The 56,461-nt window shown below is 63.0% G+C and carries 51 protein-coding genes, 1 tRNA gene and 1 pseudogene (2 of these 53 only partly in view); 20 read left to right on the top strand and 33 right to left on the bottom strand.

Annotated elements, in window-relative coordinates:
• The 3 genes from VNH11_17255 to VNH11_17245 all read right to left on the bottom strand — a co-directional run.
• Nucleotides 1-82 carry the start of a biopolymer transporter ExbD gene (locus VNH11_17255; protein ID HVA48120.1) on the bottom strand. The gene continues 344 nt to the left of window position 1, outside the view, so 82 of the gene's 426 nt are visible here — the first part of the coding sequence; the start codon lies at nt 80-82; the stop codon falls past the left edge of the window.
• 96 nt (nt 83-178) lie between these two features.
• Nucleotides 179-1,027, bottom strand: coding sequence for a MotA/TolQ/ExbB proton channel family protein (locus tag VNH11_17250; GenBank protein ID HVA48119.1), 849 nt, complete (start codon nt 1,025-1,027; stop codon nt 179-181).
• A 5-nt stretch (nt 1,028-1,032) separates the two neighbouring features.
• Nucleotides 1,033-4,044, bottom strand: coding sequence for a tetratricopeptide repeat protein (locus VNH11_17245; GenBank protein ID HVA48118.1), 3,012 nt, complete (start codon nt 4,042-4,044; stop codon nt 1,033-1,035).
• Between the two features lie 512 nt (nt 4,045-4,556).
• On the opposite strand from VNH11_17245, the gene VNH11_17240 reads away from it, so the two are divergent.
• Nucleotides 4,557-4,751 (top strand): hypothetical protein, encoded by a 195-nt coding sequence (locus VNH11_17240; protein HVA48117.1) that lies wholly within the window; start codon nt 4,557-4,559, stop codon nt 4,749-4,751.
• 52 nt (nt 4,752-4,803) lie between these two features.
• Here VNH11_17240 and VNH11_17235 read toward each other — a convergent pair whose 3' ends face one another.
• The 8 genes from VNH11_17235 to VNH11_17200 form a co-directional block, all read right to left on the bottom strand.
• Complete coding sequence (locus VNH11_17235; protein ID HVA48116.1) at nt 4,804-5,454, bottom strand: Uma2 family endonuclease; 651 nt, start codon at nt 5,452-5,454, stop codon at nt 4,804-4,806.
• Between the two features lie 97 nt (nt 5,455-5,551).
• The gene (locus VNH11_17230) at nt 5,552-6,487 is read right to left on the bottom strand and encodes a DUF4351 domain-containing protein (GenBank protein ID HVA48115.1); all 936 of its coding nucleotides are present in this window, start codon (nt 6,485-6,487) and stop codon (nt 5,552-5,554) included.
• Nucleotides 6,488-6,735: 248 nt separating this feature from the next.
• Nucleotides 6,736-7,776, bottom strand: coding sequence for a DUF1080 domain-containing protein (locus tag VNH11_17225; GenBank protein ID HVA48114.1), 1,041 nt, complete (start codon nt 7,774-7,776; stop codon nt 6,736-6,738).
• A gap of 79 nt (nt 7,777-7,855) precedes the next feature.
• Nucleotides 7,856-8,851 carry a DUF4351 domain-containing protein gene (locus tag VNH11_17220; GenBank protein HVA48113.1) on the bottom strand — a complete coding sequence of 332 codons (996 nt, stop codon included), beginning with the start codon at nt 8,849-8,851 and terminating at the stop codon, nt 7,856-7,858.
• Complete coding sequence (locus VNH11_17215) at nt 8,802-9,086, bottom strand: family 16 glycoside hydrolase (protein ID HVA48112.1); 285 nt, start codon at nt 9,084-9,086, stop codon at nt 8,802-8,804. Before VNH11_17215 ends, VNH11_17220 begins: the two co-directional genes overlap by 50 nt.
• Nucleotides 9,064-9,696 carry a hypothetical protein gene (locus VNH11_17210; protein HVA48111.1) on the bottom strand — a complete coding sequence of 211 codons (633 nt, stop codon included), beginning with the start codon at nt 9,694-9,696 and terminating at the stop codon, nt 9,064-9,066. Before VNH11_17210 ends, VNH11_17215 begins: the two co-directional genes overlap by 23 nt.
• Entirely contained in the window at nt 9,693-10,187 is a 495-nt protein-coding gene (locus VNH11_17205) for a hypothetical protein (GenBank protein HVA48110.1), read from the bottom strand. Before VNH11_17205 ends, VNH11_17210 begins: the two co-directional genes overlap by 4 nt.
• A gap of 194 nt (nt 10,188-10,381) precedes the next feature.
• Entirely contained in the window at nt 10,382-10,576 is a 195-nt protein-coding gene (locus VNH11_17200; GenBank protein HVA48109.1) for a hypothetical protein, read from the bottom strand.
• Nucleotides 10,577-10,855: 279 nt separating this feature from the next.
• Here VNH11_17200 and VNH11_17195 point away from each other — a divergent pair, with 279 nt between their 5' ends.
• Nucleotides 10,856-11,296: a response regulator gene (locus VNH11_17195; protein HVA48108.1), complete on the top strand. Its 441-nt coding sequence runs from the start codon at nt 10,856-10,858 to the stop codon at nt 11,294-11,296.
• 58 nt (nt 11,297-11,354) lie between these two features.
• On the opposite strand, the gene VNH11_17190 is transcribed toward VNH11_17195, so the two are convergent.
• A complete protein-coding gene (locus VNH11_17190; protein HVA48107.1) occupies nt 11,355-11,528 on the bottom strand; it encodes a hypothetical protein in 174 nt (57 codons plus the stop codon).
• Between the two features lie 142 nt (nt 11,529-11,670).
• Between VNH11_17190 and VNH11_17185 the strand changes: the two genes are divergently transcribed.
• Both VNH11_17185 and VNH11_17180 read left to right on the top strand, forming a co-directional pair.
• A tRNA-Sec gene (locus VNH11_17185) sits at nt 11,671-11,770 on the top strand.
• A gap of 179 nt (nt 11,771-11,949) precedes the next feature.
• Complete coding sequence (locus VNH11_17180; GenBank protein ID HVA48106.1) at nt 11,950-13,317, top strand: DUF1501 domain-containing protein; 1,368 nt, start codon at nt 11,950-11,952, stop codon at nt 13,315-13,317.
• A 224-nt stretch (nt 13,318-13,541) separates the two neighbouring features.
• Here VNH11_17180 and VNH11_17175 read toward each other — a convergent pair whose 3' ends face one another.
• Nucleotides 13,542-15,587: a thioredoxin domain-containing protein gene (locus VNH11_17175; GenBank protein HVA48105.1), complete on the bottom strand. Its 2,046-nt coding sequence runs from the start codon at nt 15,585-15,587 to the stop codon at nt 13,542-13,544.
• Between the two features lie 194 nt (nt 15,588-15,781).
• Here VNH11_17175 and VNH11_17170 point away from each other — a divergent pair, with 194 nt between their 5' ends.
• On the top strand, nt 15,782-16,681 hold the full coding sequence (locus tag VNH11_17170; protein ID HVA48104.1) for an alpha/beta hydrolase: 900 nt from the start codon (nt 15,782-15,784) through the stop codon (nt 16,679-16,681).
• 106 nt (nt 16,682-16,787) lie between these two features.
• Here the strand turns inward: VNH11_17170 and VNH11_17165 are convergent, their stop codons facing one another.
• The 4 genes from VNH11_17165 to VNH11_17150 all read right to left on the bottom strand — a co-directional run bounded on the left by VNH11_17165 (nt 16,788) and on the right by VNH11_17150 (nt 21,841).
• Nucleotides 16,788-17,018 carry a hypothetical protein gene (locus VNH11_17165; protein ID HVA48103.1) on the bottom strand — a complete coding sequence of 77 codons (231 nt, stop codon included), beginning with the start codon at nt 17,016-17,018 and terminating at the stop codon, nt 16,788-16,790.
• 46 nt (nt 17,019-17,064) lie between these two features.
• Nucleotides 17,065-19,551 carry an alpha-L-arabinofuranosidase C-terminal domain-containing protein gene (locus VNH11_17160; GenBank protein HVA48102.1) on the bottom strand — a complete coding sequence of 829 codons (2,487 nt, stop codon included), beginning with the start codon at nt 19,549-19,551 and terminating at the stop codon, nt 17,065-17,067.
• Between the two features lie 7 nt (nt 19,552-19,558).
• Nucleotides 19,559-20,929 carry an aminotransferase class III-fold pyridoxal phosphate-dependent enzyme gene (locus tag VNH11_17155; GenBank protein ID HVA48101.1) on the bottom strand — a complete coding sequence of 457 codons (1,371 nt, stop codon included), beginning with the start codon at nt 20,927-20,929 and terminating at the stop codon, nt 19,559-19,561.
• An 87-nt stretch (nt 20,930-21,016) separates the two neighbouring features.
• Nucleotides 21,017-21,841 carry a sugar phosphate isomerase/epimerase family protein gene (locus tag VNH11_17150; GenBank protein ID HVA48100.1) on the bottom strand — a complete coding sequence of 275 codons (825 nt, stop codon included), beginning with the start codon at nt 21,839-21,841 and terminating at the stop codon, nt 21,017-21,019.
• A 229-nt stretch (nt 21,842-22,070) separates the two neighbouring features.
• On the opposite strand from VNH11_17150, the gene VNH11_17145 reads away from it, so the two are divergent.
• Together VNH11_17145 and VNH11_17140 are read left to right on the top strand one after the other, a co-directional pair.
• Entirely contained in the window at nt 22,071-23,039 is a 969-nt protein-coding gene (locus VNH11_17145; GenBank protein ID HVA48099.1) for an acetamidase/formamidase family protein, read from the top strand.
• 116 nt (nt 23,040-23,155) lie between these two features.
• Entirely contained in the window at nt 23,156-23,563 is a 408-nt protein-coding gene (locus tag VNH11_17140) for a hypothetical protein (GenBank protein ID HVA48098.1), read from the top strand.
• A gap of 19 nt (nt 23,564-23,582) precedes the next feature.
• Here the strand turns inward: VNH11_17140 and VNH11_17135 are convergent, their stop codons facing one another.
• Nucleotides 23,583-25,175, bottom strand: coding sequence for a N,N-dimethylformamidase beta subunit family domain-containing protein (locus VNH11_17135; GenBank protein HVA48097.1), 1,593 nt, complete (start codon nt 25,173-25,175; stop codon nt 23,583-23,585).
• Entirely contained in the window at nt 25,169-26,371 is a 1,203-nt protein-coding gene (locus VNH11_17130; protein HVA48096.1) for an aminotransferase class V-fold PLP-dependent enzyme, read from the bottom strand. The genes VNH11_17135 and VNH11_17130 overlap by 7 nt, the downstream gene beginning before the upstream one ends.
• Nucleotides 26,372-26,466: 95 nt before the next feature.
• Between VNH11_17130 and VNH11_17125 the strand changes: the two genes are divergently transcribed.
• Together VNH11_17125 and VNH11_17120 are read left to right on the top strand one after the other, a co-directional pair.
• Complete coding sequence (locus VNH11_17125; GenBank protein ID HVA48095.1) at nt 26,467-26,838, top strand: hypothetical protein; 372 nt, start codon at nt 26,467-26,469, stop codon at nt 26,836-26,838.
• 109 nt (nt 26,839-26,947) lie between these two features.
• Nucleotides 26,948-27,490, top strand: coding sequence for a hypothetical protein (locus VNH11_17120; protein HVA48094.1), 543 nt, complete (start codon nt 26,948-26,950; stop codon nt 27,488-27,490).
• 18 nt (nt 27,491-27,508) lie between these two features.
• Here the strand turns inward: VNH11_17120 and VNH11_17115 are convergent, their stop codons facing one another.
• From VNH11_17115 to VNH11_17105, 3 genes are read right to left on the bottom strand one after another with little or no spacing between them, the layout of a single operon-like run.
• Nucleotides 27,509-28,330: a hypothetical protein gene (locus VNH11_17115; GenBank protein HVA48093.1), complete on the bottom strand. Its 822-nt coding sequence runs from the start codon at nt 28,328-28,330 to the stop codon at nt 27,509-27,511.
• Nucleotides 28,331-28,358: 28 nt separating this feature from the next.
• Nucleotides 28,359-29,324 (bottom strand): peptidylprolyl isomerase, encoded by a 966-nt coding sequence (locus tag VNH11_17110; protein HVA48092.1) that lies wholly within the window; start codon nt 29,322-29,324, stop codon nt 28,359-28,361.
• A 49-nt stretch (nt 29,325-29,373) separates the two neighbouring features.
• Nucleotides 29,374-30,720 (bottom strand): hypothetical protein, encoded by a 1,347-nt coding sequence (locus VNH11_17105; GenBank protein HVA48091.1) that lies wholly within the window; start codon nt 30,718-30,720, stop codon nt 29,374-29,376.
• 361 nt (nt 30,721-31,081) lie between these two features.
• Here VNH11_17105 and VNH11_17100 point away from each other — a divergent pair, with 361 nt between their 5' ends.
• Nucleotides 31,082-32,149, top strand: coding sequence for a DUF1570 domain-containing protein (locus VNH11_17100; protein ID HVA48090.1), 1,068 nt, complete (start codon nt 31,082-31,084; stop codon nt 32,147-32,149).
• 3 nt (nt 32,150-32,152) lie between these two features.
• On the opposite strand, the gene VNH11_17095 is transcribed toward VNH11_17100, so the two are convergent.
• From VNH11_17095 to VNH11_17085, 3 genes are read right to left on the bottom strand one after another with little or no spacing between them, the layout of a single operon-like run.
• Nucleotides 32,153-35,170, bottom strand: a complete 3,018-nt coding sequence (locus tag VNH11_17095) for an FG-GAP-like repeat-containing protein (GenBank protein HVA48089.1) — start codon at nt 35,168-35,170, stop codon at nt 32,153-32,155.
• Nucleotides 35,171-35,177: 7 nt separating this feature from the next.
• Entirely contained in the window at nt 35,178-35,918 is a 741-nt protein-coding gene (locus VNH11_17090) for a DUF1080 domain-containing protein (GenBank protein HVA48088.1), read from the bottom strand.
• Nucleotides 35,860-37,065: a hypothetical protein gene (locus VNH11_17085; GenBank protein HVA48087.1), complete on the bottom strand. Its 1,206-nt coding sequence runs from the start codon at nt 37,063-37,065 to the stop codon at nt 35,860-35,862. Before VNH11_17085 ends, VNH11_17090 begins: the two co-directional genes overlap by 59 nt.
• Before the next feature lie 422 nt (nt 37,066-37,487).
• On the opposite strand from VNH11_17085, the gene glp reads away from it, so the two are divergent.
• The 3 genes from glp to VNH11_17070 all read left to right on the top strand — a co-directional run bounded on the left by glp (nt 37,488) and on the right by VNH11_17070 (nt 40,117).
• Nucleotides 37,488-38,702 (top strand): gephyrin-like molybdotransferase Glp, encoded by a 1,215-nt coding sequence (gene glp, locus VNH11_17080; GenBank protein ID HVA48086.1) that lies wholly within the window; start codon nt 37,488-37,490, stop codon nt 38,700-38,702.
• Nucleotides 38,703-39,007: 305 nt separating this feature from the next.
• Complete coding sequence (locus VNH11_17075) at nt 39,008-39,706, top strand: protocatechuate 3,4-dioxygenase (protein HVA48085.1); 699 nt, start codon at nt 39,008-39,010, stop codon at nt 39,704-39,706.
• Nucleotides 39,707-39,775: 69 nt separating this feature from the next.
• Nucleotides 39,776-40,117, top strand: a complete 342-nt coding sequence (locus VNH11_17070; protein ID HVA48084.1) for a hypothetical protein — start codon at nt 39,776-39,778, stop codon at nt 40,115-40,117.
• Here the strand turns inward: VNH11_17070 and VNH11_17065 are convergent.
• The 6 genes and pseudogenes from VNH11_17065 to VNH11_17040 form a co-directional block, all read right to left on the bottom strand.
• Entirely contained in the window at nt 40,050-41,111 is a 1,062-nt protein-coding gene (locus VNH11_17065; GenBank protein HVA48083.1) for a hypothetical protein, read from the bottom strand. The two genes, VNH11_17070 and VNH11_17065, sit on opposite strands and share 68 nt — an antisense overlap.
• Nucleotides 41,112-41,251: 140 nt before the next feature.
• A pseudogene (locus VNH11_17060) lies at nt 41,252-41,590 on the bottom strand (GxxExxY protein).
• Between the two features lie 377 nt (nt 41,591-41,967).
• Entirely contained in the window at nt 41,968-44,712 is a 2,745-nt protein-coding gene (gene brxC, locus VNH11_17055; GenBank protein ID HVA48082.1) for a BREX system P-loop protein BrxC, read from the bottom strand.
• A 15-nt stretch (nt 44,713-44,727) separates the two neighbouring features.
• Nucleotides 44,728-45,417: a hypothetical protein gene (locus tag VNH11_17050; protein ID HVA48081.1), complete on the bottom strand. Its 690-nt coding sequence runs from the start codon at nt 45,415-45,417 to the stop codon at nt 44,728-44,730.
• Nucleotides 45,414-45,986, bottom strand: a complete 573-nt coding sequence (locus VNH11_17045; protein HVA48080.1) for a BREX protein BrxB domain-containing protein — start codon at nt 45,984-45,986, stop codon at nt 45,414-45,416. The genes VNH11_17050 and VNH11_17045 overlap by 4 nt, the downstream gene beginning before the upstream one ends.
• Complete coding sequence (locus VNH11_17040; GenBank protein HVA48079.1) at nt 45,973-46,866, bottom strand: hypothetical protein; 894 nt, start codon at nt 46,864-46,866, stop codon at nt 45,973-45,975. Before VNH11_17040 ends, VNH11_17045 begins: the two co-directional genes overlap by 14 nt.
• Nucleotides 46,867-46,982: 116 nt before the next feature.
• On the opposite strand from VNH11_17040, the gene VNH11_17035 reads away from it, so the two are divergent.
• Complete coding sequence (locus tag VNH11_17035; protein ID HVA48078.1) at nt 46,983-47,480, top strand: hypothetical protein; 498 nt, start codon at nt 46,983-46,985, stop codon at nt 47,478-47,480.
• A gap of 151 nt (nt 47,481-47,631) precedes the next feature.
• On the opposite strand, the gene VNH11_17030 is transcribed toward VNH11_17035, so the two are convergent.
• Both VNH11_17030 and VNH11_17025 read right to left on the bottom strand, forming a co-directional pair.
• Complete coding sequence (locus tag VNH11_17030) at nt 47,632-48,069, bottom strand: hypothetical protein (GenBank protein ID HVA48077.1); 438 nt, start codon at nt 48,067-48,069, stop codon at nt 47,632-47,634.
• A gap of 184 nt (nt 48,070-48,253) precedes the next feature.
• Nucleotides 48,254-49,309 (bottom strand): MoxR family ATPase, encoded by a 1,056-nt coding sequence (locus VNH11_17025; protein HVA48076.1) that lies wholly within the window; start codon nt 49,307-49,309, stop codon nt 48,254-48,256.
• A gap of 102 nt (nt 49,310-49,411) precedes the next feature.
• On the opposite strand from VNH11_17025, the gene dgoD reads away from it, so the two are divergent.
• The 6 genes from dgoD to VNH11_16995 form a co-directional block, all read left to right on the top strand.
• Complete coding sequence (dgoD, locus tag VNH11_17020; protein HVA48075.1) at nt 49,412-50,647, top strand: galactonate dehydratase; 1,236 nt, start codon at nt 49,412-49,414, stop codon at nt 50,645-50,647.
• A 114-nt stretch (nt 50,648-50,761) separates the two neighbouring features.
• Nucleotides 50,762-51,082: a hypothetical protein gene (locus tag VNH11_17015; GenBank protein HVA48074.1), complete on the top strand. Its 321-nt coding sequence runs from the start codon at nt 50,762-50,764 to the stop codon at nt 51,080-51,082.
• A gap of 185 nt (nt 51,083-51,267) precedes the next feature.
• The gene (locus tag VNH11_17010) at nt 51,268-52,002 is read left to right on the top strand and encodes a class I SAM-dependent methyltransferase (protein HVA48073.1); all 735 of its coding nucleotides are present in this window, start codon (nt 51,268-51,270) and stop codon (nt 52,000-52,002) included.
• Between the two features lie 169 nt (nt 52,003-52,171).
• The gene (locus tag VNH11_17005) at nt 52,172-53,530 is read left to right on the top strand and encodes an O-antigen ligase family protein (GenBank protein HVA48072.1); all 1,359 of its coding nucleotides are present in this window, start codon (nt 52,172-52,174) and stop codon (nt 53,528-53,530) included.
• Nucleotides 53,531-53,664: 134 nt separating this feature from the next.
• Nucleotides 53,665-54,252 (top strand): sigma-70 family RNA polymerase sigma factor, encoded by a 588-nt coding sequence (locus tag VNH11_17000; protein ID HVA48071.1) that lies wholly within the window; start codon nt 53,665-53,667, stop codon nt 54,250-54,252.
• 161 nt (nt 54,253-54,413) lie between these two features.
• Nucleotides 54,414-56,461: the beginning of a protein kinase gene (locus VNH11_16995; GenBank protein ID HVA48070.1), read on the top strand. Its footprint extends 2,542 nt past the window's final position; 2,048 of the gene's 4,590 nt are visible here — the first part of the coding sequence; its start codon is at nt 54,414-54,416; the stop codon falls past the right edge of the window.

Here is a 56,461-nt window from a genome sequence, read left to right as displayed (position 1 = left end):
ACAGAATCAGGCAGAACAACACGTCGACCATCGACGTCAGGTTCAAGCTCGGCGCTTCGTCGCGATAGGTCTTGAGGGGCATGGTAGGGCGATTTTGGATTTTCGATTTTGGATTTTCGATTCCAAGGGAAACACCGACCTCAGCCTGTAATCCAACATCCAAAAACCAAAATCAGCATCAGGTTACTGGTTCTCGGCTGCGGGACCGGGTCGATTTCACCGTGGTCTGCAATGCTTCGGCCGAAATCGCTGAAACGACGTCCTGGCCGAGGGCGTCGATCTCGATGATCAGCCGGTCGACGCGGCTGAGGAAAAACAGGTAGCAGACCAGGGCCGGAATGGCGACCGAAAGACCGGCCGCCGTCGTAATCAGCGCTTCGCTGATGCCCCTCGATAGCAGTTCGGGCTTGCCCATCGCGTCGTGGCCCGAGATGTCGTTGAACGCTTTGATCATGCCGAACACCGTGCCCAGCAGTCCCAGCAAGGGCGAAATGGTGGAGACGGCGTTGAAGATGCGGATGTATTTCCGCAGGCCGTTGGAGGCCCGTTCGCCCGCGTCGAGCACCGCCTGCTCCACCTCCACGGCCTGACGGCCCCATTTTTTTACCGCGGCCGCAAACACCTGCGCCACCGGACTGCCGTTCTCCTCGCAAAGCGCCAAAGCTTTTTCTTTGTCGAGCTGCCCTTCGCCCAACTGGTGCAGAAACCGTTTCACGAACGGCCGCGGAATCACCCGGCCCCAACGCAGCGCGATCGCCCGTTCGAACACAAACACCAGCGTGATGAACGAGCAGAAGATGATCGGCACCATCAAGATGCCGCCCGCTTTGACGATTTGCAGCAGATTGCGCTGCGGAATCAGATCGCTCGTCGAGGCGGGCGCGGCGGCAACGGGCGATTGTTCCGCAGGATCGTCCTCTTGGGCCCAGGCGGAACCGGCGAATTGGCCGATCGCGAGCGCCAAGACGGCGACGACGCCTCTCAGCCAATTTGCAATTTGCAATTCCCCTTCGTTGTGTTGCTGCATCTCGATCATTTCTGCGCACGGGCCTCAAAGGCTTTCAACCGTCCGGCCGCGTCTTTGGCCAGCGGCGAATCGGGATACGCCTTGACCAGCTTCGCGTAAAGCTCCTGCGCCTCTTTCGGCTCGCCAAGATGTTCGTGGCACTTGGCCGCTTCGAACAAGGCCGCGGCCTGCCACATCGGGTAATCATACAGGATTTCGACCTTGAGATACTCGCGCAGCGCCGATTCGTAGTTCTTCTGGTGAAAGAACGTCTCGCCCAGCATCCATTGGGCCTTGGCCGCCGTTTCGGTCTTGGCGCCCGACTCGCTCTTGACCACGCGGCGATAGGCGGCGCGGGCCTCGTCAAACTCTCCCAAGCTGGCTTGGCAACGGCCGATCACGTAATCGATCTCGTAAAGCTGCTCGAAATCAGGAAAATCGGTCTCGATCTGCGAGGCCAACTCCAAGGCGTCGTGCCACTGCTTCTGATGGGTAAGAATCTGCGCCCGGCGAAGCGGGACCATCGCCAGCCACTTGTCGTTTCGGCCACTCGTGGACTCGGCCAACTCTCGGAACAACTCCGCCGCGCGATCGAACTCGCTTTGTCGATAGGCCGCTTCCGCCGTCAGGTAACGGGCCAACGGCAATAGCGGGCTGTCGGGGAAGTCGGCCGCCAGCCGCTGCAAAGGGGCCGGCACGCGCGGCCACTCGTTTTTCGCCGCCGCGATTTGTCCCTCAAGATAGAGTGCGTGCGGCAACACCTGCGGACCCGGCTCGCCAGCGATCAGTTCGGCGACAAGCTGTCCGGCACGTGCATAGTCCTTCGCTTCGTAGGCCCGCTCGGCCAGGCGATAGACCGCGTCGGCCCAAAAACGGCTGCGCGGCATGGCCGCCCGCGAACGCTCGAAGATCGCGTCGGCCTTGTCCAGCTCGCCCGCCGCGCGCAGCGCCCAGGCCCATTCATAAAGCACGGCGTCGTGCTCCGGCGAGTCGGGAAACTTGCGGTCGAGCTCTTCATAAAGCTTTGCGGCTTCTTTGGGCCGCTTGAGTCGCTCCTCAAGTCGGGCGGCGGCCAGCATCGCCAGGGCAAGTTGCGGGCTGGACCCATAAGCCTCCATCACCTGGCGATACGACCGCAGGGCCGCTTCGTGCTTCTCGAGATGGTCCAAAAGCTGCCCGCGAGCCAGGGCCGCTTCCGAGGCCAGCGGATCGCCGGCGTAATCAGCGAGCAACTGGTCCAAGGCCGCCACGGCCTGCGACGATTCGTCCAGCTTCACGCGGCTGCGTGCCAGGCCCCACAGGGCGCGAGCGCGGTAAGCCGATTTCTCGCTCGCCAACTGCTGATACAATTCGCTGGCCCAGGCCGGATCGTTCTGCTCGAGTGCCGCATCGCCCAGTGCCAGCACGGCCGCGGGCAACACCTCGCTGCCGGCGGCCTGCTGCGATGCCTCCCGAAAGACGGTCTTGGCCCGTTCAAGCTGGTTCGTCTTGGCCAGGCACACGGCCAACTCGGCGCGGGCCCAAGTGGCCGCCTGCGGTTCGGGCATGGCAGCCAGCAACCGTTCGAGCACTCCGGCGGCGTCCGCAAAGCGATCGAGCCCCACCAGCGACGCCGCCCGTTGCCGCTGGGCATCGATCCACAACTCGCGATCGTCGGCCGACGGCTGCTCGGCCAGCGAGAGGGCATCGATCGTCTGCAATGCCTCGTCGAACCGTGACTGGCCGACGTAGGCCGCGGCCAGCAGGCAGCGATCGGCGTTTTGCCGCTCTTGTCCGGCGGTTGTGAGCAACCTCTCGAACAGCACCGTGGCAGCCACGTAATCCTTTCGCGCCAACAGCGAACGTCCCACGATGCGATCGACCTGGGGCCTGAGTGCCGTCTGCCGATAATGCTCGCCGAACTGCGCGGCAAGCTGATCGACCGAGGGATGGTCGCCCGTCGCCAACGCCACCTGCATCAGTCCCAGCAGGCTTTTTTCCGCCAGTTCGGTCTGCGGCCAGTTCTTGAGCACGAGCGCGAATTCGGCTTTGGCCTCGGCCGTTTTGTCCGCGTGAAACAGGGCGTCGCCGGCGTGAAAATGGGCGGCGGCGGCCAACTTTTGGTCGCCGCCGGCCCGCTCAGCGGCCGCCTGCAAGCTTTCGGCGGCTGTGGTCCAATCACCCTGGGCGGCCTGTACGAGTCCCAGCCAATAGCGGGCTTCGACGGCCACCGAGGGTTCCTCCAGCAGCGATTCGAACCGCTGCCGGGCCAAATCAAGACGATGCAATTGAAACAGCGATTCTCCCTCGGCGAGTGCGGCCTTGGTCCGCAAGCCGCTACGGGCAAACCGCGGATGCTCGATGAGCTCCTGGAACGAAGCCAACGCCTGCTCATAGTCGCCCGTGGCATAGAAGCTGGCCGCCAGGCGGAATTGGGCGTTGTCGGCCAGGTTGCTCGTTGGCTTGGCGGCGACGGCCAAGAACAGCCGCCGGGCGTCGTCGTGCTGGCCCTGCGCCTCCAGCGATCGGGCCAGGCCAAACCGGCAATCATCCGCCAGCGGACCCTGGGCAAACCGCCGCAAGGCCTCGGTGAAAAGCTGTTGGGCCCGCGGAAAGTCATTGTTGCGCAAGGCCAGGTCGCCCAGGTAGGGCAAGGCGTAGGCATTGAGCGGGTCGTCGGGCAAGTCACGGGTAAAACGGTCGAGCTCGGCGCGGGCCCGATCGTAGTGCCCGGCCAGGTAAGTCGCCTCACCGGCCCGAAACCGCGCCTTGTTCGCCAGCCGGTCTTGGGGCGACTGTTCGGCAAAGGCGCGAAACGCCTGGGCCGCCTCGTCGAACCGCCGCAATTGCACGAGCGATTCGGCCAGATAAAACCGGGCTTTGCCGGCGTTGGCGTGCTGCGGGTAGTCGGCCAGAAACGTGCGGAACTCGTCGGCGGCGAATTTCCAGCGCTTTTGCTGATAGTGGCCCGCCGCCACGGCATACTGGTCTTCGGCCGGTCCCGCGGCAGCCGTAGCGCAGGGCAAAGCGAGCACGACCGCGACGAACGCCGGGGACATCCACTTTACTTTCGCACGCATCGCAGCCGTGAGGTTCCGTACAGGCAAACAGTTGACGGTTTCATCCTAATCCTGTTGCGCGGGCAGTGGCAAGTCCACCGCCCGCCCAGTGCTATGTCACTCGTCGATGGATGGATAGGTGGCGGATGCGCTTGGATCGGCGCGCCGAACGTGCTGTAACGCGCGCCGTCGCCCCGCGGGCAACGGCTGCCCGCTGCCTGGTCATCGCCGCAAAGCCGGGCCGGACGCGGCTTTTGTGCGGATCCGGTTCGCAACGGCACGCGAGTCGGCCATGCGGTACACGCTTTGCCGCTCTTGATGGTTGGACTGAAAGAGCAACCAGACCGTTGTTTTCAGGAGCGGGTCATGTTTACGATCGAACGGCGAAGTGTGCCGCAATCGCACGAGGTGATCTGGTGGGCGCTGGTCTTGGCGTTCGCAACGATCTTTGTCTTGTTGATGCACTGAGCGCCGAAAGCCAGGGCTCGGCTGCGCGAAAAAGGGAGGGAACGATGTTTCTCGAATTAGAAAGCGCCGAACAGCAGTTATTGATCGAGTTGGTCGCCGCTCGGCTCCACGAGTTGGAGCGGGCGGGCGGGGGAAGCACCTCGCAAACGGCGGAGGGACTGGACGGGCCTCGTCAGATCGAGGTTCTCGAGCACATCCTGCACCATCTGCACGAGGCGGAGTTCGACGTGACCTGTTAGAGTGTTCTGTGAGTCGTCGCCGGAATGACGCCATGCTGAGCGAACGTTGGACCTACACTTGCCGCGCCTCGGAACCACCCGTGTCGGTCAGGCGTTGCCGCAGTTCGGCCAACTCTTGTTCGAGTCGCGCCTTGTCGGCCATCGTCTGATCGAGTTTGGCCGCCATCTGCGCAGCGAACTCGCGCTCCTCCGGCGGAGTGCGAAGCCATTGGGCCGCAGCCGGATCATAGAGCCGAAGATCCTCGCTGTCCGCTTCGAAGTGCAAACCGAGCACCTCGCTGACCAACAGGCCCGATACCATCGGCATTGGCACGTCATGGCCCGCTTGAAGAAGAACGCCCTGCGGCGCCGGATCGAGATATTCGGCGTACGGGTCGAACAGAACGTATTCGCGGACGCCGAGGATGTCGCGATAGAGCCACTTTTTGTCGAGGTCTTCATCGCACGTGCCGGCGCTGGTGAGTTCGACCACCAGGTCGGGCCCCTTGCCTTCCTCCCAGAGCAGATACTTCTTGCGCGGCTTGTCTTTGGGCACGCCGCGCACCACGAACAGGTCGGGCGAGACGTGCTTCAGGCGGTCACCCGGCACGTAATAGATGAACAGGTTGGCGGCCACGAAGACCTGCGGGTCGCTGGCGTACCAGACATCGAGAGTCTCTCTGAGATACGACAGGTTGCGAAAATGGACGGGCGTTTCTCCCACGGGGCGGCCATCGGAATGGGGTTAACAATCGTCGGCGTCGGCCTCGGGCGGCCGCGGCGAAAGTGTAAGCCGCATATTCTTGCTCCGACTAAAAGGCTCAGGAATCCGGCGCCGGCGATACGCCGAGCCCCAACTCTTCAAGCGAGGCCGCCGACAATAGCGCGCGCCCCAACTCCATGAGCCGATCTTGCGGAAGCGCCTCTAGGTCGGCAAGCGCCTGAGGCGGCAATGGGCCGAACCGCTCTTCGAGCTGTCCTCGAAACAGTTTCAGCATTCCGCGTTGTTCTCCGCGCTGCTCAACGTGATCCAACAAACCCAATTCCATCGTTCGCACTCCCGGATCTGGATGGTTACGAAGCATGTTTTCAAATTGTTCCCGCTGCTGCTCGTCGGTCGGCAGATACGCGCTCACGCATTCGCAAAGCAACGTCTTTCGGTAAGCATTCACGGGAGAATGCACGAGCCGCTCCAGCGCCTCGCCAGCTAACGCTATTCTCCGCTCTTTCGGCACGCGCATCAAGGCCGCCAGGGCCACGCCCAGCCAATTGTCCTGCCTCAAATACTGCTCCGCGTCGAGGGCCGGCAGGCCGACGTACGGGTAATTGAAACGCACGAGCTGGTGCTCCCAGAAGTGCTCTTCGTAGGCGTCCCAGCCGATCCCGTCCAGGCCAACCCGCAGATAAACTCCGATCGGCAGCACCGGCAGGTCGTGGCGGCGGCGCAGCGGCTCGTAGTAATGAAACATCCGACGGCGGAGCGGCGCCGCGGTGTCGGCGGCTTCGATTTCGACGTGAACCAAGGCGAGCCAACTTTCGGCCGACCGCCCATCCGGGCCGGGAATCGGCTCGCGCGTCGCCAGCTTCGCGATGACATCGACAAAGCGGCTCTCGCCTTGCAGGGCATCGCTCACGAGCTCTTTGTCGAGCCATTCAACGCTATCGAAGTCGAACCGCTCAGCCCAGGGAGGGAAAAAGAGCCAAAAGAACTCGGCGAAGAATTGCTTGAGCAGTCTCTTGAAACGCGGGTCGTGCATCGGTTTCCTCTCAGACGGCCGCACCGGCAGGGGATGCTCGCAGACTGGATCTTTCGGTTGTACCCAACGAAACGTGCAATGCTGGCCACGAACCATCTTACCCGTCGAGCCTCACGAGACGCAGATTTTGAAATTCAATGCCCGTGTTTTGGTTCCGCAAGCAGATTTTGCCCTCAACCTCCTCCGCTCCCCAAGCTTCGTTCACCACCGCATCGTTTATCGTGACTTTAATCCGGTCATCCTTGCATTCAATCGCCCGCATCGGCGGCGCTCGCATCGCTTTCACTCCCGCCGCGCGGAAGCTGGCGGAGGTAGATGTTCTTGAAGTAGAGCCGCGTGCCGTGCTTTTGCAGCTCGATCGGCCCCTTTGAATAAGCCGGCTTGTTCGGCTCCCAAAAGTTTTCCAAGGCCACGTTGTCGACGACAACGACCTCGTTGAGCTTGACGCTCACACGATCTCCGGACATCGTGATTTTGAACGTATTCCATTCGCCGATGGGCTTGTCGGCGACGATCAGCGGCCGGCTGGCGTGGTTCTGGTTGTTGAAGAGCCCACCCGAGCCGACGCCTTTGGCCGCGTCGCTCGCGTGATCCCAGATTTGCACTTGCGGCATGCCGCGCAGATAAATGCCGCTGTCGCCGCCCGGCTCGATTTTCCAGTCGACCCAAAGCTCGAAGTCGCCGTAATCTTTCGCGGTCGCCAGACCGCTCCCCTGGCCGTCGAAAACGAGCATGGCATCACGCACGCTCCAATGCTTGCGCATTTCCGTGTCGGCCTGGTTTTGCGCCGCGGCCAATTGGGCTCGCGACGCTTGAGCGCGTTTGGCGGGACTGTCGAGCGGCGGCTTCGGCACGCCACGCCAACCCGACAGATCTTTGCCATTGAAGAGCGCGACGAACCCCTCGGGCGGCACGTTGTCTGCGGCCGGTTCCCGCGGCCACGCTTCAAGCTTCGTCACCTGCTTGGCCTTGGTTTCGAAGGTGATCTCGACCTTCTGCCCGGTCTCGAAGCGGTGCAGCCCCGATACTTCGCCCTTGAAGACGATCTTCGTAGCGCCGGCGATCTTGAACTGCGCGGTCTTCTCTCCGTTGGCGGTTTTGCGGCGAACGGTGATTGTGCCGGCCGCGACATCCACGGCCTCGATCGTGCCGGTAGCGGTCACGGTTTCCGCCGAGAGCGAAGTGCTAAATGAAAGAAGCGATGCTGTGACGACGATTCGGGCGATGTTCGGCATGATGCTGGATGTCAATTCATCAACCACAGGTGAATCCTCACTATCGGTGTCCATCGGTGCCATCCGTCGTTTCTTCCCTTGGATCTCGCGGCGTCGAAGCAACGGGGGCCGGCCGAAGAGGACCGACGGAGGCTCAGGAATCCGACGCTGGCGAGTTGCCGAGCCCCAGTTCCTCAAGCGAGGCCGCCGACAACAGCGCGCTACCTAGCTCTAGAAGCCGATCTTGCGGCAACACCTCAAGGCGGGCGAGAGCGTCGGGAGGCAAGGGGCCGAACCGCTCTTCAAGTAGCCGTCGAAATAGTTTCAGCATGCCGCGATGTTCGACATGGTCTAACAAGCCGATTTCCATTGCCTGAACTCCTGGGTCCGGATGATTTCGCACCATTTCTTCGAATTGCCGCTCCTGCTCCTCGTCCGTCGGCAGGTAGGCACTGAAGCACTCGCAGAGCAGCGTCCTGCGATAGACATCGTCAGGGCAATGCACGAGCCGCTCGAGCGCCTCACCCGCCAACTGTATTTTGCGTTCTTTAGGAACTTGCATCAAGGCTGCCAGCGCCACACCAAGCCAATTATTTTGCCGAAGGTATTGCTCCGCATCGAGAGCGGGAAGTCCGACGTACGGGTAGCTGAAACGCACGAGCTGGTGCCCCCAAAAATGCTCCTCGTACGAGTCCCAACCAATCCCGTCCAGGCCGACGCGCAGAAAAAGTCCAATCGGAAGCACCGGCAAGTCATGGCGGCGGCGCAGGGGCTCATAATAGTGAAACATCCGCCGCCGCAACGGCGCGACTCGGTCTGCCGCCTCGATTTCGACATGGACCAGCGCCAGCCAACTGTCGGCCGCGCGACCGTCGGGCCCCGGCACCGGCTCAAGGGTCCCTAGCTTGGCGATGAGGTCGACGTAGCGGCTCTCCCCTGCGAGTGCGTCGCTCATCAGTTCCTTGTCGAGCCATTCCAGACTGTTGAAGTCGAATCGCGCGGCCCAGTCGGGAAAAAAAGCAACCAAATGAACTCCGCGAAGAACTCCCGCAACAGCTTTTTGAAACGCTCGTCGTGCATTGGATCCTTGGCATCCGCACTCAATCGAATTTGATCTGAATCGTTTTTTCCGCGCCGGCGCGTCGAACATCGAGAGTCGCCGCCTCCCCGAGCGCGACTTTGCCCAAGACCGACATCGCCTCCTTATCACACTGGTAGCCCCTAACGACGTGATCACCCAGATCGCTGCTGCGATATTGGACGCCCGAATTCCCCGCCACGATGCGATAGGAGAGCCGTAGCTCGAAATCATGGACATTGCCCTGCCGCCAGATGATGCAGGTGTTGCGGCTGGCCAGGTTTTCAGGCGTCGTTTGGCCCGTGATCGCGCCGTCCTTGACAGCCCAGATTTTCGAGTCGCCGTCCCAGCCGTCGAGATCCCTTGCCGTTGAAGATCGGCTCGAAGCCGGCCTCGTCGTCTGCCGCGGACGAATCGCCGGACGGCGTGCCAGGGGCGACTGTGATCGCGGTGATTTGCTTTGTGGTTGTGTCGAGGCTGATGGTGACGCTTTGACCGGACTTCAGCGACGCGAGGTCGCGCGGTTGGCCGTCAACGAGCAGTTCCGCCTGCGGCGGCACCGTGAGCTTCGCCGTTTTCTCGCCTTTGGCAGTCTTGCGGCGAACGGTGATGGCGCGCGCGTCGGTGTCGATGGATTCGATGGTGCCGGTGGCCGTGACTGTCTCCGCGAAGAGCGGAGCGCCCAGGAAAAGGACGATGCAAACGATGGCGATTAGTCGAATACGCGTAATCATTGTTCGTTCATTCATTGCGGAGCGTAGTTCGCCGCGCAGTAACGCCCTTTCAGGGCTACGGCGGTTTGGTTGTCCGATAACCCAGGGTTCCGCTGCGCTGCACCCTGGGCTATCGAATGACGCACCTTCGGTGCTCCACTGTCCGTGGCCATCCGCGTTATCCGTGGTTGGATCATTCGTCATTCACTAAAAAAATCGTCGGTCGCTGATTCACCGTCGCTGTCAGTTGATTTACCGTCGCTGTCAGGAGCGAAGAAGTCGTCGATGGCGGCGTCATCGGCGGTCGAACCCATCGCGGCCGGAGGTGGTTGGTCGCCATCGGCAAAAAAATCCGCGGGGTCGTCGCTGGAAGTTTTCGGCGGCGGCGCCGACTTCGCGTCGTCGGCAAAGATGTCGTCCGTTGCTGTGCTAGAGGCCTCGCTGACGCTTATCGCGCGGGCGGAACCATCGTCGTCCGCCGCTTCGCGCGCTTCGAAAATCGCGCGGGCCTTTTCGGCGTCGTCCTTGACCGGTTTATTTGCCGATGCCGCTTTGTCTGGCATTAATTCTAATTGGGTCGACGAGTGATCGCGGGTCTTGTAGAACACAAACCCAGCCACCGAGATTCCCACAATCCCGGCGGCGAAGAGCAATGTCTTGTGCGCGTCTGACGGCGTGGGCACGACGTCGGGCAACACGATCTTGGGCCGGCGACGCTTGGCCGGCGGCGCGACTTCGATCGGCGCCGGATCGACTGCCTTTGGGATTACGACCGGCCACTTGGCTTGCGGCGCCACCAGCGGCGAACGCTGCTTGGCCATCAACTCGCTGTCATAAGCGTATTTGCGTGCGGCGTTGAGCAGGCACAGCTTAGCCGCGGCCAATTCGTTCAGCAGCCGCTGCGTTCGGGGGAATGAACCCCCGACTGAAACGTGCGGACGTGCGCCATCCGCTGATCGGCCGCCGACTCAATCGCATCGGGATCCGATTCAAAGTTCGTCAGACCGAGAAAGCGATAGTGGTTCGGAGGCTGTTCCCAGGCCGGAATGCCGAGCCACTTGTGATAAGGATCGAAGGGAGGCATCGCCTTTCCTCTTTCCGCCGCGCGGCGGGCCGATCGGTTGTCCGCACCGGCAGACCCGTCGCCGCACAGCAGCGCTGCTTGCTTCCTCGCCAACTTGCCCGACCGACGCGAGACAAACCGCCAGTCCGTTCGGACAGGGGCGAATTGACCAACATCGTATCCGCCCCTGTGGGCTGCCGCAAGTGGCCCGGATTGAAATCGTGTTACACGCTGACCGCTTGCATTGCCGCCAGCCATCCGCTACTTCTGATACTTACAGCGGTCCACCCTGTGCCAACGATGCGAGACGAACTCATGGCCGAGAAGACAACCAAGCGAGAAAAGCCCGAAGCGACCGAAAGCCAGGACGACGAACGGGCCGCTGGCAAGCGCATTTTGCTGGTCGATGACGATTACGAGATCATCGAGTCGATGCGGCTGACGCTGGAATCGCGGGGCTACACGATTCTGATTGCCCGCGACGGCAACCAGGGGCTGGCCATGGCGGAGCGCGAGAACCCCGATTTGCTGATTCTCGACATGATGATGCCCAAACGGAGCGGCTTTTTGGTGCTGGAGAAGTTGTTGCGCACCAAGCCCAGCCTGCCGGCCATCATGATCACCGCCAACGAAGGGAGCCGCCACAAGGCTTACGCCGAGATGCTGGGCGTGAAGGATTATCTCCGCAAGCCGTTTCCCATGGACCGGCTGCTGGAAAGCGTCGAGAAGCTGCTCGGTTAGGTGGCGTATTGTCGTAACGCTCCCGCGATTTCGTCGGTCGTTAGAAATTTGGGCGAGGTCACTCAGCCAGTCTCTTGAGCGCCTTGGTGTGCTGGCGATCGATCATTTCAACCACCGCTTTCAGCCTTTCGTGGTGTTCGTCGCTGGTTGTCGCCGGAACAACCACCAGCACCTGGCCATCCGTGCTGACTTCCAAGGGCGTCTGTGGATCGATGTTGAGCTGGTCGAGCACGGGCTGGTCGAGGATGAGCGCCCAACTGTCGCCATGTTTTGCGAGTTTTGTATCATCACATCCGCATTTGCTCGGACCACGAACCCCGGTTCCATGTTCATGGTATGATTACGCAATCAGGGAGCCTTTGCGACCCTGATAAGGAAGTGCCTGCACACCTGGTGGTGGCCACGGTCTTCAAAATCGCTGTGTCGCGCGCCAACCGCGCGACAGGTGGGTTCGATTCCCATGCACTTCCGCCATTTTTTACCGTGTTTTCCGGGGTCGTTTTCAGGTTGCCCATTTCGGCCGCGTCGAGGGGGGATCATCGAGAGCGCCGTATCCCGACCGCGCTTGCCGCAATCGCCAACTCCGGCGATACTACTATCTCCCGCCGAACGTGTTCCGCCCGCCTACCCACCTAACCAAAAACCCTGCCCGCATGACCCCTGCCGCTCGATTGCATCACCATCGCCTGGGACTCAGCCGCCGCGAGATTTTGCAGGTTGGATTCTCCGGCCTGCTGGGGCTGAACTTCAGCCAGGTGCTTGGCCGAACCGCCGTGGCCGACGAGCGCGGGCCGAACTTCGGCAGAGCGAAATCGGTCATCCTCGTCTTTTGCACGGGCGCCCCGGCCCATCAGGACATCTGGGACCTCAAGCCCGATGCGCCGGTCGAGGTGCGCGGCGAGTTCAAGCCGGCCGACACCAACATGCCGGGCGTGCAGATCACACCCCATCTGCCGCGGCTGGCGAAGATGGCTGACAAGTATGCCATCGTCCGCAGCATGACGCACGACTTGCCCGGCCACGAGCAGGCCACGCATTTTGTGCTCACCGGCGTCAACGCCCTGCCGGCCGGCGCCACGCACATGGCCAGCCGCAACGATTGGCCCTGCTATGCCTCGTGCGTGCAATACCTGCGGCCGCGCGGCGACGGGCTGCCCTCCGGCGTCATGCTGCCCACGTATTTGCACAACGGTTACGGCTTCTCCGGGCAAAACGGCGGCTTCATGGGCAGCGGCTTCGATCCCTGGCAGCTCACCCGCGACCCGAACGCCGCCGACTTCCGCCTGACGGAGCTCGACCTACTGCCCGGCCTCAGCGTCGAGCGGCTCAACCATCGCCGCGGACTGTTGGCCGATCTCGACCGCGAGCGCCGCGGCCTTTCCGAAGCGGCGGCCGCCGGCGATCTTTCGGCCCGCATGCAAAACGCCTATACGCTGTTGACCGAGAACGCCCGGTTCCGCGCGGCCTTCGACCTGGCAAGCGAACCGGCCGAAGCGCGCGACCGTTACGGCCGGCACCAGTTCGGCCAATCGCTGTTGCTGGCCCGCCGACTGGTCGAGGCCGGCATGCCGGTCGTGCAGGCCAACATGGGATCGATGAACAACTGGGACACGCACGGGCAAAACTTCCAGCAGCTCAAAGACCGCTTGTTGCCGCCGCTCGACCAGGGCCTCTCCGCGCTGTTCGACGACCTGGCGGCCCGCGGCTTGTTCGACGAAACGCTGGTCGTGGTGGTGGGCGAGTTTGGCCGCACGCCGCAGATCAACGCCACGGCGGGCCGCGATCATTGGTCGGGCGTGTTCAGCGCGGTCTTCGCCGGCGCCGGCGTGCGCGGCGGGCAGGCGATCGGCGCCAGCGACGCACAAGCGGCCTGGCCCGCCACGCGCGGCTGGTATCCGGCCGACCTGGGCGCGACGGTCTATAGCGCCTTGGGCATCGACCCCGGCAGCCAGATCATCGACCGTCTCGGCCGCCCGCATCGCATGAACGCGGGCGAAGTCATCGGGCCGCTATATGGGTAAGCCGGGGTAGTGGGCTCTTGCTCTGACAAACCTCTGGATGACGATATGCGATCTCGTTTGACTTGCGTTAACGGCCGGCGGTTACGTTCCGCGATTTCGCGGATGCGAGCGCAGACCGGACCGCAGTAATCCGCGGGGCGCGGAGACCGAGTTTGCGAGCGATGGTCCGCATTGCACGACGTCCCTTACGGTGGGCCGGCGCTCGCAAGCTCGCTTGTCCCACCCTACAAAGCCGCCAACGCGGCGGCGATTGCCGGCTTGCCGACGACCGGCGCTTGGCAGGTGAAGTTCTCACAGACGTAAAGCGCCGGTTGACCGTCGACGGCGGTCTTTCCTTCAAACAGACTATCGAGCCTCCGGCTATGACCCGTGCCCGGCCGTCCGGCGATCACCTTGTTGGGAACATAACGCCGTCGCAGGTCGGCGGCAACTTCCGCGGTTTCCGGCGATGCCCCGACCAGCGCCAACTCCGGCGCCGGCCCCAGATAAAAGTCGAGGGCAATCAAGAGTTGCCCGGCGGCACTGGCGTGCTTTTCCAACAGACCGGCGAACGCCTTGAGCGTGCGTTCGGCGGCGGCGAGATAATCGGTGCGGCCGCAGAGTTTTCCCAGCCGCAAGAGCAGCGTGGCGGCCATCGAGTTGCCGCTGGGCACCGAGCTGTCTTGCACATCCTTTTGCCGTGAGATGAGTTTCTCGTGGTCGGCGGCCGTGAAATAGAATCCGCCCGACTCCTGGTCATCGAATTTCGCCAGCACGATATCGGCCAATTCGACGGCATCGTCGATCCAGCGCTCTTCCCAGCTCGATTCGTAAAGCGTCACGAGCGCGCTGGCCAGACAAGTGTAATCGTCGAGGTAGGCGTCGAACTTGGCCTGGCCCGCCCGCCAGGCATGCAACAACCGGCCATCGGGCTTCCGCATTTTGCCAAGGAGGAAGTCGGCCGCGGCACGTGCGGCGTTCAGGTAACGCGGCTCGTCGAGCGCGCCGGCCGCGTAAGCCAGCGAGTCGATCATCAGACCGTTCCAGCTCACCAGCACCTTGTCGTCCAGGCCCGGCCAGACGCGCCGGTTGCGGACCTCCAACAGCCGGGCACGACTCTCGGCCAGTTCCGCGGTCAGTTCGCCCAAATCACGGCCCAAAATCTTCGCACATTGATCGAGCGTTTTCGGCAGATTCAGGATGTTGCGGCCTTCGAAGTTCCCTTCGTCGCTGACGTCGTAGACGCGGCAGAACGTCTTGGCCCGCTCGGCGCCGAGCACTTCTTCGATTTCGCCGGGCGTCCAGACATAGAACTTGCCTTCCTCGCCTTCGCTGTCGGCGTCGAGCGTGCTGTAAAAGCCGCCTTCGGGCGAGGTCATCTCGCGGAGCACGTAATCGAACGTTTCGCGGGCCACGCGCTCGTAGTCTCGGCGGCCGGTGGCTTGAAATGCTTCGACATACGCGGCCGACAACAGGGCGTTGTCGTAGAGCATCTTCTCAAAGTGCGGCACCAGCCAACGATCATCGACGCTGTAGCGATGAAAGCCGCCGCCAAGTTGATCGTAGATGCCGCCGGCCGCCATGCGGTCGAGCGTCAGCGTGACGATGTGCAGTACCTGCTCGCGCGGCCCGCGCTTCCAGCGCCGCAACAGCAGCCGCAGGTCCATGGGATGCGGGAATTTGGGAGCGCCGCCAAAGCCGCCGTGCTGATAATCGAACGTCCGCTCCAGGGCCGCTTCGGCAGCCGCCAGCGGCTTGGGCGAAAGCTCGCCGGGCGGCAGACTCATTCGCCCCACGCGGTCGATGTCGGCCGCCAGCTCGCCGGCCTGCTGGTCGACCTGTTGCCGCCGGTTTTTCCAGGCGTCGAGTACGCCCTCGATCACCTGGTCGAAGCCGGGCATACCCATTCGCCCCGTCGGCGGCCAATAGGTGCCGCCGTAAAACGGTTTCAGCTCCGGCGTCAGAAAGACCGACATCGGCCAGCCGCCCCGCCCGGTCATGGCCTGCACGGCCGTCATGTAAATTTGGTCGAGATCGGGCCGCTCTTCGCGATCGACCTTGATGCACACGAAACCCTCGTTCAGCCGCCGGGCGATCGGCTCGCTCTCGAAGCTCTCGTGTTCCATGACGTGGCACCAGTGGCAGGCCGAATAGCCGATGGAGAGAAAGATCGGCTTGTCTTCGCGGCGCGCCCGGTCGAGCGCCTCCGGCCCCCAGGCATGCCAATCGACGGGATTGTTGGCGTGTTGCAGCAGATAGGGGCTGGTTTCGTGAGCGAGGCGGTTGGGCATGAGTGGGCACTGCCTTTGAAAAGCCGGAGGTGTCAGGTAGCTGCTTGCCGCGGCCGCGCACGACGACTACGCTGGCAGGCAACAAATCTGGAGGATGGCCTTCCTAGGCCGTCTCGTGGTTGTTTATGCACTGGACCGCCTAGGAAGGCCATCCTCCGATCAACGTACCTTGTTTGATCCGAGGAGACAATTCAATGCCCCGACGTTTTCCGCTTGCTCTCGTAATCGTCTTGTGCTCGATGCCATGCTGCAACCTGTCTGCGGCCGAGCGGCCCGACAAACTGACGCTGTGGCCCGACGGCAAAACACCCGGAGCACTGGGCAACGACGCAAAGGATGCGCCCACGCTCACGGCTTATTGGCCTGCCAGCGACAAAGCGACCGGCGCGGCGATTGTGGTCTGTCCGGGCGGCGGCTATCGCATGCTGGCGCCGCACGAGGGCGAAGCCTACGCGCGGTGGCTCAACGATCTGGGCATCGCCGCTTTCGTGCTCAAATACCGGCTCGTCTCCGGCGGCTATCACGTGCCCGACAGCTTGCAAGACGCCGCGCGCGCCATTCGCACGGTGCGGGCCAACGCCGCTCCGTGGCAGCTCGATCCGAAGCGCATCGGCATCATGGGTTCCTCGGCGGGCGGCCATCTGTCGGCCACGCTTTCCACGCGTTTCGACGCGGGCCGCTCCGATTCCGACGACCCGATCGAACAGGCCGGTTCGCGGCCCGACGCGTGCATTCTTTGTTACGCCTTCATTCTGATGGACCGCAGTGATGCCAAGCGGCAGGAGCAGTTTTTGGGCAAGGATCCATCGCCGGAGCAAATTCGCGCTTTCGCACCGGCGTTGAACGTGCGGGCCGACACACCGCCCTGTTTCGTCTGGCAGACGGTGGCCGATGCGGGCGTGAAGGTCGAGAACGCGCTGGTCTTCGCCGAAGCGCTGCGGCAGGCCAAAGTGCCGTTTGCCCTGCACCTCTACCAGAACGGCCCGCACGGCATCGGCCTGGGCGTGAAAGAATACGATCCCGCCAAGCTGCACCCCTGGACCCGCGACTGCGCGTTCTGGCTGGGGGAACAAGGGTTCTTGGCAAAGAAATGAACTTCAGCCGGCCGGTTGTCGGACCGCTTCATTCAACTGAACGGCGAGTTTCGTGCGGCAGAGCTGATTCAAGCTGACTCCCTGTCTCCCTTGAATTCGATCAGTCTCAATCGACGCGGCGGACTTGGCACCATCGCCACGTGGAATAGCCGGGACTGTAAATCGTTTCCTCGTCAAATGCGATTCCAGCCAGCCAGTCGATCGGATGAGCGTTGGGCAACCAGACGGTTGCCAATGCGACGGCTGCAACAAACGCTAACAGCGACCAAGCCAGGATCAACCATGCTTGTGGCGACCATCGCCACGTCGCTCGCTGCTTCACCGAACTGATACTCATATTCAAAGCCCGCAACGAGCTATGCCGCATGCAGAGGGACGCCAAGTTATTTGAACTGCAACACTGTAAACGACATGGCAGGGAACGTATATCGCGATTTCCCCGCAGCAAGCTCGTGTTGCCAGTCTTTGCTGCTCGGACGAATGCTGTTGGGAGCGGCGGCGGTGTTGACCGCATCCAAGGCCGCCGCCAGCTCCTCGACGCGCGCCGTCGGCTGCCGGGCAACGAAGCCGGCAATGTCGAGCTGCGCGGCGATCGGCTTGTCGTGCGTGTTGACCACCTGCAAGACGAGCGTCTTTCCGTCGTCGCTCCGTTTGGCACTCACGTCGAGCATCGCGGCGCCATCGACCTTCGCCGTCGCGGCCAGCGGCTGATAGTTTCTGGCCACCATTTGCGTCACGAAGTAAGGCGGCTGGGGCCAGACGCGGCAGGGATTCATGAACAACAGGCCCTGGTTCCAGCCGTTGTCGTTCTGGCCGTCGACCTGCAGGCAATTGGCCGACGCGGCAATCGTTACCCTACCCGCCAGACGCTCGATGAGGTTGATCGCGCCGGCGTTGCCCAACGCCCGGCGGAAAGCATGATTGCCCGCGTTGAACTCAAACACCACCACCTTGTGCGTTGCGCCCCGCGCTAGCTTTTCCAACGCCGCGACGTAGCTCGGCAGCGCTCGCAATGAGCCCGAGGGTTGCGGTCCGTCGGTGCCGATGTGGACGTCGAAGTCGATCTCGCGGCCCGCCTGCTTGGCAAGATCGAGCAGCTTGCGATGGCCGCTCAGGTTGGTGATGCCCGACGCGGCGCCGGTGATGTGCTCCGCGTCGTTGATGACGTGGTCGTAGACGAAGTCACCGACCACGATGATGATGTGCGGATCTTTGGCCCAGATCGCTTGGGCCATCGGACGGAAACGGTCGAAGTAGGCGTCGTCGATCCGTTCCTCGTTGCCCAGCTCAACATACCGTAGGCCGTATGGTTGTGGATGGCCGTCTTCGGTCCGCCGCTTTCCCCAGGGGCTGTCGGCCGGGCCGTTCACGTATTCTACGAAATCGGCCATGTCTTGCGGCGACTCGCCCATGTTGAGCGCGGGAACGGCCAGAAAGCCGGCCGCCTCGCAAAGGTCGAGAAAATCGAAAATGCCCCAGCCGTTGGTCGAATAGCGATACCACGTGCCCTGGTGCGGAGGCCGGCGATCGCGCGCGCCGATCATCTTCTTCCAACGGTATTCCGGGTGATTGATCATCGAGCCGCCGTAGCGCAGCACGGTCAGCTTCTGCTCGATCAGCCCTTCCACGACGTCTCGCCGGTCGGGCAATCCCGCAAACCGCCCCCACTCACCCGGCTGCAAAAAGACGTGGCCAAGCACGATTTTGCCAGGACGGCGCAACGAAATGGCGAGGCGTCCGCGTTCGATCGCGGCATCGGGCGTGAGTTCGAAGTCGAGCCGTTGCCACTCGCCGCCACCGGTCGCCTGCACACGTGTCTGCGCAATACGTTGGGCGCCGTCGGCGTCTTCCATCGTCAGCCAAAGTTCGCTCGGCTTCTCTGCACGTGCCCAAACATAGCCTTGATAGGGTTTCTGCTCGTGAATGCACATTCCCTGACGGTTCAGGCCGCGGTTTTCGATGCCGACTTCGCCGTCGCCTGACACGAACTCGACTTGCTGGCTTTGCGGGCCGATAAAGGGCCGGTCGGTGAGCAGTGCAAATCGGCCGTTCGCATTTCCGCGCGTCGCAGGCCGCCATTGTCCGCTCACCGCTCCTCGATCGGATGCCGGCGGCTCGAAGGGAAGTTCTTGCAGCCGGTCGCCGGTTTTCACCCACAGATGGCGATAGCGCGCCTGGCGCTGCCAGGGACGCAGGGCGACCGTTCCCTCCAGCAGCGGCCGCTCGCGGTCTTCGTAGCGCACGACACGTTTGCCGTCCACGAGCACTTCAATGGCATTGCCCGCAAGCCGCGTTTCGAGGGCGATCCACTTGCCGACTGGCACATCGTAAGGCGTAGCGCGCAAGAGTTGCCAGTCGTGGCGATGGCGGCCGATGAGAACCTGGTTGGCTTGCGCGTCGAGCGAGATTTCGTAGCCGTCGAAGTTATCGGCTCCAATGCCCGGCTTGCCGAGCCGCACGATCAGGCCCGCGTTGCCCGGCGTGCGATCGGCCAAATAGACTTGCACGCCGGCCGCACCGTCGCGGAACGGCGCAGCCGCGCTCACCAGCTTGGGGCCGGCGCCGGCGGGGGCCAGCACCTCGCCGTCGCTGAGCCGCCAATCGCCATCAAAAACCTTGAAGCCGCGCACGGGGCTTTCGGGCGACGGCTCTTGAAAACTCTCGCCAAACACCATCTGGCTATAGATGCCGCCATAGATTTCGTGGTTGACGTCCTCGATGCACGCCCCGGTCAGATAGCGGCTGACGGGTCCGAGCACTTGCGCCGCATCGACTTGGACGATTGCCTCCTGCCCCGCGGCTGGCGACGCGAATTCGATCATCGAGATCAGTGCCAGGCAGCCGACCAGCGTTCGTGATGCTTTTTTCATGTTGCTCCTACAGCTCGCCTTCCGCCCGCAACAGCTTGATTGTCTGCCGGAAGGCGTCGGCGGTTTGTTCCAGATCGTCGTTGGTGTGAACGGCCGATGTCGGGCCGCCGGGCCAGGTAAACAACTCCACGCCGTGCAGCATCATTCCCAGCCGCAGCTTCATGGCCAGCGATTTGGGCGCCGGAGCCTTCAAGACGCGGTGATCGAATTTGCCCGCTTCGATTTCGGCCGCCGTGATCTCCAGCCGTTGGGGATTGGTGAAAACATGGAAGCCCGAAAAGCTGCCGTACACGACCCAGGGTATGCGCTCGTCGCGCAGCACGCGGCTCAGCGCCTCGCGCAGCCGGGCAGCGTATTCGTTGGCCCGTTGGCAGGCGTCGCTCTCGCTGACGATTTCGAGCGTCGTCGAGCCGGCCACCGCCGATAGCGGGTTGGCGTTGAAGGTGCCCTGGTGCGGCACCTTCTCGCGGCCGGTGGCAGCAGCCTCAGCAACGTCGAGCAGCCCCAGAATCTCCTTGCGGCCGACCACCGCCCCGCCCGGCAGACCGCCGGCCAGGATCTTGGCCAGCGTCGTCAGATCGGGCCGGATGCCGTAGACCTGTTGCGCTCCGCCCGGCGAACAACGGAAGCCGCTGATCACCTCGTCGAGAATCAACAGCACGCCGCGTTCGGCCGTCAGCTCGCGGAGCGCTTCGAGGAAGTCCGGCAGCACGGGCACCTGGCCCCAGCTTGCCCCGGTCGGCTCGATGATGGCCGCCGCAATGTCGGCGTGCGCGTCGAGCACCGCCCGCGTGCCGGCCACGTCGCCGGGCGGAGCGAGCACCACGTTGGTGGCCACTTCGCCCAGCACGCCGGGCGTGGGCGTGCCGTCGAAGTGCGACGCCACGCCGAAGGCGGCGTGATCGTGCCAGCCGTGAAAGTGGCCCAGAAACCGCATGATCTTGGGGCGGCCGGTGAAGGCGCGGGCCAACCGCATGGCCATCATCGTGGCCTCGGTGCCCGAACTGGTGAACCGCACGCGCTCGGCCGACGGCATCAGCTTTTGCACCCAGCGGCCCCACTCGAGTTCCGGCTGGTGGCAGGCGCCGAAGTGCGTGCCACGCTGGAGCTGCTGGGCCACGGCTTGGACCACGAGCGGGTGGTTGTGACCGAGCAGCAGCGCACCGTGTCCGCCGGCGTAATCGACATACTCGTTGCCATCGACGTCCCACTTGCGCGGGCCCGCGGCCCGCTCGACGTAAATCGGATACGGTTCCAGAATGCGACCGTCGTGCGTCACGCCGCCGGGAAAGACCTCGACAGCCTGTTGTGCCAGCCGGGCGGAATGCACAGTACGACGGCGATAAGCGTCAATAATCGCGGAAGTCTGGGAACTCAAGGAGCGAACTCCAAAGGTCGAGGGTGCCAAGGAAGGAAGCGATTTATGGTAACATCGCGCAGCCGCGCCGTGCCAGCGGTCCCTCCCTCACCCCGCCACTTCCTCGGCGCAACGCTGCAAATACTCGATGCTGTCGCGCGCCAGCCGTTCGGGGCCGGGCGAATAGTCAAATACCTCGACCGAGACCCAGCCGCGATAATCGATCTCGCCCAGTGCTTCGAGAATCGGACCGAACTGCAACTCGCCCATGCCCGGCCCTTGCCGGTTGGGATCGTTCGCGTGAAAGTGGACCAGCCAGGGCGCCGAGCGCCGAAGAATATCGGGAATCGGTGCGCTCTCGCTCGACATCGCTTTGCAATCGAGGTGCAACCGGCAATGGGACGAGCCGACCATTTCGATCAGCCGGATGCCGTCGGCCGCGGTGAGCAGGAAAATGCCCTCGGCCGGCCCCAGCGGTTCGACGGCCAGCGTCACGTCGAGTTCTTCCAGCGTCGGCATGGCGGCCTGAAAAACTTCGGCCGCGAACTTCATCGCCTCTTCGTGATTGACGCCCGGCAGTAGGTTTCGCTGCACCGGCGAGCCAAACACCATGATCGAACCGCCCAAATCGCGGCAGAGCCGGGCCAACTCCGCGATGTATTCAGCCGTCGCCCGGCGGACCGCCACGTCCGGCGTGGTCAGATACAGGCCCTCGGTCTTGGCCAGCAGCCAGTGCAGCCCGACCACATCGAGGCCGGCGTCTTCCGCTTGCTTGCGCACTTCGGCCCGCCGCGGGGCGGTAATCTTTCGCGCATCGGTGTTGATGGTGAAAGGGGCGATCTCGATGCCCGTGTAGCCGCAATCGCGGGCGAATGCAAAAGCCTTGTCGAACGGCCAATCGAGGAACGTTTCGTTGCAGATGGCGAATTTCATAGCGTCTTTCTTCGGTTCGCTTGCACGGCGCGATGCGGGCGGTACGATGATTTGACGTAGGGTGGGGCCAGCGAGCTCGCGAGCGCCGGCCCACCGATGGCGACGTCGATCATGGTGGGCCGGCGCTCGCAAGCTCGCTGGCCCCACCTTACGGTTGTCGCGATGCCGACTTCGATTGTGAGGCTATCGCACGCCTGCTACCGATACAAGTGGCAATTAGGAGCCCATCATGCAACGCATCGACCGTGAACAAGCCAAGAAATACGCCTTCGACTGGCGCGACGAACCGCTCCTGCGCGTGCGTGAGGGCGAAACCTTCGAGATCGAAACCTACGACGCCAGCACCGGCTATTTCAAAACGGCCGACGACAAAGCCATTCCCGCTCGGCGGCCCGGCTTCGACCGTTCGCCGGCCTTGGCCAATCCGATCGGCGGCCCGGTGTGGGTCGAAGGCGCCCAGCGCGGCGACGTGCTCGCGGTCACCATCGAGAGCATCACCGTCGACGATTACTCCTGGGTCGCCGTCGGCCCGCGTCGTGGCCCCTTGGGCGAATCGACCCGCTGGCCGGAGCTGTCGGGCGACTACACGACCAAGATTTTCAAGCACACGCCCGGCCCCAGCGGAACCACGCGCGACGGCACGCTGCATTTCAACGAGCGGCTCTCGTGGCCGATCACGCCGTTCGTCGGTACGTTGGGCGTGGCGCCCGACCGCGAAGTGGTGACGAGCATCGACGGGCAAGGCGACTGGGGCGGCAATCTCGACGTCCGCGACGTGTGTCCCGGCAACCGCGTTCTGCTCTCGGTGTATCACGACGGGGCCAAGTTCTATTTGGGCGACGTTCACGCCAGCCAGGGCGACACCGAATTCAGCGGCACGGCGGCGGAAACGAAGGCCACCGTGCGGCTGAAGCTGGAGCTGATCAAGCAGAAAAAAATCCCCTGCCTGCGGATCGAGAAGCCACAGTCGATCGTGGCCGTCTGGGCCGACCGGCCGCTGGAGACGGCGGTCGAGAAGGCGACGGTCTGCCTGATGGACTGGCTGATCGCCGAGCACGGCTTTTCGCCGACCGACGCCTATTGCCTGGTGAGCACCTGTCCCGATTTCCGCATCAACGTCTATCAGATGTGCCGCGTGGCCAAGCTGAGCTTTGTGGCCGGGGCGGAGGTGCCGAAAAAGTATTTGTCAGGAGCGTAACGGCCTTCTGATGATCGGCAGCGGAGTCTGCGATCTGGCTTCCGCGATGCCGGACCTGCATTCTCCAAGTCCCACGAAATCCAACCGCGTCGTACACTACCCCAAGGTCGGAAAACATGTCACTCCCGTTTGACGCTACGCTCAAAGAACTGGTCCGCCGCTACCCGCTCGATTGGCTTGCCGGACTGGACGCCGAGCTCCCGCCCGCCGACGCCAAGCGGCTGTTGATGGCCGCCTGGGTATTAACCGGAATGCGTGTTGCGCGCTCCAAATTGAAATTGCTTCAGGAGGCTTTAACCATGGTTGATTTGCGAGATTCCACGACTTATCAGTTGATTGTCGAAGAGGGCATGGCGCAAGGCTTGCGAACGATGCTAATACAGATCGGCGCACGGCGGTTGGGTCCGCCGCCAGCCGCGGTGCAAGAATCTCTGGACGCGATCGACGACGTCGCGCGGCTGAATCGCATGGGCGAGCGAGTGCTGGATGTCGCCAACTGGCGAGAACTGCTCGACGCACCTTGAGCATGTGCTGCGTCAACATTCACGACCCGACGGCCTGCAAAAACCGGCGTATCACGTTGGCGGTGATCTGCGATACGGCCTCGTCCACCAGCAGGCAGCTCGGCCAGGCGATGGAGCCGGCGGAAAACACCTCGCCGCCGCTGGCCGTGTCGTAATAGACCATCTCGGCGCCGCCGTCGTCGCGGTTCGTGCCCTTGGCCAGCAACTCGACGTTCGGCGGCGAGCTGGGCGAAATCTTGTCGGTCTCGTGAGCGCTGGCGCCGCCAGGGCAGCGGCCATGAAGGCTGTTTTGCCCAAACAGCTCATCTCGCTTCAGGCCCGTGCCGGCAAACGCCCAATGATCGGCGTCGACGACACGATACGGGGCGCCGGTCATCGCGCCGGCCTCGGTGAAGACGACGCCCAACAGGTTGGCTTCCGATTCCACGCGAAGATGAAAGCGGCTCTCCAGCTTGCGGCGGTCGATCTCCCGCTGGTCGCCGTTGCGGCAGATCATCGTCGCCTGATCGATAAACTCCACTTCGCAGTTCAGGCCGTTGCCGCCCAGGTAAATCAACCTGCCCCCTTGTTCGTCGACCCAGCCCTTGAGGCGTACGTACATCCTCCGCGACCAATACTCGGGGTGCGTTGAAAGCACGAGCACGCGATAGTCGGCCAGGTCGAGCTGCTCGAAGTGGAATTGCGTCTCGGCGTAAAAGTCGTAGTCAAATCCTTCACGCTCCAGCCAGGCCAACAGCCGCCACTCGGCCGCGGCCAGGTGGCAGGCTGCCCGGCCTTCAATCGGATCGGTCGGCTTCTCGTCGAAGGCGATCGAGTTGATCGGCTCGGGGCGGTCGAACGACAGCGGGTCGTAGTCGGTCGTATCGTAGTGCAGATGATTCGGATCGGTGTAACGCTTCAATTCCTGCCGCGAGTTCACCGTGGGCGTGGGCGGGAAACGGTCGGCGTGAATGTAGTTACTGCGTCCGCCGAAACTGTTGTAGGCGTTCCAGGTGATGTTCGAGGCCAAGACCGCCAATTTGGCCGCCGGCCGGGAAGGCGCCACGATCCAGGGAAACGAAAAGTGTAGTCCGGAAGCCGTTCGGGCATGGAAGCAATACAGGCCGCTCCGTGGCGGCGCTTCGACGAACTGGCGGTGGACCTTGATGTTGTAGCCTTGCTTGTTCCAGCCGACGCCCGTCTGCGTGTAATCGCCGTCGGGCGTGATCTGCATCGTCGCCCGAGGGCCGTGCTCGTCGTGCCAGCCGAGACTGCGGACCAACTCTTTTTCGCGACCGTAACGCCACAGTTCCAGCTTGTAGGCTTCGGTCGAGTGGACGCGGAATTCCGCTTCTTCGCCGGCCTTGACCCATTTCGGCCAAACGTAGCCCAGCAGGCCGTCGGAGAGCAAACGAAACTGATGGACTTCCCCTGGCCGGACGTCGAGCCGCAGGCGCTTGGAGCCGAAGCCTTGCTTGTAAAGCGTGACCTCGTATTGGCCGGGCGTCAGCTCGGCGTACACGGCGCCGCTGGCCCGAGAGCGGCCCTCGATGGAGCGGCCTTCCCGCGTACACTCCAGCATCACATCGGGCAAGGCAACATAGCGCTCGTCGCTCACATAGCCGATCAGCATGTCAACTCCTCTCGAAGCCGCGCCGCCAGGGCGGTCGTGCGGGCGTCGTTCAGGTGCAAGGGATTGATAACGAGCTTGCCTTCGCTCAGTTTTCCATGCCCCACATAACACGGCGGCGAGCCGCGACGCAATCGCCGGCAGACTTCCAGCGCCGACCGGCCGAGTGTGGCTTCATCGACGGTGATTTCCAACACGGGCGGCGGCTCGTCTTCGCCCCGATCGATCAGCGACGTATGCGCCGCACAACCTTCCAGCGCGGCGGCGATCTCGCTCAAGTGTTTGCTCTGAGCGACACGCTGCCGCTCATATTCGCCCGCCGTGAAAAGTTCGAGCGCCTTGAGCAAAGCGACGATCTGCTCCTTGGCGACTTTGAAGCCGCGGCCCAGGCCGTGCCGCGGCATGCCGGGAAGTTTCGATTTGTCGATCAGTTCCGGCGGCGGATCCCACAGCTCGAAGTGATCGTCCATGTCGAGCATCTGCACGGCGGCGGCGGCAATCAAGTCGCGCCGTCCGCACAGGATGCCGCTGGCTTGCGGTCCGCGAATCGCTTTGCCGCCGCTGAACGCCGCCAGGTCGGCGCCGCTGGCCACGATGTTTTTCAGGTTCGCTCTCGGCGGCAACTCGCCCGCCGCATCCACCAGCACCGGCAGGCCACGGGCATGGGCCGCCGCCACGAGCGTCTTGAGATCGGGGCGTGAATCAGGAGCAAAGACGTAGAGTAGGCCCGCGGTGCGGAGACTGAAAGCGGCCTCATATTCCCAGACTTCGGCCCGGCGGACGCCCGCATTGGCCACGATCTCGTGAAAGCCGACTTCGACCAGCGCGGCGCCGGCGGCGCGCACGGCATGGTCGTAGCCGTTGCGCTGTTCGCGGGCCATGACAAACTCGTTCGGGAACGAGCCGTCGGGGTGCGGCAGCAGTTCCATCCGCCGCAAGTCGTAGCCCGTGAGAATCGCCGCCGTGCCGAGCGTGAGGGCCGCGGCCGCGCCGGCCGTGACCAGGCCCGCTTCGGCTCCGGTCGCCGAGGCGATCCTGCGGCTGGCGGCGGCCTGAAGCTGTTCGAGCGGCACGGATTCAGCGGCCGCGGCGCCAAAGGCGTCGAGCACGGCCGGCGGCATCGGCGCTCCGCCCAGCCGCGTCACGCTGCCCGAAGCGTTGATGATCGGCTCGATGCCAAGTTCTTGGTAGATTCCCACGTTCCAACTCTGCGCCGGTGAGGGCTCAAAAAGACCGCCCCCAAGCAGAATACGGCACGAAGCGGTTCTTTGCCAACCACCGCGCCGTGATTTTGATGGAAACGATCCATCGTGTTATACTTCACGCAAAAGACGTTCGCCTGTTGCTAGGGACTGAAGCGGTGCCGCGGGTAGTTCGCCCCATGCTTGTGGATACGGACGGCCTTCCGCGCGTTGAGAAGCGGTCGAAGTGCTTGGCCGTTCGCGAACCGCCTGACCGATTTGCCGATGTCGATGTGGATGCAAACAATAAAGTGCTTTCAAACCGAAAGGGGCTCTCGGTTGTAGACGACTGGCGCCGATTGCCGGCGCATCTAATCCCGGAACACCTCGACGACGGGTTCAACGGCGCCCGAGGCAAAGACATGCGAGTGTTCGTCCATGGAAGCGGCGATTTCGAGGAAGCGGTTGTCGCCAACGGCTTGTAGCTATTTCACAAACCCGGCTCGACGGTCGCGGGCGTGATCGCTCCGCCGGTTTCCGTAGAATTACAGCAGTTCCAGCGGGACTTGGCGGCGACCCGTCCGCATTGGGTTATTGACGAGAGTTGATTCCATGACTGATTTTACTCCAATAGTCGACGATTCGTATCGCCGCTACGCAGAACTTCTGCTCGAACACCATCAACACCTGACGGCAGGCCGGGCCGATGGATGCCTCGAAGCGGTCGAGGAGGAAATGACGCAGCTTTGGGGCGGATTGGATGGTATCCAACAGCGCAGCCTGTCGGGCTTGAGCTCCGATTTGAATTGGCTTCGCAGGGGCGGTCAGGTGGCGCCAAGAGCCAAGTCGGCAGTGGCTGTGACGCCTGACGACCTAAGCGAATTGCAAGATGCACGCGCTCGCAACGACTGGAACAAAGTCCTGCATTGCCTGCGTCATTGCAGCGCGAAATTGCCGGCGTTCGACGTTGCTTTCTTGCGCGCCACTGCTTGGCAGGCGCTCGGGTTTTCCCAGGTGGCGGGGGCGTTTCGCAGCTTCGCCGCCCAGCTTGAGCCGAACAACGCGGGCCTCACCGCGCTCGCGCTGCCCTTGGACGTGAAAGCCAGCATGGTCGATCGCGCGGGCTCGGTGGACTGAGCACCCGCGGCCTTTAGCTTAGGGAACCGGGCCTGCCGCGTCCTTCGCCGCCCGCCGATCCAGCCAATTGAGCCCGCCCTTTGCTTGAATCGCCATGCACAGGACCTGGCAATAAACGACGACTTTCTGAGCGGTTGCCTTCCAGAAAAGAGCGGAAGCGGAAAGCCAATGCGGGCCCTCGAATTCGCGCAGCAGCACGTAGGCTCCCAGCAGCGCGCACAACGCGAGAAGGCTCCAGCCATAGCGGTTGGGATAGTCGGCTTCCAGCAGCAGGGCCACCGCGTACGACAGCCCCATCGCCGCGAACGAAACAAACCCCGCGATCGCAAAAAAATGATGTTCGTCGTGCTGGACGTCAAGCGGCGCCAAACCGATTCGGATGTAGCTCCATCCGGCCAAGACCCCGCACGCCAGCGCGAGCGTCGCGAAACGCCGGGAGCCTGGCCGCTGGAACAGATCGGGCAGCCGCCAGGCGTAAAGCATCGTGCCCGTGCCAGCGACGCCGAGCGCCAGCATCAAGAGGATGTTGACGGGGCGGTTATCGCCGTTGTCGTACCGATACTCGCGGCCCAGATCGCTCAGGAAGATTTCCAGCCCCAACTCTTGCACCGCGGGAAGCTGGCAGCGGTTCAACGAAAATCCGGGCTTTTTGCAGATCCGCTTGACCACGCAACGGTAGTGATACTGCTTGCTCTCGGCGAACGTACCGTAATGCTCGTTCCAGGCCTGCAAGATCCGCGAGATCCCATCGTCGGCATAGATGCCCTGGAGCGGCAAAGCCGCGCTGAAAAGAATCAGCGAAAGGCAATTCAGTCTTGGCGGTCGGGGCTTGGGAATCATCGATGTCGGCCGCTCCGCGTCCATCGGATCATTTCACACGGACGATCTTGACCGATACCTCCTTGCGTTGCTTCTTGGCCAGCTCGAGGAACCTTTCGCGAGCAAAGTCCTCGACTAATTCGCGCCGGGCATCCTGCCAGGTCTTGTCGCCCGCTTTCACATCCGTGCATTGAATCAGGTGAACGCCAAATTGATCGACGACGGGTTTGCTGATCTCGCCCTTCTTCAACTCGAAGGCGGCCCGCGAAAAGGCCGCGGTCATGCGATCGTGCAGCGGAATAAAGCCGAGATCGCCGCCGTGCCGGCGACTCGGTCCGGACGAATGTTCTTCGGCCGCTTTGGCGAACGACAGATTGCCCGAAACAATCTGCGACCGTAGCTTGTCGGCCTGCTCCAGCGCCGCACGGAGTTTCGCTTCGCCGTCCTCGGTCTTCACGGGCAGCAGAATGTGGCTCACGCGCAGCTCGCTGCCGTCGTAGTCGCGGCGATGAAGATCGAAGAACCGCTGAAGCGCCTCGTCGGTGGCCTCGTTGGCGAGAAAGCCGGCCCACATCACGTCCCACTCCAGCCGCCGCCGCACCATCCGCTCGTTCAAGCCGTGGCGGCTCAAGAACTCGTCAAAGGTCAGGCTCTGTGCCTCCAGCTTGCGCTTCAACTCGGCGAGAAGCTCGTCGCTCTCTTGCTTGGCGACCGCGTATCCTTGTTTCACAAGATATCCGGCCACCAGCCGCTGATTGATCGCTTGATCGAGTGCGGCCGCGCGCAATTCGGCAGACGCGGCGCCGGCTGTTTTGCGTCGCCGACCGGCGAGCAGGTCATCGACTTCGGCCACGTAGACGGGCTGGTCGCCCACCATCGCCGCAACCGGCAGTTCGGTCTCCGCCTCCGTCGTCAATTTTGCCGAAGTCTTGCTCTTGGCCGGCCCGGCCGCATCCGCGGCCGCGATCGTGACCAGCAGGAAGAGGCAGGCCACTGATTTCGCTAATGGCTTCATCGCTCTGCCCAATCCAAAATCCAAAATCCAAAATCCAAAATTCCGCCCCCTACGGGAGATCCAGGCCCTTCAATTCATAAGCGACCGGCAGGCTCACGATGGCCGTCGGCGTCTTGTAGACAAACGTAAAACCCTTGATGTTCGGCACATCAAAATAATAGGCCGTTCCCACTTCGGTTTCCGTCTCGCGGGTCGTTTCCAGGCCGGCAAAGGGAACCGTCTTGTTGTCGGGTCCTTCCAGGGCCGCGAAGTTGCTCGTCACCCAGCCGGTGCTGAGGTGCGATTCCAACGCGCCGGTCGCCTTCTCGAAGCTCAACAGCACGCGGACTTCCCAGACGGCTTCGTTCTTGCGGACGCTTTCCAGCGATACCGTCACACCGGCGCGGCGGCGGTCGGTGCGTTTGTTCTTGTCGAGATTGGCGAAGCGGAACGCCTCCACGCGCCCCGGCAGCATGGCGGTCAGCTTTCCTTTCAGGCTGGCGATCCGCCGCACATTCCGCTCCGGCAATTGGAACTGGATCGGCAACTCGACCGATTTCATGTCGGCGTCGATCGGAAACTGCATGTCGCCGGCCGACGCCGCCACGGGAATTGCCTGGCCGTTGTCGTCGACGGCCAGCAGGTCGCTCGCCGGCTGCACGATCACGATCGGTTGCAGGCGCGGTTCCCAGGCCGCCTCCAACGTCAGACTGAGAATATGGCTCATCGGGTCGCGCAGGTCGCGCCGGGCGACGAACTCCGTGCCCTCGATGCGAAAAGCCCCGGTGTAGACGGCCTGCCCGTGCCGCGGCAAGCGCGATTCGCCCCGGCTCATCAGGCCCAGACCGCCGTTTTCGGATGTATACGGGTAGATGGTCAACTCGGCCTGATCCAGCACGTCGTCGAGCGCCTGCCAAAACGGCGCCTGCTGGAAATCGACCTTAAGTTTGGGGTCGCCCACCTCTTGCCCGAACTCCGATCGCAGATCGACCAGCTTGTTGTGCGTTTGCTCTTCAAGCGCCTTGAGGATCTCGGAGAGCGGCTTTTCGCCCGACAGCGTCACCGCGCTGGGTTCGATGGAACTTTCCGCCTCGCTCTTCTCCAGCTTTTCGCGGACCCGATCGAGCCGCTGGCCGGCTTCGGCCGACATGCGGTCGGTGTTTTCGGGCAAGTAATCGAGGATTTTCGTCCCCAGAGCAACCAGGTCCTTCTCCGCTTCTTCGCGCCGCGCCTTCTGCGGCGCGTCGAGCTGGCGTACAAGCCGGCGGATCGTCTCAGCAAACTCATCCGTGCCGGTTGCTTCGGTGGTGGATTTATCGTCCGTACCAGTTTTGCCGGCGGTAGGCTTCGCGGGCTCGGCGGCGGCAAGGCAGGCCGCGGCGCAGAGCCAGAACGTCAACGTCAAGCGTGTCAGCATTGCGGAACCTCCGCGGTGAGCTTGGGAAAAGCGAACTTCCTCATTCTAGGACCTCGTCGCCATCACTGCCAGCGAGGTAAAGTTGTGGTCGGTAGTCCGTGGTCCGTAGTCCGTGGTTAACGCCGTAGGGTGGGACCAGCGAGCTTGCGAGCGCCGTCGTGAAAGGGTTCAGGGTTCAGGGTTCAGGAAGGCCGTAGGGCGGGGCCAGTGAGCTGGCGAGCGCCGGCCCGCCATGTATAGGTATCAGGCGATAGGGGTCAGGCGAAGGTCAACTCGGATGTTCCTGAACCCTGAACCCTGAACCCTATCGTGGGTGGGCCGGCGCTCGCAAGCTCGCTCGCTCCCACCCTACGTCTGCTCTATGCGAACACTCATTTCAATACTCCTGCTCCTGCTGGCGGCGACGGCTGTCGCCGACGAGCCGCAGTGGATGCTCGACGTCAAGTTGTCGGGAACGCACGTCGAAGGGCTGCCGCTGATCTGGTCGCGCGATCGTGTGCTGTTGGCGCGCGACGGACGGGTGTGGGCGTTCAAGCCCGATGAAGTCCGCGAGGTCCGGCAAACGTCGTCCAGCTTTCACAGCTTCAGCGCGTCGGAGTTGCGTGCCCGCCTGGCGGCCGAACTGGGCAAGACGTTCGAGATCAGCGGCACCGGGCACTACCTGGTGGCCCATGCTCCCGGCCAGCGCGACTATTGGAGCCGACGGTTCGAGGACCTGTACCGGTCGTTCGTGCATTACTTCCGCGTCCGCGGCTTTCCTTTGCAAGAGCCGCAGTTCCCGCTGGTGGCGCTGGTGTTTCGCAACCAAGACGACTTTCTGGCCTATTCGCGGCGAGACGGGGCGCAACTCGGCGCGAACGTGCTCGGCTATTATTCGCCCCTCAGCAATCGCGTCAGCCTGTTCGACGTGGGCGGGGGTCGGGCGCAGGCCGCCGACTGGCACGAGAACGCCGCCACCATCATTCACGAAGCCACGCATCAGACCGCCTTCAACACCGGCGTCCATCGCCGCTTCGGCGCCACGCCGCGGTGGCTTGTCGAAGGACTGGGCACGATGTTCGAGGCCGAAGGCGTATGGAACTCGACTCATCATGCTTCACGTCGGGCACGATACAATCGCATCCGGCTGGCTCAGTTTAAGCGGCTGTTGCCCAGTCGCCCCGCCCATTTGCTGGAAGAGATCGTCGCCGGCGACCGGCTGTTTCAAACGAACGTCGATCGGGCGTATGCCGAGGCCTGGGCGTTTTCGTTTTTCCTGGTGGAGACGCGGCCCAAGAAGTACAGCGAGTTGTTGGCGCGAACGGCCGCCCGAAAGGCGTTCGCCGCCTACGACGCAGGACAACGCATGGCGGATTTCACGGCGATTTTCGGCGACAACCTGCGGCACCTGGAGCGGGATTATTTGGAGTTCATGGACGAGCAAAGGTAGCGACTATTTTGGCAAGGCGTGCAGCTCGTCGCGGCCTTCCACCACAATCCATTCGTGATCTGCTGCGACTTCGCGAAACGTTTGTCGGCTGCCAGTGGGCCATTCGATCGTCAACTCGTCAACGAGCTCGGCTGCGCCCAGCCCAAACACGAGTTGGCGCTGGTTGCTGGCCATGTAACCGTCGCCCGCAGTAAGCTGCTGCGTCCAGGTTCGGCCCGCCGCCGAAACGCGAACCGTAGCGCCAATCGCGTCGCGTGCCGACTGCGTGCCGTGCAGCCGCAGGGCCAGAAAGTGCCCGACCGAATCTGTTTCGTTCAACACCAATGCTGCCGGCGCTTCGAGATGCGACACCGCGAAATCCTCTCGCCCGTCGCGATTGAAGTCGAGCCGGGCCAGCCCGCGGCCCACGTGCGTCGCGGTAAAGAAGTCGCCCAGCCGCTGGGCCTCGACCTCGACGAAGCGTCCGCGGCCCTGGTTATGAAAATACTGCGGCCGCATGGCGTAGGGCACCTTTAGATAGCCGAAATCATCGACGTGCCCGTTGGTGACCACCAGGTCGGGTAATCCGTCCAGCTCGCCGTCGATAAACTGCGTGCCGAAACCGAGCACGTCGTAACTCGGTTCTCGCAGGCCGGCCGCGGCGGTAGCGTCTTCGAACGAATCGGTCGCCTGTTGCAAGTAAAGCGTGTTGGAATCCTGGTAGAAGTTCGTCACGAACAGGTCGAGCATGCCGTCGCCGTTGGCATCGCCCGCCGCCACCCCCATGCATGCCTGGGCTTTGCCTTGCCCGTCGAACGCCAGGCCGGAAAGGACGCCCAGTTCGGTGAATCGCGGCGCTCCGTTGCGGACCGTTGCCTGATGGACGAAATAGAAGTTCGCATCCTGGTCGTTGGCCACAAACAGGCCCAGCCGGCCGCGGCCCTCAAAGTCGGCCGCCACGATCCCCAAGCCATTGCCGCCCGACACCGCCAAGCCGATGGCCTTGCCGCGGTCGGCAAAACGGCCGTCGCCCAGGTTGAGCATGAAGCGATCGGGCTCGGGAGCGAACGCTCCGGGCGGGCAGGTGCGCCCTTGGCCCTCTTTCAGGCAAACGCGATCGAATACGTCATCGCCCATCACATAGTTGACATCGTACAGGTCGGCCAGCCCGTCGCCGTTCAGATCGGCCATCAGACAGCTTGTGGTCCAACTCGAATCGTCGATGCCCGCCTGTGAGGTGACATCGAGAAAGGTGCCGTCGCCGCAATTCATGAGCAAGCGGTTGACGCCGATATTGGCGACGTAGACGTCTGGGAACCCGTCGCCGTTGAAGTCGCCGACGGTGGCGCCCTGGCTGAAGCGGTCTTCGGCGAGGTGCGCTGGATCGGTGACGCATGCGAACCGGCCCCGGCCAAGGTTTCGGTAGCACTGGTCCAGAAACTCGCTTTGGCCGACAGCGGGCGGCCAGCGGCAGCCTTGGGTGAAATAAAGGTCGGGCGAGCCGTCGAGGTCGAAGTCGAGCACGGCCACACCGCCACCGGTGAACTCGAACATCCGGCCATCGCCTTTGCCCGGCTGGCAGCCGCGGAAGTAGGTGAAGTCGATGCCTGATTCGGCGGCGACTTCGCGAAAATGCAGCCCGCTCACTCCGTGAGCGGAGGGACCTTCACCGCGGCCGACGTTTTCAGTTACGGAAGATCCGTCCGGTTGCCGACGCCGTTCCGCTTGCGGAGCAAGCGGCCTACGTTGCGCAAGCGAGCTGCGAGCCTGCAAAGGAAAACCGGAAAGATCGAGCCGTTGGCCAGGATCCGATGAGGCAAGCGTGTCGGCCAGCGTCGGCGACAACTGCGGCTCAATGCGCTCGGTGCCTTGTATCGCCCACTCCGCGTCGGGCGACAGCGACTGCGCCACGCGGTGCCAGGCCCACGACTCCCACAGCCGGCCCAGCGACTCGGTGAGCGAGGCCGCGCGGCGAATCAGCTCCAGTTCCTGCGGCTGCGATTGCAAGTCGTCCAGCGTCTCGGCCAGCTTTTCCAGATCGACCGCGCGTGTGGCCAGAAAGGCGATGTCTTCCGCGGAAACAGCGGTCGCCACCGGCGATGCGCGCAGCGACTGCAGCACCTGCGACAACTGATAGGTCGCGGCCTGATGGTTGGCGTCACGCCGCAGGCCCTCCCAAAAACAGCGCGCGGCCGCTCGCGTTTCGCCCGACTCTTTGGCAAGCTGCCCGCGCACCAGCCAGATATCGGGATGTTCGTCGGCCCCGGCCGGAAGCTGTGCTTGCCAGGCGGCCAGCCCCTGGCGATCGTCGAGCGCCAGCCGTGCCCGGCCCAGCAAAGCTTGTGCTTCGAGTTGTTCGGGCAGCTTCGCCACCACCTGCCCGGCCAGCCGGCCCGCTTCGCGCGGATTCGTTCGCAGCTCGATGCGTGCCAGTCCAATCAAAGGAAGCACGTTGTCCCGTTCAGTGGCAAGAAAGGCCCGCAACCGCTCTTGCTGGCCGAAGGCCACGTCGTGATTGCCGGCCGCCCTCAACGATTCGAGCGTGAAACGGTACAACCGCAGCAGCTCATAAAGATGGGGCAGCGATTCGAAACGGCGGCCCTCGGTGCCCAACAGCCAAGCCAGGCGCTCGTGGGCCTGGGGCTGGTGCGGATCGAGATCGAGGCAGGCGCGTAACGCCCTTTCCGCGGCCGCGGCGTGGTTGGTGTGCAATAGAACCGAGCCTTCGGCGAGTCTCGCCACGGCCGCCTGAGGATCATCGTCGGCAACGCGAGCGTAATACTCGGCCGCCTCGTCGAGCCGCTCTTGCTTGGTGGCCGCCTCGCCGGCCAGCAGCAAGGCCGCGGCCGAATTTGGTTCGCGCGAAAGAACGCTGCGGCAAAGCGTTTCGGCCTCGTCGTACCGCTTGTCGGCCATCGCCTGCCGGGCCTGCTCGAGCAGCTTGTCCAACGGAGTCGACAGCCGCCAGGCACGCCATGAGACCGCCGCCAAGACCGCCAGCGAGATCGACAGCGCCAGCCAGCTTCGCAGCTTTCGCGACATTGGGTGGCTACTCGATTTCCGCAATCCGGATGTTCTTGAACTCGACCCACATTGGCTTGCCGGCGTGGAGCTGCAGTGCCAGGATGCCGTCGGCCAGCGCGGCTGCCGGATCGTTGTCGGTGAAATCCACAATCAGCCGGTTGTTGAGGTAGTGCCGAATGTGGTGGCCACGGGCGACGATCACCACGTCGTTCCAGTCGTCGAGCTTGAAGAGTTTTTCGAATCCGGCCTGGTCGATCAACTTGTCGTTGATAACTTTCTTGCCGGATGGTTCCCAGACCGCCTCTTCGCCCACCAGGCAGAGCCGGCCTCGTTTGCCGCCCTCGTCGTAGATAAAGCCGGAGACGCTGGGCAGTTTGAGTTCGTTACGGATTTCGTGCTGATAACCGCGCACGACCCAGGCGTTCTTGGGTTTGCCTTCGGTAATGTGCTTCGAGCGATACTGGATGCCCGAATTGTTGCTGGAGTTCGAGCGAAACGACAGCCGCAGGTCGAAGTCTTTGGTCCGGCCGCCTTTCCATAAGATAAACGTATTGCCGGCGGCCGGGTTTTCGGCGGTCGTCTCGCCGCGCAGGGCGCCGTCGCGGACGCTCCACAGCCGCGGGTCTCCATCCCAGCCGCTGAGATTCTTGCCGTTGAAAATGGCCCGCATGCCGGCCGGTTCCGGCGGCGCATTCGTCGGACCGCTTTCAGCCCACAGGCAGCAGGGGAAAACGAGTACGACTGACAGGATCACGTTGCGAATCATGTTGGTCTCCGTGAAGGAAGGAGGATGAAAAAAGGTAACTCAACGGTGGCTGGGTGTAGGGTGGGACCAGCGAGCTTGCGAGCGCCGGCCCACCGTGATCGACGTCGCCGACACATTCTCGGTGGCTGGGGCAGAGCTGGCCGCAATCGAGTCGCGATTGCCGAAAGGCGCTGCCGGCCAGCGATGCCCCGGTGCTCCCGGCGCGCTGGGCTACCGGGGCATCGCTTGGCCGCCACGGCTTTTGTGGCGCCGACCGCTGCCTGGCCAAGCTCTGCCCCAGCCACCGGCTCCAAGGTGGGCGAATCGAGGGACCGACGGAATCAATCACAGCCGTCGTTCGCACGCCGGTCCTCGGCTTCGTCGTTGCCGGCTGCCAGGGCATCTGCAAACCGGCCGCGAAGCCGAGCGAAAGCGTCACGATCACGTAAAAACAATAGTGGAAGAAGGCGTTCTCAATTTCCAGATCGAGCGTGGCATACGCGGCCCCGGCGCCGACCAAGAAGAAGGGCGGACCGAGGTAAATCCAGCTCCAGGCGGCTGTCGTGGCGTCGGCCGGCAGCAGCAGGTAGCCGCCCCACAAGGCCATGTAGACCGAAGCACAGATGCCCGCCCGCAGCCATAGCGCTCGACCGCGGTAAGGCTCCAGCTCGTCGTCTCTCAAAAACCAGTATCCGCCGAGCGTGAGGGCCGGCGAGATGAGCAGTAGCCCCAAGGCACGCAGGCCGATTTGCTGCCCCAGCGGCTTTCGCAACAGCCACGCGGCGGCGAAGGCCAGCAGCGTGGCGCCGGCAATGATGACAATCGGCACCACTTCGACCTTCGTTTCCTTGCGAAGGATCGGTTTGACCACGGGCCGGCCGGTGGAGGTCTTGGGCCCTTCGATCTCGGGCGCGTGAATTTTGATTTCTGCTGCCGGAATCACCGGCTTCGTCGGATCGGTCTTGGCCGCGGGCTGGCCATTCGGCTTGCCGGCCTGTTTGGCGGCTTGCTTGCCCGCGGGCGCGGCGGACGCGGGCGCATCGACGGCATCGGCCTTGGGGATGCGAATGGGGGCTTTGCACTTGGGGCAGGGCCCTTGCTTGCCGGCGAATTGGTCACTGACCTTGAAATTCGTCTTGCAGCTTGGGCAGACAACCTGAATGGGCATGCGCTCTCGGTTCCGGGCGAAGAAAGGAAGCGGCAGTTCGCCAGATGTTAGTGTTTGCCGGCAGACGGCCGACGTCAAGCCGGCGACGTCCGCTACGGGCCCAATGCCGCTCGCAGGCAGTCATCCGATTTCAATCCGGGCCTGTAATGCGCAGATAGAAATGTCCCCTTAAGGCGCAGGTAGAAATGTCCCCACAATCACCTCTTCAAAGGAGGTGTTCATGGAGACAATTCGGATGAGCGGCAAGGAGCGGTGGCGTTCTTCGGTGATAAGTCGTAAGGTGGGGCAAGCGAGCTTGCGAGCGCTGGCCCACCGAACAAGGCGATAGGCGTTGGGCGTTGGGCACGATAAGAGCATCGTGCCTAAAGCCTAACGCCTATCGCCCAACGCCTCCGTTACGACCATAAGAACCTCCACGCTGAATGATTTCCGTTGACGAAGCTCTGAACCAGATTCGGTCGCACGTGCGGGCGCTGCCCGTCGAACGCATCGCGCTGGCCGACGCGCTCGGCCGAGTGTTGGCCGAAGACGTGGCCAGCGACGTCGATTCGCCGCCGCACGATAAATCGGTGGTCGACGGTTACGCCCTCCGCTCGACGGACGTCTCGCCCGAAGGAGAGACGCTCACCGTCATCGAAGAGATTGTGGCCGGGGCCGTGCCGCAACGAACCGTTACGGCGGGCACCGCCGCCCGAATCATGACCGGCGCGCCGTTGCCGGCAGGAGCCGATGCTGTCGTGATGGTCGAACGGACCGAGCCGATCGACGCGAGCCAGGTGCGCATCAGCCCGCAACGGATTGCCTCCGGGCAAAACATCGTGCCGCGGGCGGCTTCGATGCGCCGCGGCGAGATGGTGCTGCGGGCCGGGCACGCGGTGCGGCCGATGGAAATCGGTTTGCTGGCCGAGGTTGGTCGCCATGAGCTGCTCGCTTTCCGGCGGCCGCGGGTGGCGGTGCTGCCCACAGGCAACGAGCTCGTTACGCCGGCCGAAGTACCGGCCGCCGGACAGATCCGCAACTCGAACGGCGCCATGCTGCTCGCCGCCGTGCGGCACGCCGGCGGCGGGCCGGTCGATCTCGGCATCGGCCGCGACGACCGGGCGTCGCTGCGGCGGCTGATGAGCGAGGGCCTGCGGTCCGACGTGCTGTTGATCTCCGGCGGCGTGTCGGCGGGCGTGCTCGACCTGGTGCCCGGCGTGCTGGCCGACCTGGGCGTGCGGCAGGTGTTTCACAAGGTCAACATCAAACCGGGCAAACCGCTCTGGTTCGGCGTCGATGAAGCCGAGGGTGCCTCGAAGCTGGTGTTTGGTCTGCCCGGCAATCCGGTCAGCACGCTGGTGTGCTTTGAGTTGTTCGTACGGCCGGCGTTGGGGGCGATGGCGGGCCATCCGTTCGGGCCGCGGGCCACGGTTCTTGCCCGGCTGACGGCGCCCTTTCACCATCGTGGCGACCGGCCCACGTATTATCCGGCCAAGGTAACGGCAACCGGCGATGGCGACACTGTCGAGACATTGGCCTGGCAAGGTTCGGGCGATCTGCGAACGCTCGCCTCGGCCAATGCGCTGATCCACTTTGCCGGCGGCGAATGCAGGTATTCCGCCAGCGATGTCGTCGCGGTCAGCCTTTTCGAGGGGTGATGTTCGCCAAGCCAGAAGAATTGAAGGGTGGGACAAGCGAGCTTGCGAGCGCCGGCCCACCGTTAGCGACGTTGCCAACGGTGGGCCGGCGCTCCCAAGCTCGCTTGTCCCACCTTACGGCCTTGTCGACAGCGCAACATCAAGACACGCATGCGACGAAGAATCAGTATTAGCACACCCGCCCTGTCGCGCGGCGGTTTTCCGCGTCGGCCCGTTACTCCAGTATTAACGGCCGTTGCGTCCGTGGCGCCGGCCTCCGTATTATGAATCTCGTCCCAGGAGGCGGCCGAAAGGCGCCGATCACGATGTCGTGCCCTCTTTTCGTTCCCGATCGTCGAGCGTTTCTTGCCGCGCTCTCTGCCGGCTTTTTCACCACGCGGGGGTTGTTCGCCGAGCAATTGCTGCTGCCGACGCCGTCGATGACCGAAGGACCGTTCTATCCCGATCGGCTGCCGCTCGATCGGGACAACGACCTGCTGATCGTCAACGACCAGATTACCCCGGCGGTCGGCACGATCACGCACCTCACCGGCCGCGTGCTCACCACCAGCGGTTCGCCGGTCGACGACGCCACCATTGAAATCTGGCAGTGCGACGCCAACGCCGTCTACCTGCACACGGCCGACAGCCGCCCCAAGGACGCCCAGCGCGACAAGAACTTCCAGGGTTTTGGACGCTTCACGACAGGCGCCAGCGGCGAATATCGTTTTCGCACGATCAAACCCGTGCCGTATCCCGGCAGGCCCGCCCCGCACATCCACGTCAAAGTCAAACGCGGCGACCGCGAGCTGCTGACCACCCAGATTTTCATCCGCGGGCACGAAGGCAACGCCCGCGACGGCATCGTCAATTCGGCCCGCGACCTGGTCGATCGCGAGCTACTGCTGGCCGACTTCAAGCCGCTGGTTGAATCGAAAATCGGCGAGTGTGCCTGCCAGTTCGATATTGTGTTGGGCCGCACGCCCGACGAGAGCGCGCTTGGACCGCGAGGCGTTAGGCGTTAGGCACTGGGCGTTGGGCATTGGGCATTGGGTGCCACAACAAACTCACTTCGGTATCGAGAACGACGAACGATGATAAGACCTGCTTTGGTTATCGGAATCCTGAGCCTGCTCGCCGGTGCGGCTGTGTTGCTGGCCCAACCCCCATCGTTTCCCGGTGGGCGCCATCGGCGCGGCGGTGGCGACGTTGTGGCGGCGTCGGTGGCGAAAATGATGGCTTTCGACGCGGACCAGGACGGCAAGTTATCGAAGCCGGAAGTGACCGACCCGCGGCTCGGGCCGCTGTTCGACCGCGCCGACGCCGACAAGGACGGCTCGGTCACCAAGGACGAGCTGACCGCGCTCTTCACGCGCGAGGCATCGTCGCCGCGCGGAGGACCAGCAGCACGGCGTCGCACGCCTCGCGGGCCGTGAGCCCTTCGTCGTGCATCCGCAGCGGCACCAGCAGGTTGAAAGCCGCCACCAGAAAATGGCCGCTGCCGCAACAAGGATCGAGCAGCGTAAACTCGGCCAGCGAGCGGGGCCAGCCCTCGAACGTACCCGCCGCCGGCGTGCCGTCGTCGCGCCAGCGCAGATAGTCGAACGCCGGCAAAGATCTATTCGCCACGGATGGAACACGGATGGAACACGGATCAATGCCGTTCAAAAACCCATTCTTCTCATCCGTGTTTGATCCGTGTTTCATCCGCGGCTTGATTTCATTCTTTGCGCACCACCAAGCGCCGATCGTGTTGTCGAGCAGGAACTCGACCATGTAGTGCTCGGTAAAGAGCTGCGTGACGGCGGGCAAGCTGCGGCCGTCGATCTTGGCCCCTGATTTATTCACCTCGTCTTTCTTTTTCGATTGCCAGAACTGATAGACCCAGCCCAGGCTGTCGTCGGCGGTAAAGGTCGCGGTCGGTAACGTGGCCAACAACTTTTCCAGTGGCAGCCGCTCGTTGATGGGAAACTCAACTTCCAACAGCACGTCATCCGTGCGAAAGATTTGCGGCAGCATTCGGCTGGCGTAGCGGGCAGCCAACTCAAAACCGTTGGCCGTGCCCTTCGCCTTGGCCAGCTCTTCGCAGTCGGCCAGGCTGACGGGCACGCCATCCGGGTGCATGAGCAGATTGTTCTCAGCCAGGAACCGGGCAAAGAGCATTCGGTGCCAGAATTCGTAAGCCAGCTCCTGGCTAAGCTGCTCGATTGTTTGCGTCTTGTTGGCGTGGCGAACATCGCCGAGCTGCCGGCCGCGGGCACGTAACCGGTTCCGCAGCCTTTTCTCGGCGGCCGTGAAGTGGCCGAACGGCTCGGCGGCATCGACCGCGCGCTTTTGCAAAGCGGAACGCGCCGCGGCCTCGGCCAGCTCGCGCGCTCGCACGCAGACGCTTTCGAGCTGGCGGCGAAGGTCAGTAGCTAATGCTGCCATACGAAATCAACTAGCCACGGATGAAACACGGATGAAACACGGATAAAGAATAAGATTCGCGTCATCGACGACCATCGGACCTGCCGGGCCGTGTAATCCGTGTTTCATCGGTGTTTCATCCGTGGCGAAAGAACATAGGTCTAAAAGACGAAGCGTTTGAATTCGACTTTCGTCCGGCCAAAGTTGATGAGCAGGCCAACCTTGACGCCGGTGGCTTTCAGCTCGTTCAAGAGCTGTGGTTCATGTTCCTGGGTGTAGGATTTGGCGGCTTTCAGTTCGACCATCACGCATTCGTTTACCCACAGATCGGCTTTGTAAAAGCCGACTTCAACCCCCTTATACATCACGCGAATCTCGGCCTCGATTTGCGCGCGGAAACCACGCTTTATTAACTCCACCTGCATCGCTCGCTTATAGACTCCCTCCAAGAAGCCATAGCCCAGCACATTGTAAACCTCAAACGCCGCCCCAATGATCGCCTCGGTGACATCTTGATGTTGAAGTTCCCAGCCTTTTTCTCCAACGAATCCTAATTAGCCACGGATGGAACACGGATGAAACACGGATGAAACACGGATAAGGAATGAAGGCGGACGGCCCGGCGGCGGACTCTCGCCGGGGCCGCAAAACGGGCCAGTTTTGCCTTTTTGACGAGGCGGCCCGATTACTATGGAGAACCGTCGACAGCATGGCGACTCCTTGCTCGGTGAAGGCGTAAGGCGCATAACGGCGGCCGCCTCTACCGGGCTTTGAGATTCCAATTTGGAATCTCAAACTCTCGGCTTCTTCCTTATTGAGCTGGAACATAGACGCCTCGTAAGGTTTTATCCGTGTTTCATCGGTGTTTCATCCGTGGCTAAATAATCACCGGCCCGTCCTTGAGTTTGTCGCGAATCCGCTCTTCCGTCGCCGCCAACCACCCCCGCAAGTCCTCCTCGTTCTTGATGGTGCCGCCAGTTAGCTTCACGCGCTGGGCCTTGGGTTCCAGCAGCTTAGCCCCGGCGCCCAAGGCCTGCGCGAAGCGGGCCGGGATGGCGTCGGCCAGCGTCTTCCATTCTTTGAGCCGAGTCGCGGATAGCGTTTGCAAGATCTCGTCCGTGGTGCCGACCGCCAACTCGGGCAGCACGTTAAGCTCGTATTGATCGCTGAGCGCCGTCTGCTGATCGAGCGAAAGCTGGCGCCAAGTTGCGCTTGTTGCGAGCATGGCCTGGCCTTCTTGCTGGAGTTGCTCGCAGACGGCATACGCCTCGTTCAGCGCTTCGCGAAGCGCCTGCGCCAGCTTATCGAGCAAGCCCGGCACCGAATCGGGCTCGCCAAGCAAACGGCGGTGCTGCTCGATCGAGTCGACCTCCGGCTGCGCGTCGGCCGCCACGGCCAGGTCGCCCGCGTGACTGAGAAGTGCTTTGAGCATTCGCCAGTGCGGTTCTCGCTCGCGGATCAGCTCCGCTCGCTTTTGCCAGTCGTTCGCCTCCTTGGTCAGACGATCTTGATGGTCGTGGATGGCTTTGAGTCGGTCGTTGCCAACACGGTTGGCCATGTCGGTCAGGTGCGCGACATCGGGCTTGGCCGGTAGAGGCGGAGCGCCGCCGGCCGCCACGGCACGCTTCAACATGATTTCCAGAAACTGGGCCGCATTGGCCGACTCTTGGCCTGGCAGCACGTTGAGGCCGACAACCTTGAACAAGGTCCGGATGGCGATCAACTGCGCGGTCGTCAGGGTGATGTTTTCAACACGGAAGTCCGTCGCGGCGATGTTCTTTTGATCGAGCTTTTGTTTGGCGACCGGCTCGTTGCCGGCGCGGGCCTGCAGCAAGCCCGCGTTGAACATCACGATCAGGGCGGCATCGACGGCATCCTGCGGCCAACCGTAGGGCGGTGCGCCGAAATGCTTGCGAATTTCCGTGCCCTTCTTACCGCTTCCCACGAAGTTTCGAACCGCTGCGCAAACGGGGTGTTTGTCGGCGTCTGCCTGGTGCCCCACCGCGGCCAGTGCATCGCCATCACCCTTTTTCGACCGTTCGACGACCTTCATCCAATCTTTGGCGGGGGCATCGGCCTTGTGAAACTCCGGGTAAAGCCGGTCGAGGCAAGCCTTGGCGGCAAGGTGAACCTTGTCTGCCAGCAGCGTGCCGCCGACCGGCTCGCCGCCCCCGGCAATGTAGATGGCGGTCTCGTTGAGAATCTCAGCGATAATGCCGTCGCGCGCCTGCCGGGCTTGCTCTTGCCGTGTCTCCATCGCCTTGCGCGCTTCGATGCCTTCGGGTGTGCTGGGGTTGCCTTTGGTCTGGATGGTGGCGGTGGCCGCATAGTGACCGGCGATGGCCCGTTTCAGTTCTTCCGCCTGGCGGCGCGGAATGAATCCGTAGACCACGGCCGCCGAGTCGCCTGCGACGCGCGCGTCGTCAATCACCGTCTTTTCTTCGACTTCCCAGCCATCGCGGAGCCATACGGGCACCGTTGTGCCGCCCGTCGTCGGCGACTCGCTGCCAAAGTCGAGCGCAATGTCGCGGGCGACCTTGCTTTCGCCATGCGTCAGCTTGAACTTTTTCAAAACATCGCTCGACTGGGTTTTGAGCAACTGGGAACGTTCGCCCCCAAGTTTTGCGGCATCGCCCAGCAGTTTGTTCATCGACTCCAAATACGCCTGATTCCATTCGCTTCCCTCGCGGGTCTGCATCCGGTATTCGTCTTCAACCGGCATCACGGCGCCGCACGCCACCAGTGTTTCCAACAGTTCAGGAACCTTCTTGCGAAGGTCGGCGCTGGAGACATTGAGATCGGTCACGAGGAGATCGGCCAGCGTTTCGGCGGTGGCGCGGATGCCCGAATCGGCCGGTCCCTGGTGCGGCAACTGCCCGATGAGGAAGATCAGGGCGCAAATCTGGTAGCGAAGTTCGCCGTCGTTTTCCTGCTTTTGCTTGGCGATCGTTTCCGAGATTTCTTGCAGCAGGACGCCGGTCTTCAGCGCCGAGCTTTTGACGGAGGCGTCGTTGATGAAGGCGCCGCTGACGACGTTGCCCAGGGGCCAATCGGCGGTCTGCTGCACCGCTTCCTCCACGATCGAGAGCTGGTTTTGAAGCTGCGCCCCGGTACCCGCCTTATCGACGGCGCGGAGAACGCGTTCCCAAAAGCGCCGGCGCACGGGCAACACGGGGTAATCCTGCACCAGAAGCCCGCGATCGCGAGTGGTGAACGCGATCTTCGTGGACGATAAGTGCCGCTCGATCTCGCCGGCGTGCGATTCGACGAGCGAGCCGAGAGGGGCTTCGGCGGAGGGCTTCTTTTTGAGCAGGACCTCACGTGTGACCTTTTCGACGTCGGTGTCTTGCAGCTCGACTTTAACGGGAAAGCGGCCCGTGAGTTTCTGCAGCAGGGGCACGCCCGTAAGGGCATTCTGTCCGGTGGCGACGAACAGCACGTTCGCGCCCAGCCTGGAGCAGCACTGCTCCTGCAAGTCCTGCACGCCTTTGGAGCGGGCCAACGTGTCGCCGATGTACTGCTGCACCTCGTCGAGCACCATGACCGTCAACGGGAGCTTGTTTTTCCGCACCAGCGTCAGCTTGATCTTGTCGACCATGTCGTCGATCGAGACGTCGGTCACGCTGGGAAACTGCTTTTAGACGAGCAGCCGAGCGTCGCTGGGCTTGTCGGCAAAGCCCGGTCGCGCGGCGAGCAAGGCGCTGGGGATGGCGTCGGAGACGTACAGGTTGGCCAACTCGTGGTTGAAATCGCGCCCCGCGCGTTGAACATGCTCTTTGACCGCGTCCTCAAGACCCTCGTGGCGCAACCAAAGCATAAACGAGGCGCGGGAGTAACTCGGCGGCAGACCGACCGACTTGAAGATGATGCTCAAGAGGCCGAGTCGCACGCTGTCGCCCGTCCAGTCGCCCAAGCTGCCCGCGGCGGCATGAAGCCCGCCATATTTCTTGGCCTGGTTCGAGAGCTCGGTGAGCAGGTCTTTGATGTGCCGCGGTAACTTCGCCAGGCCGCGTGCTCTGGCACCGTCAGGAAACTGGTAGTCGAGCCAAAGATGCTGCAGCACCTTCACCAGGTGGCTATTGCCACTGCCGAAAAACCCGCTGACCCAAACGCCGGGTTGCTCCGACTGATCGAGATTCGCCAGATATTGAGAGAGAATGCGCTCCAGGCCGTCGGCGTATTGCCCCTCGCACACGAATCTGCTGATCTCAAAGCGTAGCGTGTCCAATTCATGTTCGGTTTGGCCCGTCGTGACCTTGGCCACGCCATGATTCAGGAGTTTGTTATCGCGGGGATCTTTGTCATAAACTTCGCGGTTGAGCGTCATCGGTGGCTGTCTCCCACAGCGGGCGTGATGGGCACGGCGTGGTAGTTCCACCCGTCGCGGGCGTCGAGCAGGCGGTAATTGTCTTGTTCGTAGACTCCGGGGAAAAAGACCAGCAACCGCCCCTGGATGTGCGACTCGACCAGGGGCAGGACCTCGGAAATCCGCAGGAAGCCGAACAGGGATGCGATGCCGCTGACGGCCACCACGGTATCGTCTGCGTTGGGAACCGAATTCAGAGCTTCGATGATCCTGCCGGCGACATTTTCTTTGAAGTCGGCCAGCGGCCCATCGTCGAGCAGTTCCGGCGACTCAAAGTAGCTCTCGGCATAGCTTGAATAGGGTGGGCTTGTCAGCCAATCGGCAAAGGCATCGGTGAGATCACAGCGGTGCCAGCGGTGACCGGCCGTTCGGGTTGCTTCGGCAAACAGGTCGGTCCTCAGCCGCAGCTTCCGTTCATCTTCTTTGTCGTAAACGGCGATCCAAATCCGCTGTGCGCCGGCGACATTGCGGTCCCATGGCAGGCCACAGACACGCTGGTAATTTCGTTTGAATGCTTCAATTCGATTCATGGCTTGCTTCCTCCTCCGATGCCGTCAGCAGCCCAGGGAAGGTGATTTCCACGATAGCCCCTGCGTGCTTGTAAACCAGCCAGCCCTGCTTCGACGCCTCGGTGGCGAGATGGCTCAAGTCGCTGGGCGAACGGTCGAGCAACCGCGTCCATACGCAACCCAGGAGCAACCGGCCGCGCAAACCGCACAGATAACCCAGCACGAAGGCAAAGGCAGCGGTAACCGGCGTCACGGTCGGAATCGAGCGACTCTTTTTGACCTTCCCAGTCAGGTAGCCCGCCTGCGTCCACGATGACGCGAGATTTTGGGCGGTCGAGTGAAGCGTTGTTGGTCGGAAGCGATTGGGATACTTTTGGTCGAGGTGCTTTGCGATTTCGTCCGGCGTGACTGGCTCGCCCACCGCGATCGCCTGGACGAACGGCGTCGTTTCCCGGAGCAGCGGGTCACGTGCCGCGGCGGCGAGAAAGGCCAACATCGGGCGGCTGGCCTGATCGGCGGCCCAGAAATGCCTCATCAGCCGGAACAGCGCGCAGTTCGGGCCAAGGCAGTAGAGCTCCTCCAGCCGCTTTGCCGTGCGCTGCCGGGTCGTCTGGGTCGGCTTGCCCAGGACGTTCTCCTCCACGATCGCCGCGATATAGGCATCGGGCCGGACATTGCCTGGAACCGTCTCGAGCACGAGGGCAAGTTCGCCGAACATCATGGTCCGGCTGGTATGGACGCTCATCGAGCCATTGCGGAACCCCAGCGCAGCCGGAAGCGCCTTCGATTTGTTGTGCTGCACCGGGTTTTGCCGCACGGGAGGCCTCGCCAGATATGCTTCAACGCTGCTCGTCACATTCATCCCGCGCTCAAATAGGGAAAACCAGTCGTGAATCGCCACTCGCAAAAACGCGGATGGGCAATCAGTTTAGCGGACAGCGGTGCCCGAAACAATTTGCCGAGAAGCCGTGCCGGCCACCAGGGCCGCGGCGCGATGGCCGAGCAAATGCAGCCGCTATGGCGGCACCGGTCGCAGCCCGTGCCGTTGCAGCAGTCGCAGCGCTCTGGCAGAGGAACCAAACCGCCTCGGCGACGCCTGAGGCCCGCCCGAATTCTTTTTGGAATTCCCGGTCGGTGGCAAGCGTATTACTGGCAAAAGGGGAAAAAGCGGGCCGATGGTCGGTCGTCCGTGCTGAAGCATTGAGCAGCGACGCCGATGGTTGGCCAGCCACCCACCCCCCCGCGCACGGTGTGGGCAAATTTGCCCACACCGATGAAACACGAGGTCTTTGGCTGTCGACCGACCTGCTAGGGTTTCCTGCGCGGGTGCCGAAATTATGTGCGTGCGTACTCTATTTTGAATACAAAAACGAAACATCGCAAGCCAGCGGCGCGGTAGAACGACAGGTAAATGCCGGAAAGATTTCAGACAGAAAAATGGCCGGTGGCGGACGTGAATCCAAAATCCAATCCCGGCGCGTCGGGAGCAAATCCAAAATCATCCATACCCCCTAGATTTATGGTTGCGGGCACATTTCGCGAGGCCGCAACGGTGCTGCCGCAACCTGTTTGAGGCAATGGCTTTGGAGCAAGGATTCTGCTGAGACGCTTTTTGTTTTTGACAACGATAATTGTTTTTCCGCAACGGTAATTCGCCGGCGGCAGTTCAGCCGGATTGCCGGCCGTTCGGCTGCTGAAAACGCATCGTCCGGCGGAGATGAGAAGACAAAAACGGCGGTCCGCCGCTGCCGTTCGTGACGAGTCGGGCAGCAACGACGCTTAAGCGTCGCACCGGGTCTTTGACAATTTGACAATGAATGCGTTCCGCCGGACCGGCGCGGTGTCGGGCGGCGACGCCGGGCCCGCCCAGGCGAAAACGGCGCTTGCATAAGCCGGTTTCGATGCGTCCGTGCTGGGCCGCAAACGGCTGCGACCCAATGCGTTGCGGCGAAAGACGTGCGGACACGGCCCTTGTTTTCCGCAAGTGGTTTTCGCCCGGCAGGGCCAGACCGCCTGGCCAACTGGCGGAATCCGCCAGTTGGCCAATGGTGGGGTGTCCCGGCGGCGCGGGCTGCGGCGCGGCCAGGTTCTCGATGCGGGCCACCGCGTCGGCGTCGAGCTGGAAAATCGAAAACCGCCAGGTCCTGGCGCATGTGCTCGGCGCTGCTCGTCCCGGTCAGGGGCAGCATGCCGACGTCGAGCGCGTAGCGGAACACGATCTGGCTGGTCGTGCGGCCGTGACGCGTGGCGGCTGCGGTTGCCCTAAATGTAAAAGCAACCCATCCGGCTCAGGACGCGAAAATCCTTTGGAACCGAGCGTCGCGCGTCAGCTCGTCCTCTTTGGTCGGCGTGGTGGCGATCAGCCGCTCGACCACCTGGTCGGTCGTCACGCCTTCGCTCTCGGCGGAGAAGTTGATCACCAGGCGATGCCGCAGCACCGGCTTGGCCAACGCTTGCACGTCGTCGGTCGAGACGTAAGTGCGGCCGTGCAGCAAGGCCCGCACCTTGGCCCCCAGAATCAGGTTTTGCACCGCCCGCGGCCCGGCGCCCCACTGAAGCTGCTCGGTCACGAACTCCGGCACGCCGGCTTCGCGTACCCGCGTCTGCCGCACCAGCGACAACACATAACGCACTACGTGGTCCGAGATTGGCACCTCGCGCACGATCCGCTGAAGCTGGATGATCTCGTCCGCCGCCAGTACCGGCAGCACGTGGTCGCTGGCCAGGGACGTCGTCCGCCGGGCGATCTCGAACTCCTCGTCGAACGTCGGGTAGCGGACGAACACCTTGAACATGAAGCGGTCTTGCTGGGCTTCGGGCAAGGGATACGTCCCTTCCTGCTCGATCGGGTTTTGCGTGGCCAGCACGAAGAACGGATCGGCCAGTTTGTGCCGCACGCGGCCCACCGTCACCTGCCGCTCCTGCATCGCCTCCAGCAGGGCGGCCTGCGTCTTGGGCGGCGTGCGGTTGATCTCGTCGGCCAGCACCACGTTGGCGAACAGCGGCCCTTCGAGAAAACGGAACTCGCGTTGCCCGGTTGAGCGGTTCTCGGCCAGGATTTCGGTGCCCGTGATGTCGGCCGGCATCAGGTCGGGCGTGAACTGAACGCGGCTGAACGACAGGTTGAGCGTGCGGGCCAAGGTGCTGATCATCAGCGTTTTTGCCAGGCCGGGCACGCCTTCCAGCAGGCAGTGTCCGCGGCTGAACAGCGAGATCAGCAGTTCTTCGATGACGTGGCCTTGCCCGACGATCACCTGGGCAAGCTGGGCCAGTATTTTTTCCCGGGCGTCGGCCAGCTTGCCGATGGCCACGGATTCTTCGGCGTTAAAGTTGTCGTTGCTCATGGATTGTATTGTACACAGACGTTGTGGACGCGGAAGTTCCTATCAAGAATAGAGTCTGGCGAACAAACTGGGGCAGGACACCTTTTTCGGCAATCAAGACCTGTGAGATACTTCAACCGACGTGCCGCGATGGGCGCCACCGCGGCGATGGGTGGCTGGGCCTGGCTGCGGCAAACGCTGGCCCAGGCCGAGGAGCGCGCGGGCGACGCCGCGCCGCTCCGCCCAAAAGATTCGATGAAAGTGACTCGGCTTGAAACCTACAAGGTCAAGCCGCGCTGGTTGTTCCTGAAGGTCCATACGAACGCGGGCGTCGTCGGCTTGGGCGAGCCGGTCGTCGAAGGACGCGCCGATACGGTGGCCGAGGCGGTGCGGGCCATCGAACCCTACCTGCTCGGCAAGGACCCGCGTCGCGTGGCGCACCATTGGCAGGCCATCTATCGGCACGCGTTCTATCGCGGCGGGCCGGTGCTCACCAGCGCCCTGAGCGGCATCGACATGGCGTTGTGGGACATCAAGGGCAAGGCCCTGGGCGTGCCCGTCTATGAGCTGCTGGGCGGCCCGACGCGCGAGCGCGTGCGCGTGTATGCCCATGCCAAAAGCCGCGCGGCCCTGAAGCGGGGGCTGGCTCGCGGTTTCATGGCCTTCAAGACAACGCCCGCCAAGCGCCGGCCCAGCCGCTATGTCGAAACGCCGGCCGAGATCAACTACGCCGCCGAGCGGTTTGCTGAAATGCGCGAGCTGGCCGGCGACGACGTCGACCTGGCCATCGACTTCCACGGCGCCATCAGCCCGGCGACCGCCAAGCTGCTGATCAAGGCGTTGGAGCCGTATCAGCCGATGTTCGTCGAAGAACCGTGCCAGGCGCAAAACCACGACGTGATGGCCGAGCTTGCTCGTGGCACACACTTGCCGATTGCCACGGGCGAGCGGGTATTCACCAAGTGGGGCTTTCGCGAGGTGCTGGAAAAGAGGGCCGCGACGATCTTGCAGCCCGATTTGTGCCACGCCGGCGGCATCACCGAGGTGCGGCTGATCGCCGGCATGGCGGAAGCCTATTACGCGGCAATCGCGCCGCATAACCCTCTCGGCCCGATCTCGTTGGCCGCCGGCGTGCAGATCGCGGCTTCGATTCCCAACTTCCTCTGCCAGGAGCAGGTGACGCTTGGCGAAGGGTATTTGAAGCGGCCGTTCGCGCTGCGCGACGGCTATCTCGACCTGCCGACCGGCCCCGGCCTGGGCATCGAGCTCGACGACGACGCCGTGGCCGAGAAGATCGGCCACGACTGGCGCGGGAGCGAGCTTTATGATGAGGACGACGGGTCGGTGCTTGATTGGTAGAGGGAGAGACGGAGAGACAGAGCGAGGGAAAGACAGATCGGATACCGTTTCTCGACCTACGCGACCTGGTGGATCAAGCAATCGATCACCAAGTCGCTGGTCGAGCACGCCGGCATGATTGTCTTGCCGCGCGAGAAGCTGCGGTCGCTCGTTCGCTTTCAGAAATCGCGGCGGCGGTGGATTGAGCGGAACTGGCGCCACCCGACCGTGGAAGAAGAGATCGAAGCCTGCGGCTTGCCGGAGCGGGACGCCGCAACGCTGCTCTCGGTCGACCGGCCACTGTTATCGCTCGACACGGCCGGTCCCGACATCGAAGGCACGCTGGGCGAGTTGGTGGAGGACAAGCACCATGACGCGCCGATCGACGATCTGAACCGGCAAGCGCTGAAGGAGCTGGTCCACGAAGTGCTGCGAGAATCCCCTCTGACCTTATGAGGACCGGACGCAGCTGTAGCCTCGAATACTGAAGGCATGGTAAAGTAAGCTCGTGGATTTGTGCTGTTCTCCCAAGGTCTTGCGTTACAAAACCCTAAAGAGACGCACATGCCCACCATTTTTCAACCCCCGCCGGTACGCAGGTTCCGGGTGAACCCCAACGATGAGCACATTGCGAGGACAACATGGCATCAGCGGCCGAAATTGATTCCGCGGCGCGACCCTACACCGACGGCGAGTATCTCGAACGCAATCCCACGTGGCACGTCGAAGATTCGCCGTGGAAGGCCGACAACATCTTTCAGTTGATTCTGCGGCACTCGTTGGCGCCCAAGACCATCTGTGAAGTCGGTTGCGGCGCGGGTGAAGTGCTGGCCCAATTGCAAAAGAAGCTGCCCGACGACTGTCGCTTTTGGGGCTATGACATTTCTCCGCAGGCCCATGAATTGTCGCGGTCACGCGTCAACGAGCGGCTGCAGTTCCGCCAGGCCGATTTGTTCGACGAACCGCAGACGTCCTTCGACCTGATGCTGGTGATCGATTTGATCGAACACCTGGACGACTATTATGGATTTCTGCGTCGGCTCAAGCCGCGCGGCCGGCATGCGATCTTTCACATTCCGCTCGACCTGTCGGCCTACAGCGTGTGGCGCAGCTATCCGATTCTCGACTTACGCGCCAGCGTGGGTCACATCCACTACTTCACGAAAGACACCGCGCTGGCCGCGCTGGCGAAAGCGGGCCATGAAGTCGTCGATTGGTTCTATCCCGAGCAACGCCTGCTGTTGCGCGGCAAGCCCTTGCGGCAAAAAGCGCTGGCGCTGATGCGCCAGACGCTGCTGCGGGCCAATGCCGATTTGGCCGTTCGCTTGCTGGGAGGGCGATCGCTGATGGTGCTGACGAAGAGGGATGAGAGATGAGGGAACGTAGAGTGGGACCAGCGAGCTTGCGAGCGCCGGCCCACCGATTTGAGGCGTCAGGTTTCAGGCCTCAGGCGTCAGGACAAACAGCCTGACGCCTGACGCCTGACGATGGTGGGCCGGCGCTCGCAAGCTCGCTGGTCCCACCCTACATCCTTCGTCATTTTCCATGGAAACCTTTGTCGCCGTCGCAACGCTCATTGGTCTGATCTGGGGCGCCGCGCTGCTGCTGCGCGGCGGACCGTTGTATGGCGCGCTGTTGGTGCTTCTGACCGGCACCTGTTTCGGCCATCCCTTCCTGCACGTCGACACGGGGTTCATTCCTCTCACCGCCGATCGGCTGCTGTTTCTATTGGTGCTCGCGCTGTGCGCCACCTATCGAAAGCTCGGATTCGTCGCGCCCAAGCCGCTGGGCAAAGCGGAGATCGTGCTCGCGGCTTTCCTGTGCCTGCTCGTAGTGAGCACCTTGCTGCACGATTGGCGATTTCAGCACAACCTGCCCGCTTCGAAGCTGCTCTTTTACTACCTGATGCCGGCCGGCATGTACTGGCTGGCACGGCAGGTTCCGTTGTCTGAAGCGGCGACCCGTTGGGTCTTCGGCTTTTTGGCCCTGTTGGGCATGTACTTGGCCGGCACGGCCATCGCCGAATGCCTGCGCTGGAAGCAGCTTGTTTTCCCGCAGTACATCGCTTCCACGGAAATCCACGAGTTTCTGGGCCGGGGCCGCGGACCGCTGCTCAACCCGGCGGGCAACGGCTACTTCTTGGCCATCGGGCTTTGCGCGATGTGGATGGGTTGGCCCCGGCTAGGCTGGCCAGGCCGCCTGGTCATGGTCGCTTTAACCGCTCTGTTCGTTGGGGGATTCTATGCCACGCTGACGCGTTGCGTGTGGATGGGGGCGCTGGCCATGTCGTTGATCGTGGCTTGGCTGGTGTTGCCGCGATCGTGGCGGCTGCCCGTGGTTGCCGGCACGTTGCTGGCGGCGATGGCGATTGCAGCATCGCAGTGGGAGCGGCTGATTGAATTCAAACGCGACGAAGGCCAGAGCGCCCGTGAGGCCGCCGAATCGGCCAGGCTGCGGCCCGTGCTGGGCGTGGTCGCCTGGCGGATGTTTTTGGAGCGGCCGGTCTTCGGCTGTGGGTTCGGGCATTATCGCGAGCGGTTCGTGGACGTGCTCGACGATCGCTCCTCCGACTTGCCGCTCGACACTTCCCGCCGCTACGTGCAGCACAACGTTTTCTTGGGTCTGCTCACCGAGACCGGACTGACGGGCACGGTCCTGTTTATGATGCTGCTCGGTTATTGGTTGCGCGAGGCCTGGCTGCTGTGGCGCTCTTCGGCCCCGCTTTGGGCGCGGCAGCACGGACTGCTGTTCTTGGCCAGCATGGCCAGCTATTTCGCCAACGCCATGTTCCAGGATTTGGCGATCATTCCGATGGTCAACATGATGCTTTTTTTCCTGGCCGGGCTGATGCCTGACGCCCGACGCCCGACGCCCGACGCCCGACGCCCGACGCCTGACGCCTGACGCCCGACGCCTGACGCCTGACGCCTGACCCCGGTGCCGGCGCTCGCCAGCTCGCCTGGTCCCGGTGGCTTTCGTAGGCTGGCTCGGATTAGAATGGTTTGCACAGTTGGTTGCCGGTCAAAGCAGCAACGATCGTGGCAGTCACTTTACGGCAAGCGATGCAAACCACTTCCATCAGCCTCTTGCGGCGGCTTCAGCACGCGGGCACCGACCAAGATTGGCGGCGCTTCGTCGGTCTCTATACGCCGTTGTTGTTTCACTGGGTCCGCCAGACAGGCCTACGACCGCCCGACGACGCCGACCTGGTGCAGGACGTCTTCGCACTGCTTGTCGAAAAGCTGCCGCTGTTCGACTACGATGCCAAACAGAGTTTCCGGGGTTGGCTGCAGACCGTCGTGCGCAATAAAGTTCGCGACCGGCTACGGCGAAAATCGCTGCCCCAGGAGCACAACCCGGCCGAATTGGCGAAAGCGGTTGATGCGATGGGCGAGCCCGACGGTGGGGAGCGCGAACATCAGATGTTTTTGGCGGCCACGGCCTTGAGAATTATGAGATCGGAATTTCACGAAACGACCTGGAAAGCGTGCTGGGAGTTTGTGGTCGGCGGCCGTCCCGCGGCGGAAATCGCCGCCGAATTGGGCATCAGCGAGAATGGGGTTTACGTCGCCAAGTGCCGTGTGATGCGGCGTTTACGGAAAGAACTGGCGGGCATGCTCGACTAAGGTGGTGCGTAGGGTGGGACCAGCGAGCTTGCGAGCGCCGGCCCACCCTACGAAGTTTTTGCGCAGCCGCGCGCAAGGGTTCGCCGGTTCGACTCGTATTTATCTAGGGGGGCTTTGTCTGAGCTTTGCCCGATTCGAATTCAACGACCAGGAATTCGCGCATGACCGATGTCTTGAGTTGTCCCGACCAAGCCACGCTTCAGCGGCTGCTGGCCGGGCAAGTGCCCGACGAGCTGGCCGCCGATCTGGAGCAACATCTGCTTGACTGCCCGCATTGTTGTCAGCGGGTGCGAGAACTCTCTTCTTCCGATGCGGGCGAAGGTGCGCGTGCCGCCCGTGCGGCCCTGGAACTGTCCGACGAGCAAGCGGTAATCGAGGTGGCCGATCGCGCGGCGACCCTCCGCTTGCCGGGCGGCTCGACGGCCTTCACCGATACGGTCGCCGCCGCCAACGAACACACGGCCGACGGCTGGGACTTCCGCGGCGTTCTCGGTCCGTCCCAGGCCGAGGGCGAGTTGGGCCATTTTGGAGGCTACCGCGTGCTGCGCGTGTTGGGCGTGGGCGGCATGGGCCTGGTTTGGGAGGCCGAAGATCCGCAGCTTCGCCGCCGCGTGGCCTTAAAGGTGATGAAGCCCGCCCTGGCGAATCAAGCCGAACACCGCGAGCGGTTCTTGCGCGAGGCGCGGGCGGCCGCGGCCATCGATCATTCGCACATCGTCACCGTCTACCAGGTGGGCGAGCACCGCGGACTTCCTTTCCTGGCCATGCAATTGCTCCACGGAGAAACGCTCGACGACCTGCTGCGGCGGGAGGGGCGATTGCCGCCGGCCGAATGCCTGCGCATCGGGCGGCAAATGGCCGAGGCCCTGGGCGTGGCGCACCGCCGCGGCCTGATTCACCGCGACGTGAAGCCCGCCAACACCTGGCTGGAAGCCGACGGCGGCTGGGTGAAGCTCGTCGATTTCGGCCTCGCGCACGCCCTGGAAGACGACAGCCACCTGACGCAGACGGGCACCATCCTCGGCACGCCCGCCTACATGTCGCCCGAACAGGCCCGCGGCGAGGCGGTCGACGCGCGCAGCGACTTGTTCAGCTTGGGGGCCGTGCTGTATCGCATGACGACCAGTGTGGGGCCGTTCAAGGGGCCGAGCACGATGGCCGTCTTGATGTCGCTGGGGCTGCACCATCCCGACCCGCCGCGGGAGTTGAATCCCGACATTTCGCCTGAATTCTCGGATTTGATCATGCGCCTGATGGCGAAAGATCCTGCCGGCCGTCCGGCTACGGCCGAGGCCGTGGTGCAGGCGATTCGCGGGATCGAAGTAGCTCCGACCACGGTAGCTCCGACCACGGTAGCTCCGACACTCCGTGGCGGAGCGCCGGTCGCCAAAGGCGACCGGCGAGCGCCCCCGTCACGGAGTGCCGGGTCTACGGGGCGTCGGCCGCGCTGGCCGTGGGTCGTCGCCGCTGCCGGCGCGGCGGCCATGCTGCTGGCCGGCATCGTGGTCATCATCCGCGACAAAGACGGCAAGATCCTTGGCACGCACACCTACCCCGATGCCGATTCGGCGGAAGTTCGCCACACCGATTCGGCGGCAACTGCCAAAGTAGCTCCGACACTCCGTGGCGGACAAGAGCCGGTCGCCAAGGACGATCCCGACCAATCGGTCGTCAAATGGGTCCGTTCGTTGGGCGGCACCATCGGCGGCGGCAACGCGGAATTGGGTTACGTCATCATCAAACCGGATGAAAAGCTTCCCGCCGGGCGGTTCGATCTCGTCACCGCCGACCTTTTCAAAAAGCAAGTCAGCGACGCCGATCTCGCCCGCTTCGACGGACTCAAGCACCTGACGGGCTTGATGCTCCAAGGCACGGCGATCGGCGATCGAGGCATCGCCAAGCTGGGCAACTTGCCCGAATTGACGGGCGTCTACATCGGCGACACCAACGTCGGCGATGAGGGTCTCCGCGATCTGACCCGGCGCTTTCCCAAGATTGAAGTGCTGCACGCCGGAGGCACCAAGATCACCGATGCCGGCGTGCCGGCCCTCTTGGCGTGGAAAAACATCCAGGAATTGCGGCTGGGGTATACGGCCATCACCGACGAGTCGATCGACACGCTGGCCGAGCTGGAGCATCTCCGCGAGGCGTTCCTGGCGCGCACGAGCATCACCCGTGCGGGCATCGACCGGCTGCGTACCAAACTGCC

The sequence above is a fragment of the Pirellulales bacterium genome, assembly GCA_035533075.1.
Classification (GTDB): Bacteria; Planctomycetota; Planctomycetia; order Pirellulales; family JAICIG01; genus DASSFG01.
This window is presented reverse-complemented; position numbering and strand designations above follow the sequence as displayed.

What these genes read in the sequence shown, in the direction of transcription:
- VNH11_17110 (HVA48092.1), bottom strand. Translation starts at nt 29,324, where the DNA reads ATGAAGCCATTAGCGAAATCAGTGGCCTGCCTCTTCCTGCTGGTCACG.
- VNH11_17225 (HVA48114.1), bottom strand. Translation starts at nt 7,776, where the DNA reads ATGGACACCGATAGTGAGGATTCACCTGTGGTTGATGAATTGACATCC.
- VNH11_17095 (HVA48089.1), bottom strand. Translation starts at nt 35,170, where the DNA reads ATGTCGCGAAAGCTGCGAAGCTGGCTGGCGCTGTCGATCTCGCTGGCG.
- VNH11_17240 (HVA48117.1), top strand. Translation starts at nt 4,557, where the DNA reads ATGTTTCTCGAATTAGAAAGCGCCGAACAGCAGTTATTGATCGAGTTG.
- VNH11_17045 (HVA48080.1), bottom strand. Translation starts at nt 45,986, where the DNA reads ATGAATCGAATTGAAGCATTCAAACGAAATTACCAGCGTGTCTGTGGC.
- glp (HVA48086.1), top strand. Translation starts at nt 37,488, where the DNA reads ATGATTTCCGTTGACGAAGCTCTGAACCAGATTCGGTCGCACGTGCGG.
- VNH11_17090 (HVA48088.1), bottom strand. Translation starts at nt 35,918, where the DNA reads ATGATTCGCAACGTGATCCTGTCAGTCGTACTCGTTTTCCCCTGCTGC.
- VNH11_17075 (HVA48085.1), top strand. Translation starts at nt 39,008, where the DNA reads ATGTCGTGCCCTCTTTTCGTTCCCGATCGTCGAGCGTTTCTTGCCGCG.
- VNH11_17015 (HVA48074.1), top strand. Translation starts at nt 50,762, where the DNA reads ATGATTGTCTTGCCGCGCGAGAAGCTGCGGTCGCTCGTTCGCTTTCAG.
- VNH11_17135 (HVA48097.1), bottom strand. Translation starts at nt 25,175, where the DNA reads ATGCTGATCGGCTATGTGAGCGACGAGCGCTATGTTGCCTTGCCCGAT.
- VNH11_17170 (HVA48104.1), top strand. Translation starts at nt 15,782, where the DNA reads ATGCCCCGACGTTTTCCGCTTGCTCTCGTAATCGTCTTGTGCTCGATG.
- VNH11_17210 (HVA48111.1), bottom strand. Translation starts at nt 9,696, where the DNA reads ATGACGAATGATCCAACCACGGATAACGCGGATGGCCACGGACAGTGG.
- VNH11_17150 (HVA48100.1), bottom strand. Translation starts at nt 21,841, where the DNA reads ATGAAATTCGCCATCTGCAACGAAACGTTCCTCGATTGGCCGTTCGAC.
- VNH11_17180 (HVA48106.1), top strand. Translation starts at nt 11,950, where the DNA reads ATGACCCCTGCCGCTCGATTGCATCACCATCGCCTGGGACTCAGCCGC.
- VNH11_17025 (HVA48076.1), bottom strand. Translation starts at nt 49,309, where the DNA reads ATGAGCAACGACAACTTTAACGCCGAAGAATCCGTGGCCATCGGCAAG.
- VNH11_17125 (HVA48095.1), top strand. Translation starts at nt 26,467, where the DNA reads ATGGAAACGATCCATCGTGTTATACTTCACGCAAAAGACGTTCGCCTG.
- VNH11_17250 (HVA48119.1), bottom strand. Translation starts at nt 1,027, where the DNA reads ATGCAGCAACACAACGAAGGGGAATTGCAAATTGCAAATTGGCTGAGA.
- VNH11_17065 (HVA48083.1), bottom strand. Translation starts at nt 41,111, where the DNA reads ATGGCAGCATTAGCTACTGACCTTCGCCGCCAGCTCGAAAGCGTCTGC.
- VNH11_17200 (HVA48109.1), bottom strand. Translation starts at nt 10,576, where the DNA reads ATGCCTCCCTTCGATCCTTATCACAAGTGGCTCGGCATTCCGGCCTGG.
- VNH11_17050 (HVA48081.1), bottom strand. Translation starts at nt 45,417, where the DNA reads ATGACGCTCAACCGCGAAGTTTATGACAAAGATCCCCGCGATAACAAA.
- VNH11_17115 (HVA48093.1), bottom strand. Translation starts at nt 28,330, where the DNA reads ATGATTCCCAAGCCCCGACCGCCAAGACTGAATTGCCTTTCGCTGATT.
- VNH11_17140 (HVA48098.1), top strand. Translation starts at nt 23,156, where the DNA reads ATGTCACTCCCGTTTGACGCTACGCTCAAAGAACTGGTCCGCCGCTAC.
- VNH11_17070 (HVA48084.1), top strand. Translation starts at nt 39,776, where the DNA reads ATGATAAGACCTGCTTTGGTTATCGGAATCCTGAGCCTGCTCGCCGGT.
- VNH11_17145 (HVA48099.1), top strand. Translation starts at nt 22,071, where the DNA reads ATGCAACGCATCGACCGTGAACAAGCCAAGAAATACGCCTTCGACTGG.
- VNH11_17230 (HVA48115.1), bottom strand. Translation starts at nt 6,487, where the DNA reads ATGCACGACCCGCGTTTCAAGAGACTGCTCAAGCAATTCTTCGCCGAG.
- VNH11_17220 (HVA48113.1), bottom strand. Translation starts at nt 8,851, where the DNA reads ATGTTCGACGCGCCGGCGCGGAAAAAACGATTCAGATCAAATTCGATT.
- VNH11_17195 (HVA48108.1), top strand. Translation starts at nt 10,856, where the DNA reads ATGCGAGACGAACTCATGGCCGAGAAGACAACCAAGCGAGAAAAGCCC.
- VNH11_17005 (HVA48072.1), top strand. Translation starts at nt 52,172, where the DNA reads ATGGAAACCTTTGTCGCCGTCGCAACGCTCATTGGTCTGATCTGGGGC.
- VNH11_17165 (HVA48103.1), bottom strand. Translation starts at nt 17,018, where the DNA reads ATGAGTATCAGTTCGGTGAAGCAGCGAGCGACGTGGCGATGGTCGCCA.
- VNH11_17100 (HVA48090.1), top strand. Translation starts at nt 31,082, where the DNA reads ATGCGAACACTCATTTCAATACTCCTGCTCCTGCTGGCGGCGACGGCT.
- VNH11_17245 (HVA48118.1), bottom strand. Translation starts at nt 4,044, where the DNA reads ATGTCCCCGGCGTTCGTCGCGGTCGTGCTCGCTTTGCCCTGCGCTACG.
- VNH11_17010 (HVA48073.1), top strand. Translation starts at nt 51,268, where the DNA reads ATGGCATCAGCGGCCGAAATTGATTCCGCGGCGCGACCCTACACCGAC.
- VNH11_17085 (HVA48087.1), bottom strand. Translation starts at nt 37,065, where the DNA reads ATGCCCATTCAGGTTGTCTGCCCAAGCTGCAAGACGAATTTCAAGGTC.
- VNH11_17160 (HVA48102.1), bottom strand. Translation starts at nt 19,551, where the DNA reads ATGAAAAAAGCATCACGAACGCTGGTCGGCTGCCTGGCACTGATCTCG.
- VNH11_17105 (HVA48091.1), bottom strand. Translation starts at nt 30,720, where the DNA reads ATGCTGACACGCTTGACGTTGACGTTCTGGCTCTGCGCCGCGGCCTGC.
- VNH11_17175 (HVA48105.1), bottom strand. Translation starts at nt 15,587, where the DNA reads ATGCCCAACCGCCTCGCTCACGAAACCAGCCCCTATCTGCTGCAACAC.
- VNH11_17035 (HVA48078.1), top strand. Translation starts at nt 46,983, where the DNA reads ATGGCGGCACCGGTCGCAGCCCGTGCCGTTGCAGCAGTCGCAGCGCTC.